Annotated in this window: 41 protein-coding genes and 1 tRNA gene (1 of these 42 cut by a window edge); 25 read left to right on the forward strand and 17 right to left on the reverse strand. The window is 59.1% G+C overall.

The features are described 5' to 3' along the window. The 4 genes from purB to EDE09_RS22545 form a co-directional block, all read right to left on the reverse strand. A protein-coding gene (purB, locus tag EDE09_RS22530) for an adenylosuccinate lyase (RefSeq protein ID WP_112803197.1) crosses the window boundary here: on the reverse strand, positions 1 to 1,159 show its 5' portion. It extends 143 nt beyond the left edge of the window; the window shows 1,159 of its 1,302 coding nt (coding positions 1-1,159); it begins with the start codon at positions 1,157 to 1,159; its stop codon lies beyond the left edge, outside the window. Positions 1,160 to 1,243: 84 nt separating this feature from the next. Further along, positions 1,244 to 1,939, reverse strand: a complete 696-nt coding sequence (locus EDE09_RS22535; protein WP_162712551.1) for a DUF2259 domain-containing protein — start codon at positions 1,937 to 1,939, stop codon at positions 1,244 to 1,246. A 38-nt stretch (positions 1,940 to 1,977) separates the two neighbouring features. After that, positions 1,978 to 2,655, reverse strand: coding sequence for a ribulose-phosphate 3-epimerase (gene rpe, locus EDE09_RS22540; protein ID WP_112803201.1), 678 nt, complete (start codon positions 2,653 to 2,655; stop codon positions 1,978 to 1,980). Between the two features lie 59 nt (positions 2,656 to 2,714). Beyond that, positions 2,715 to 3,788: an ABC transporter substrate-binding protein gene (locus tag EDE09_RS22545; protein WP_132412995.1), complete on the reverse strand. Its 1,074-nt coding sequence runs from the start codon at positions 3,786 to 3,788 to the stop codon at positions 2,715 to 2,717. 158 nt (positions 3,789 to 3,946) lie between these two features. Here EDE09_RS22545 and EDE09_RS22550 point away from each other — a divergent pair, with 158 nt between their 5' ends. The 7 genes from EDE09_RS22550 to EDE09_RS22580 are packed head-to-tail and all read left to right on the forward strand — an operon-like array spanning position 3,947 to position 9,652. Further along, on the forward strand, positions 3,947 to 4,447 hold the full coding sequence (locus EDE09_RS22550; RefSeq protein WP_112803205.1) for a flavin reductase: 501 nt from the start codon (positions 3,947 to 3,949) through the stop codon (positions 4,445 to 4,447). Positions 4,448 to 4,471: 24 nt separating this feature from the next. Continuing rightward, entirely contained in the window at positions 4,472 to 5,401 is a 930-nt protein-coding gene (locus tag EDE09_RS22555) for a MoxR family ATPase (protein WP_112803207.1), read from the forward strand. Between the two features lie 3 nt (positions 5,402 to 5,404). After that, complete coding sequence (locus EDE09_RS22560; protein ID WP_112803208.1) at positions 5,405 to 6,664, forward strand: VWA domain-containing protein; 1,260 nt, start codon at positions 5,405 to 5,407, stop codon at positions 6,662 to 6,664. Beyond that, entirely contained in the window at positions 6,661 to 6,987 is a 327-nt protein-coding gene (locus EDE09_RS22565; RefSeq protein ID WP_112803210.1) for an XdhC family protein, read from the forward strand. The genes EDE09_RS22560 and EDE09_RS22565 overlap by 4 nt, the downstream gene beginning before the upstream one ends. After that, positions 6,987 to 7,682: an XdhC family protein gene (locus tag EDE09_RS22570; protein WP_112803212.1), complete on the forward strand. Its 696-nt coding sequence runs from the start codon at positions 6,987 to 6,989 to the stop codon at positions 7,680 to 7,682. Before EDE09_RS22565 ends, EDE09_RS22570 begins: the two co-directional genes overlap by 1 nt. A 6-nt stretch (positions 7,683 to 7,688) precedes the next feature. After that, a complete protein-coding gene (locus EDE09_RS22575; RefSeq protein ID WP_132412997.1) occupies positions 7,689 to 9,323 on the forward strand; it encodes a molybdopterin-binding/glycosyltransferase family 2 protein in 1,635 nt (544 codons plus the stop codon). Between the two features lie 2 nt (positions 9,324 to 9,325). Beyond that, positions 9,326 to 9,652: a TfoX/Sxy family protein gene (locus EDE09_RS22580; RefSeq protein WP_112803217.1), complete on the forward strand. Its 327-nt coding sequence runs from the start codon at positions 9,326 to 9,328 to the stop codon at positions 9,650 to 9,652. Positions 9,653 to 9,702: 50 nt separating this feature from the next. On the opposite strand, the gene EDE09_RS22585 is transcribed toward EDE09_RS22580, so the two are convergent. From EDE09_RS22585 to bcp, 5 genes are all read right to left on the reverse strand, one after another. Next, on the reverse strand, positions 9,703 to 10,125 hold the full coding sequence (locus EDE09_RS22585; protein WP_112803219.1) for an NUDIX domain-containing protein: 423 nt from the start codon (positions 10,123 to 10,125) through the stop codon (positions 9,703 to 9,705). A 6-nt stretch (positions 10,126 to 10,131) separates the two neighbouring features. Next, the gene (locus EDE09_RS22590; RefSeq protein WP_112803221.1) at positions 10,132 to 11,661 is read right to left on the reverse strand and encodes a DEAD/DEAH box helicase; all 1,530 of its coding nucleotides are present in this window, start codon (positions 11,659 to 11,661) and stop codon (positions 10,132 to 10,134) included. Between the two features lie 207 nt (positions 11,662 to 11,868). After that, positions 11,869 to 13,173, reverse strand: coding sequence for a M23 family metallopeptidase (locus tag EDE09_RS22595; RefSeq protein WP_112803223.1), 1,305 nt, complete (start codon positions 13,171 to 13,173; stop codon positions 11,869 to 11,871). Between the two features lie 84 nt (positions 13,174 to 13,257). After that, the gene (locus EDE09_RS22600) at positions 13,258 to 14,085 is read right to left on the reverse strand and encodes a ferritin-like domain-containing protein (protein ID WP_112803225.1); all 828 of its coding nucleotides are present in this window, start codon (positions 14,083 to 14,085) and stop codon (positions 13,258 to 13,260) included. Positions 14,086 to 14,097: 12 nt separating this feature from the next. After that, positions 14,098 to 14,565, reverse strand: coding sequence for a thioredoxin-dependent thiol peroxidase (gene bcp / locus EDE09_RS22605; RefSeq protein WP_105369984.1), 468 nt, complete (start codon positions 14,563 to 14,565; stop codon positions 14,098 to 14,100). Between the two features lie 112 nt (positions 14,566 to 14,677). On the opposite strand from bcp, the gene EDE09_RS22610 reads away from it, so the two are divergent. Further along, positions 14,678 to 18,079: an AsmA-like C-terminal region-containing protein gene (locus EDE09_RS22610; RefSeq protein ID WP_132412999.1), complete on the forward strand. Its 3,402-nt coding sequence runs from the start codon at positions 14,678 to 14,680 to the stop codon at positions 18,077 to 18,079. Positions 18,080 to 18,125: 46 nt separating this feature from the next. Here EDE09_RS22610 and tyrS read toward each other — a convergent pair whose 3' ends face one another. Further along, positions 18,126 to 19,379, reverse strand: a complete 1,254-nt coding sequence (gene tyrS, locus EDE09_RS22615) for a tyrosine--tRNA ligase (protein WP_112803227.1) — start codon at positions 19,377 to 19,379, stop codon at positions 18,126 to 18,128. Between the two features lie 272 nt (positions 19,380 to 19,651). Between tyrS and EDE09_RS22620 the strand changes: the two genes are divergently transcribed. Next, the gene (locus tag EDE09_RS22620) at positions 19,652 to 20,839 is read left to right on the forward strand and encodes a diguanylate cyclase (RefSeq protein WP_112803229.1); all 1,188 of its coding nucleotides are present in this window, start codon (positions 19,652 to 19,654) and stop codon (positions 20,837 to 20,839) included. A gap of 41 nt (positions 20,840 to 20,880) precedes the next feature. Here the strand turns inward: EDE09_RS22620 and EDE09_RS22625 are convergent, their stop codons facing one another. Continuing rightward, entirely contained in the window at positions 20,881 to 21,558 is a 678-nt protein-coding gene (locus EDE09_RS22625) for an alpha/beta hydrolase (RefSeq protein WP_105369981.1), read from the reverse strand. A gap of 257 nt (positions 21,559 to 21,815) precedes the next feature. On the opposite strand from EDE09_RS22625, the gene EDE09_RS22630 reads away from it, so the two are divergent. From EDE09_RS22630 to sufA, 8 genes are all read left to right on the forward strand, one after another. Next, complete coding sequence (locus EDE09_RS22630) at positions 21,816 to 22,982, forward strand: cysteine desulfurase family protein (RefSeq protein ID WP_112803231.1); 1,167 nt, start codon at positions 21,816 to 21,818, stop codon at positions 22,980 to 22,982. Positions 22,983 to 23,130: 148 nt separating this feature from the next. Next, positions 23,131 to 24,600: a Fe-S cluster assembly protein SufB gene (gene sufB, locus EDE09_RS22635; protein ID WP_105369979.1), complete on the forward strand. Its 1,470-nt coding sequence runs from the start codon at positions 23,131 to 23,133 to the stop codon at positions 24,598 to 24,600. Positions 24,601 to 24,626: 26 nt separating this feature from the next. Beyond that, entirely contained in the window at positions 24,627 to 24,791 is a 165-nt protein-coding gene (locus EDE09_RS28335) for a hypothetical protein (protein ID WP_165924260.1), read from the forward strand. Positions 24,792 to 24,844: 53 nt separating this feature from the next. Beyond that, positions 24,845 to 25,600, forward strand: a complete 756-nt coding sequence (gene sufC, locus EDE09_RS22640; protein WP_105369978.1) for a Fe-S cluster assembly ATPase SufC — start codon at positions 24,845 to 24,847, stop codon at positions 25,598 to 25,600. A 21-nt stretch (positions 25,601 to 25,621) separates the two neighbouring features. After that, the gene (gene sufD, locus EDE09_RS22645; RefSeq protein ID WP_112803233.1) at positions 25,622 to 26,896 is read left to right on the forward strand and encodes a Fe-S cluster assembly protein SufD; all 1,275 of its coding nucleotides are present in this window, start codon (positions 25,622 to 25,624) and stop codon (positions 26,894 to 26,896) included. A 1-nt stretch (position 26,897) separates the two neighbouring features. Next, complete coding sequence (locus tag EDE09_RS22650) at positions 26,898 to 28,139, forward strand: cysteine desulfurase (RefSeq protein ID WP_112803235.1); 1,242 nt, start codon at positions 26,898 to 26,900, stop codon at positions 28,137 to 28,139. A 12-nt stretch (positions 28,140 to 28,151) separates the two neighbouring features. Then, on the forward strand, positions 28,152 to 28,532 hold the full coding sequence (locus EDE09_RS22655) for an SUF system Fe-S cluster assembly protein (protein ID WP_105369975.1): 381 nt from the start codon (positions 28,152 to 28,154) through the stop codon (positions 28,530 to 28,532). 76 nt (positions 28,533 to 28,608) lie between these two features. Continuing rightward, positions 28,609 to 28,998: a Fe-S cluster assembly scaffold SufA gene (gene sufA / locus EDE09_RS22660; RefSeq protein WP_112803237.1), complete on the forward strand. Its 390-nt coding sequence runs from the start codon at positions 28,609 to 28,611 to the stop codon at positions 28,996 to 28,998. Between the two features lie 56 nt (positions 28,999 to 29,054). Here sufA and EDE09_RS22665 read toward each other — a convergent pair whose 3' ends face one another. From EDE09_RS22665 to EDE09_RS22675, 3 genes are read right to left on the reverse strand one after another with little or no spacing between them, the layout of a single operon-like run. Then, positions 29,055 to 30,257: an ABC transporter permease gene (locus EDE09_RS22665; protein ID WP_112803239.1), complete on the reverse strand. Its 1,203-nt coding sequence runs from the start codon at positions 30,255 to 30,257 to the stop codon at positions 29,055 to 29,057. Then, positions 30,247 to 30,960 carry an ABC transporter ATP-binding protein gene (locus EDE09_RS22670; RefSeq protein ID WP_105369972.1) on the reverse strand — a complete coding sequence of 238 codons (714 nt, stop codon included), beginning with the start codon at positions 30,958 to 30,960 and terminating at the stop codon, positions 30,247 to 30,249. Before EDE09_RS22670 ends, EDE09_RS22665 begins: the two co-directional genes overlap by 11 nt. Positions 30,961 to 30,969: 9 nt before the next feature. Beyond that, positions 30,970 to 32,259 (reverse strand): efflux RND transporter periplasmic adaptor subunit, encoded by a 1,290-nt coding sequence (locus EDE09_RS22675; RefSeq protein WP_245505223.1) that lies wholly within the window; start codon positions 32,257 to 32,259, stop codon positions 30,970 to 30,972. A 259-nt stretch (positions 32,260 to 32,518) separates the two neighbouring features. Between EDE09_RS22675 and EDE09_RS22680 the strand changes: the two genes are divergently transcribed. Further along, a complete protein-coding gene (locus EDE09_RS22680; RefSeq protein ID WP_112803242.1) occupies positions 32,519 to 32,779 on the forward strand; it encodes a DUF2171 domain-containing protein in 261 nt (86 codons plus the stop codon). Positions 32,780 to 33,219: 440 nt separating this feature from the next. Here EDE09_RS22680 and EDE09_RS28875 read toward each other — a convergent pair whose 3' ends face one another. Together EDE09_RS28875 and EDE09_RS22685 are read right to left on the reverse strand one after the other, a co-directional pair. Beyond that, positions 33,220 to 33,345, reverse strand: a complete 126-nt coding sequence (locus EDE09_RS28875) for a hypothetical protein (RefSeq protein ID WP_280952501.1) — start codon at positions 33,343 to 33,345, stop codon at positions 33,220 to 33,222. 217 nt (positions 33,346 to 33,562) lie between these two features. Beyond that, positions 33,563 to 33,638 (reverse strand) — tRNA-Lys (locus EDE09_RS22685). A gap of 199 nt (positions 33,639 to 33,837) precedes the next feature. Between EDE09_RS22685 and EDE09_RS22690 the strand changes: the two genes are divergently transcribed. Continuing rightward, positions 33,838 to 34,593 (forward strand): cytochrome c biogenesis CcdA family protein, encoded by a 756-nt coding sequence (locus EDE09_RS22690; protein WP_112796672.1) that lies wholly within the window; start codon positions 33,838 to 33,840, stop codon positions 34,591 to 34,593. 43 nt (positions 34,594 to 34,636) lie between these two features. Continuing rightward, positions 34,637 to 35,599, forward strand: a complete 963-nt coding sequence (locus EDE09_RS22695) for an AEC family transporter (RefSeq protein ID WP_112796504.1) — start codon at positions 34,637 to 34,639, stop codon at positions 35,597 to 35,599. Here EDE09_RS22695 and EDE09_RS22700 read toward each other — a convergent pair. Further along, complete coding sequence (locus EDE09_RS22700) at positions 35,576 to 36,778, reverse strand: UbiH/UbiF family hydroxylase (RefSeq protein ID WP_112796506.1); 1,203 nt, start codon at positions 36,776 to 36,778, stop codon at positions 35,576 to 35,578. The genes EDE09_RS22695 and EDE09_RS22700 overlap by 24 nt on opposite strands. A 170-nt stretch (positions 36,779 to 36,948) precedes the next feature. Between EDE09_RS22700 and pcsA the strand changes: the two genes are divergently transcribed. From pcsA to EDE09_RS22725, 5 genes are all read left to right on the forward strand, one after another. After that, the gene (pcsA, locus tag EDE09_RS22705; protein WP_105375066.1) at positions 36,949 to 37,692 is read left to right on the forward strand and encodes a phosphatidylcholine synthase; all 744 of its coding nucleotides are present in this window, start codon (positions 36,949 to 36,951) and stop codon (positions 37,690 to 37,692) included. Between the two features lie 171 nt (positions 37,693 to 37,863). Next, positions 37,864 to 39,438, forward strand: a complete 1,575-nt coding sequence (locus EDE09_RS22710) for an ABC transporter ATP-binding protein (protein ID WP_132413001.1) — start codon at positions 37,864 to 37,866, stop codon at positions 39,436 to 39,438. Next, on the forward strand, positions 39,428 to 40,516 hold the full coding sequence (locus tag EDE09_RS22715; RefSeq protein ID WP_112796510.1) for an ABC transporter permease: 1,089 nt from the start codon (positions 39,428 to 39,430) through the stop codon (positions 40,514 to 40,516). Before EDE09_RS22710 ends, EDE09_RS22715 begins: the two co-directional genes overlap by 11 nt. Continuing rightward, positions 40,516 to 41,430, forward strand: coding sequence for an ABC transporter permease (locus EDE09_RS22720; RefSeq protein ID WP_112796512.1), 915 nt, complete (start codon positions 40,516 to 40,518; stop codon positions 41,428 to 41,430). Before EDE09_RS22715 ends, EDE09_RS22720 begins: the two co-directional genes overlap by 1 nt. A gap of 45 nt (positions 41,431 to 41,475) precedes the next feature. After that, positions 41,476 to 42,549 (forward strand): BMP family ABC transporter substrate-binding protein, encoded by a 1,074-nt coding sequence (locus tag EDE09_RS22725; RefSeq protein ID WP_112796516.1) that lies wholly within the window; start codon positions 41,476 to 41,478, stop codon positions 42,547 to 42,549. Positions 42,550 to 42,730: the final 181 nt, after the last annotated feature.

A 42,730-nucleotide genomic window follows, 5' to 3' on the forward strand; every position in this document is an offset into this window, starting at 1 on the left:
CCCAAACCTTCATGGCGTTGCGCTGCACGAGGCGATAGGCATCCTCGCGTGAAACGCCAGCTTGTGTAAGGGCAAGCAACACCCTTTGAGAATGAACAAGCCCGCGGAACTTGTTCATATTCTTCATCATATTCTCGGGATAGACGAGCAGCTTGTCGATTACGCTGGTCATGCGCGCCAGTGCGAAATCAAGCGTAACAGTCGCATCCGGTCCAATCATCCGCTCGACGGACGAGTGGGAAATATCCCGCTCGTGCCACAGCGCCACATTTTCCATCGCAGGCAGCGCATAGGAGCGGACCATACGGGCCAGACCCGTCAGGTTCTCGGTCAGCACCGGATTGCGTTTATGCGGCATTGCCGAAGAACCCTTCTGACCTGGGGAGAAATATTCTTCGGCTTCGAGGACTTCCGTACGCTGCAGGTGACGGATTTCGATTGCGAGGCGCTCGATCGACGACGCAATAACGCCGAGGGTGGCAAAATACATGGCATGCCGATCGCGTGGGATAACCTGCGTCGAAACCGGCTCTGGCTTCAGTCCCATGGCCGCCGCGACGTGTTCCTCCACCCGTGGATCGATATTGGCAAAGGTGCCGACTGCTCCAGAGATCGCACAAGTAGCGATCTCATCGCGCGCTTCGAGGAGCCGGGTCTTGTTCCGGTCGAATTCTGCATAGGCCTGGGCGAGCTTGACGCCAAAGGTCGTGGGCTCTGCGTGAATGCCGTGGCTGCGGCCGATGGTGACCGTGTCCTTGTGCTCGAATGCACGGCGTTTCAAAGCTTCAAGCAGCTTGTCGATATCAGAAAGCAGCAGGTCGGTCGCGCGGACGAGTTGTACGTTGAAGCAGGTATCAAGGACGTCGGAAGATGTCATGCCCTGATGCACGAAACGGCTGTCGGGCCCCACGAACTCCGCAAGATGCGTCAGAAAGGCGATGACGTCATGTTTCGTGACCGCCTCGATCTCGTCGATGCGTGCGACGTCGAATTCCGCCTTGCCTCCTTTTTCCCAGATGGTCTCAGCCGCCGACTTGGGGATCACGCCGATCGCGGCAAGAGCGTCGCAAGCATGCGCCTCGATTTCGAACCAGATGCGGTATTTGGTTTCGGGCGACCAGATGGCGACCATTTCGGGCCGGGAATAACGCGGGATCATTGGTTTCTGTTTCCTAAAAGAGTATTGGCGCCGCTGTAGCAAGAAGCGGGCGTGAGCTCAAGTTTTCCGGCGGGTGATGGACAGTCAGCGAGGCGTATTCAGCGGGATGGCAATCCAGCGTCCATCTTGCCCTTCGAAGCCGGCGCTCAAGACCATGACCAGAGCCACTTCCACGGGCGTACTTCCGCCCGAGGATCCGCTGACGATCCCACCCAGCCGATAGCCGCCGACACAGTTGCGAGAAAGAGGAATGTGCCGATCTTCGTGGACAATCTCGTCAGCCGGCATTCCGTCGCGTTCTGTAAAGCGCAGACGAAATGCAACGGTCCGGGATATCAGACCCTCGCAGCGCGGATCGAGAGGCTGCGGAAGTTCCTCGAGTACGAGCGTGTTCGGCTTGCCGATCGCCGGGAGCGCCGCAACGCTCAAGTAACGCAGCCGGTGCGGATCTGCGTCAACCTCCGTGGCCGGGTTGAAAGCGACAAACTCTGCGGGATGATTGGCAAGTTCGTGGCTCTCGATCACCGCTCCGGCGTCGTTGCGGACACGCCAGCGGGCCTTTGCAATTGTCGCGTCATCCTGCTCCAGACGCACTCGAAACGGTGTTCCGGGAAGAAAGGTATCGTTGGTGAGATCGAGAACATAGATATTCGCATAGGGAAAACCGGATCCATCATGGATGCCGTATTCTTCATAGGCAAATGTGTGGCCATCGGCAGAAAAGCCGATCGGCTGGATGCTTGCGATATCGGCCGCGGATGTCGTATCTGCAAAGAACATTGCAGCGCATGCCAATAGCGAATACCGCAAGCTAGACATCATCTTCGTCCATTCTCGGCGGCGGCCTTGAGCCGCGCAATATTTTCTCGATAGGCTGTGATTCCGTCGCCTTTGTAAACTGCGGAGCCGGCGACGAAGACATTGGCGCCGGCTGCCGTCGCCGCGCCGATGGTGTCGGCCGTAATGCCGCCGTCGACTTCGAGCTCGATCGGTCTGCCGCCGATCAGGGCCCTGGCCGCGCGGATCTTTTCGGTCATTGCCGGGATGAACTTCTGGCCGCCGAAGCCGGGGTTGACGCTCATGATCAAGATCAGATCGACGTCATCGAGAACATTCTCTATTGCCGCGAGTGGTGTCGCGGGATTGAGAGTGACGCCTACCTTCTTCCCGAGGGCGCGGATCGTCTGCAGCGAACGATGCAGGTGCGGACCAGCTTCGGCATGGACGGTGATGCCGTCACAGCCCGCCTTGGCAAACGCCTCGAGATAGGGGTCGGCCGGAGAGATCATCAGGTGGCAGTCAAAGAACGCCGACGTGTAGGACCGCAGCGACTTGATGACATCAGGTCCGAACGAGATGTTCGGTACGAAATGCCCGTCCATGACGTCGAGATGGACCCAATCGGCTCCCGCATCGACGACATCGCGCACCTCTTGCCCGAGCTTTGAGAAATCGGCGGCGAGAATGGACGGCGCTATGCGGATCGGCAGGGTCATCAGCGGAGGTCTCCAAGTTTTTCGCGACCCTTAGCATCAGCCGGTTGGGGGGACAATCGTCACTCGGTCGCAGGATGAACCAGAACAAAAGATGTCCCGCGCCATTCGAGCAGACGGAACGGATTTTCCTTCAGTTCATGCCCTTCGTCGAAGGCGATCGGACCGATCGCGGTGTTGAATGAACTCCTGCCTATAACTCCAGTCAGGGGCTGGTTCGCCGCTATGGAAACCGCCTCGTGCGCAAGCTCCACGGCGGCATAGGATGGCAGCATGTAGCCGTCCGGATCGATGTTTTTCGCCTGCAAGGCCGCAACGGCTGCAACTGCGGAAGGTAGTGCGGCGTAGTCGGGAAGGGCGATAGCGAGGACGCCTTCGCGGAGCGGCACCGGACGGTTTGCAGCCCTCAGGGCATCGCCACCCATAAGTACAAGCTGAAGATTTTCCGACGCGGCATCGCGCGCTATGATTGCTGCGTCGTTGCGGTCGCCGCCGACGAAGACCCGGGTTGCTCCGGCCTTTGCGACACGACGCACCAGCGCCACCTGTTGCTCCTGACCGGGCCGAAAAGTGTCGGAAAAGACCGGTGTTATGCCTGCCGGTTCGAGCTTCTGGCGGATCGCACTTGCAAGCTCGCGGCCATAGATGGTGCCGTCTTCGACAAATGCAATCGGCTCCGCTTTCCATAGGTCGAGGATGATCTCGGAGAGCTTTTCCGCCTCATCGCCTTCAACTGGCGCCATTCGATAGAAAGGCCAGCCATTGCGCAGCGTGTCCTCCATCAGGATCTTTGAGCGGACGGAAATGCTTATGGCCGGAATCTGCGCTGCCTTCAGTTGCGGCAGTGCAGTCGTGAGGGTCTCTACGCACAGGAAACCTATCGCGGCTACGGCCTTGGCCTCAGCGAGGCTCCGGGCCACATTTGCGCCACCGCTTTCCTCGCAGCTTTCCTCGACCTCGACGATCGTATCCCCCGTAGCTTCGGAGGCAGCGCGCGCGCCTTGAAAAACCTGATTTCCAAGCGAAGCATAGGGGCCGGAACGCGGGGCAACGACACCGATCACCGCAGCCGATGCCGATCCGTATCCCAGAAACGAAGCTAGCACTCCGGCGATAACAAAACGTCGTGCTGTCATGCTTTTCCTTGGATCTTGCCCTTGGGGGCCACATTTAGCTTTCTCGTCGCAGCCGTCAAAGAGAATCGGCTATAGGATGTAAAAACCCGCTGCTCCCGTGGACATCAAGTATTTTTGTCACCATATCAAGGGAGTGATGAGGGACGTGGCCCCTGGAGATGCCTTTGACGGACCAGCCTTTTCTCGATCCCGTCCTTTATCGCAACGGTATGGCGCGTTATGCCGGCCATGTTCAGGTGGTAACCACCGAGTTCAACGGGGTCAGGCGCGGCGTGACCGTGACTGCCGCCTGTTCGGTTTCGGACAATCCGCCAAGTGTGCTGGTGTGTCTGAACAGCAGCAATGCGAATAATGCAATCTTCGCCGAAAGCGGCAGATTTGCGCTGAATTCGCTGGCGGCTCACCATCAGGGATTGGCGACCGCCTTTGCCGGTTTGAGCGGAGTGCCGGCGGATGAGCGGTTTTCGCTGGGAAGCTGGAAGACCCTTTTTACGGGGGCGCCGGTTCTGTCAGATGCCATTGTCTCGTTCGATTGCCGGCTTACCGAGATCAAGCAGGCCTCTACGCACTTTGTTATGTTCGGTGAGGTGAAAGCAATCCATTTCGGCCCGGAGGCATCCTCGCTCATCTATCTGGACCGCGGCTTTCGAACACTTTAGAACGCTGTTTGAAGGGGTACAGTCATGCCGGACAGAACTTCAGGCACATTGCCCGCCTCGATCGATGAAACAATCGCGCTTCTTGCCGCCGGTGACTATCTTGCCGGCAGGTCTCTTGCGACGGTGATCTTCCTGGCGCTCAAGATGAAGCGCCCGCTCTTTCTCGAAGGCGAGGCTGGCGTCGGCAAGACCGAGATCGCCAAAACCCTTGCAACAGCTCTCGGCAGGCCGTTGATCCGCTTGCAGTGTTACGAAGGCCTGGACATTTCCTCGGCAGTCTACGAATGGAACTATCCCGCGCAGATGCTGGATATCCGGTTGTCGGAGGTGACAGGCATCCAGAGCCGGGAGCGATTGGAGGCCGATCTCTTCTCGGAACGTCATCTCATTCGTCGCCCGGTGCTGCAGGCCCTTGGTCGACCCGGCCAACCGGCCCCGGTATTCCTGATCGACGAACTTGACCGCACCGACGAGGCCTTCGAAGCCTTCCTTCTGGAAGTGCTGTCCGATTTCCAGGTGACGATCCCCGAGCTTGGCACGATCAAGGCCTCCGAGCCCCCCATTGTCATCATCACGACCAATCGGACCCGCGAAATTCATGACGCGCTGAAACGCCGCTGTCTTTATCACTGGGTCGATTACCCGGACGCGGCGCAGGAACTCGAGATCATCCGCCGCAAGGTTCCGCAATGCGCCGAGACCTTGTCGCGCCAGGTGGTTGCCTATGTCCAGAAACTCAGAACGCTCGATCTCTTCAAGAACCCAGGCGTGGCGGAGACCATCGACTGGGCGACGGCGTTGACGGAACTTGACCGGATCGCGCTCGACCCGGAGACGATTGCCGATACGCTGGGCACTCTCCTGAAATATCAGGACGATATCGCACGGATCAAGGGTGGCGAAGGTGAACGGGTTCTTGCCGAGGTGAAGGCGGAACTGCAGGCGGCGGTGTAGGTCATGATGACGAGCGCAAGTCAGGACGGCATCGTCGTTCCACCCGTACCGGTGGGGGATGGGCGGCTTGCCGAAAATCTCGTCTATTTTTCCCGGGTGCTCCGTCGAGCCGGTCTGAAGACCGGCCCAGCCGCGGCTGCCGACGCGATCGTTGCGGTAGACGCAATCGGCATTGGCTCGCGTGAAGAGTTTCACGCCGCGCTCTCGGCTGTTTTTGTCAAGCGCCATGAGGACCAGGCGGTCTTTGACGAAGCATTTCGGATATTCTGGCGCTCGCGCGACCTCGTGGGCAAGATGATTGCGATGATGTCGCCCAGAGTGCCTGACCATCATGAGCGAGAAAAGCAGAAGGCGGGCGCGACGCGAGTCGGTGATGCACTGACCGGCGATCAGCCGAAAGACACAACGCGCAAGGCACCTCCAGAGATCGAGATCGACTCGCGCTTCACCACCTCCGGCAGCGAAATCCTGAAGCGCATGGATTTTGCCCAGATGACGGCGACCGAACTGGCGCTGGCCCGCCGCGAACTCACCAGGCTGGTGCTGCCGCTCGACGAGGTCAAGACGCGGCGCTTCCGCTCATCAAACCGGCAGCCCACCATCGATCCGCGCGCCAGCATGCGCCAGGCGATGCGGAGTGGGGGCGATCTCATCCTTCCGCGCTTTCGACAACGCAAGAAAGCACCGCCGCCTCTTGTGGTGCTGGCCGACATATCCGGCTCGATGAGCCAATATACGCGCATCTTTCTGCATTTCCTGCATGCGCTTACCGAAAGGCGGGCGCGGGTTCAGACCTTCCTGTTCGGTACGCGGCTCACCAATGTAACCCGGCAAATGCGTCGCCGCGATCCGGACGAGGCGCTTGCGGGGTGTACAGATGCCGTGCGCGACTGGTCCGGTGGCACGCGGATCGGCGCGACGCTTTCCGAATTCAACCGCCTCTGGTCGCGCCGGGTGCTTGGCCAGGGGGCTGTCGTGCTGCTGATCACCGATGGGCTTGAGCGAGAGGGCGTGAAGGAACTGGAAAAGGAAATGGATCGCCTGCACCGTTCCTGCCGGCGGCTGATCTGGCTCAATCCGCTGTTGCGGTTCGAGGGTTTCGAGGCAAGGGCGCAGGGTGTTCGTGCGATGTTGCCGCATGTGGACGAATTCCGGGCCGTCCACAATCTGCAGTCGATTGCCGATCTTGCCGTCGCATTATCGGATGACCGCACGAAATCGGCGGATCCGCGCCGCTATATACATTCACGGAGGGTCGCATGACTGCATCTGAAATTCTCGATCCATTGCTGACCGCGCAGACCTGGAGAGAAAGCGGCCGCGACGTTGCCATCGCCACCGTGGTCGAGACATGGGGTTCGGCGCCGCGCCCGTCGGGCAGCCATCTGGTCATCGACGGCGAAGGCAATTTCGAAGGCTCGGTCTCCGGCGGTTGCGTTGAAGGCGCCGTCATTACCGAAGCGCTCGACGTCATCACGTCAGGCGTCCCGAAGATGCTCGAGTTCGGGGTAGCGGACGAGACCGCCTGGCGCGTCGGGCTCTCCTGCGGAGGCAAGATCAAGGTTTATGTGGAAAGGCTTGCCTGATGGAGCTTCAAACGCTCGCAAGGCTTAACGCTGCTCGGCAGGCCCGTAAGGCTGCCGTCGTCGCAACCGATCTTTCCGGCAGCGGGGTGCGGTTGATCCTGGAAGGCGAACCCGTTCCAGGTCCGCTCGGTGAGGAGGTCGCCAAGGCGTTCCGAAGCGGCAAAGCGACGACAGTGGAGATGGACGGGCGAGCGCTTTTCCTTAATGTCCATCTGCCGCCGCCGCGTATCGTAGTGATCGGAGCCGTGCATATCAGCCAGGCGCTGGCCCGCTTGGCCCCGGTAGCCGGCTACGATCTGACGATCATCGACCCGCGTACCGCGTTTGCGACGGAGGAACGTTTCGGTGGCGTCGAACTGGTCGCCGATTGGCCGGAGGACGTGCTGAAGGAGCAGCCGCTCGACGCCTATACCGCTCTGGCGGCGGTTACGCACGATCCGAAGATCGATGACTTTCCCCTGTCGGAGGCGCTCAGGGCCGGCTGTTTCTATGTAGGAGCGCTCGGGAGCCGCAAGACGCATGCGAAACGCGTGGAGCGGCTGAAGGAAATGGGGCGGACGGACGAAGAGATCGCCCGAATTGCCGCTCCGATCGGGTTGGATATCGGTGCGGCAAGCCCGGCGGAAATCGCCCTTGCCACTCTCGCTCAGATCGTCCAGGCCTTCCGCCGCCGCAATCTTGTCACTGATGGGTGATCGGGAATGAAGTACGGAACCTTCAACCTCGATGAAGCGGAAGGCGTGGTGCTGGCGCACAGCATCCGACTGCCTTCAGGCCGCATCTCAAAGGGACGGATTCTGTCCAAAGAGGATATAGCCAAGCTATCTCAGGAAGGCGTAGCGTCCGTGGTGGCCGTGCGGCTCGATCCGGGTGACATGCTTGAAGATCAGGCAGCCGCCGCCATCGCCAATGCCATCGTTCCCGACAATCTGCGTTTCTCCGACGCCACCACGGGACGGGTGAACATCTATGCCAAAGCGGATGGTCTCTTCGTCGCCGACAAGACCGTGGTCGACGCACTGAACCGGATCGATCCGGCGATGACGCTCGCCTGTCTGGCCGACCATGTCACGGTCCGCGAAGGCGATATGGTGGCGACCGTCAAGATCATTCCTCTGGCGGTCAGCGGCGACAGGGTCGGGGAGGCCGTTGCCCTGCTGTCTGGAGCCCCCCCTTTTCAAGTGAAGGTTTTCCATCCCCGCGCGGTGACATTGGTCGCGACAGAACTTCCGTCGCTGAAGACGTCGGTCATGGATCGGACGGCCAAACTTCTGGAACAGCGCCTTGCAACATCCGGCAGCCGCCTGACGAGCGAAATCCGTATCCCACACTCAGCGGAGCGGCTGACCGAGGTTCTTCGGGAGATCAAGGCCCAAGAGACGAGCGAGCCGGCTATGATTGTCGTTTTCGGCGCTTCCGCCGTGGCAGACAAAGACGACGTGATACCTGCCGCGATCCGCCGGGCCGGCGGAGAAGTGCATCACGTCGGAATGCCGGTCGATCCCGGCAATCTGCTCGTGCTCGGCCGGATCGGGGATGTGCCTGTGCTTGGCGCCCCCGGCTGCGCACGTTCTCCAAAAGAGAACGGTTTCGATTGGGTGTTGAGCCGCTTGATGGCGGGCGAGGCCGTGACGTCGTTCGATATCACCGGCATGGGAGTGGGCGGACTGCTGATGGAAATCGCCAGTCGCCCCAACCCCCGCGATTCTGTCGTGAAAAAGACGGCGGATCTGTCGGTGGGTGCGCTGCTACTGGCGGCAGGCCAGGCACGGCGCATGGGGAATGCCGGTCTTCACAAGCTGCTGGCGGAGTTCGATGGTATACCTCTGGTACGGCGCACGGCGACGATGTTGCAGAGTTCGCAGGCGTCTCCCGTCGTCGTCGTCACGGGCCATCGTCGCAAGGACGTGGAAACGGCGCTGGCCGGTCTGAACATCTCGGCCTGTTTCAATCCAGATTACGCATCCGGTATTGCAAGCTCCCTGGTCGCCGGTTTCTCGAGCCCGGAACTTGCATCGAAGGACGGTATCTTGGTGATGCTGGCTGACATGCCGGGCGTGACTACTGAGCATGTGGGCATGCTGATCGCTGCGTTTCGCGAGTCCGGCGGCGACGTGGTGATCCGGTCGGTGTCCGGCGGGAAGCGAGGAAATCCGGTTATACTGCCGAGAGCGGTCTACGCTGCAGTTCTGGAGCTTCAAGGTGATGTGGGTGCGCGCGCCATCATTGAGAACTCGGGCTTGCCCATCATCGATATCGACATCGGCCCTGCGGCGCATCTCGATGTGGATACGCCGGAAGAGGTGGCGGCAGCGGGCGGTATTCTCAGGGGGTAAGGATGGACAATGCCGGCATCGAGGAGATGTTTGAGGGGCTTGGCCCCGTATCGATCCGCCGTATGTTCGGCGGCAAGGGTATCTATCATCAGGGACTGATCATTGCGATCGATCTGCGCAACGAGATCATGCTGAAGGCGGACGAGGTTAGCGGTCCCGAGTTCGCCGCAGCCGGTGCGCGGCAGTGGGTATACGAAAACAAGAAAGGTACTGCCGTACCTATGCCTTATTGGTCGATACCCGAAGAGGCATTCGACGATCCCGATGAAATGAAAAAATGGGTGCGGCTCGCATTCGAAGCCGCATTGCGGGCAAAATCTACATCTTGAGGCAGGTCCGCTTTTAGCCATGGGCGTTTCGGTCCCCGGGCTTGTCTCTATTACTTTTGCGCCGTTTCGAGGTGCGAGAATGCCCTGGCAGAGAAGGCTGAAAGCGGCTGTGGGGGATCCTTCGGATCGAACCAGCCTATTTCAGACAGTTTGTCCGGTTCGGTCAGAGTCGGTTCGCCGGAAAAATCCCGTGTGACATAGATCAGCGAGACCCAATGCTGCCGGTCCGCCTCGATAATCTCTTCAGCCATGCAGAGAAACTCGACACTGCCGATTTTGAGGCCCGTTTCTTCTTCCGCCTCGCGGCGCGCTGCCTCGGAGGACGGCTCCATCGGATCGACTTTGCCGCCGACGATGTTCCAGAAACCGGCTTCCGGTGCCTTCATGCGCCGGCAGAGCAAGACTCTTCCGTCGTCGCGCAGGATAACGAGACCTGCACCGACGCCAGGAAAATCAATACCAGGTCTTGCCACCGAAGTTTAAGCCTTGGTGCCGTTCGCCACGATCAGCATGAATGCGGGGATATCGTCGCCGAAGCCGATCGGCGTCGGGCCATCATCGTGGTCCCGGTGGTAACGCTGGCGGCGCTCGCGATTGTCATCGTTTGCGGGTGCCGGGCTTGGCCGCATATTGCGGTTGCCGCCATTGTTCTGCGGCTTCCTGTCTGCCTTGCGTTCCGGTTTCACGTTTTCTACCCTAGCTTCCACAAGTGCCCCTTCGGCTGCTTCAATCGAATTATCCTGGATCTTCGTGTCAGCCTTGTGACTCGAATCGCCGCGCCCCGAATCGCTTCTTCGGCCGCGGCCGCGCTCCTTATCACGATCGCGACCTTTGCGGCCACGATCATTCTCATGGCTTTCCATGGGAGCGGGCAGGGCAGTCAGATCGCCGCTCAGCCACTCGATCTTTTCACCGATCAGTTTCTCGATCGCATCCAGATATTTGGTGTCCGACCGGGTGACGATCGTAAAGGCTCGGCCCGATCGTCCGGCACGACCGGTGCGTCCGATGCGATGGACATAGTCTTCCGCATGAATCGGCACATCGAAATTGAAGACATGGCTGACGTCCGGAATATCCAGACCACGTGCGGCGACGTCCGAGGCGACGAGCAGCGTGATATTGTTGTCCTTGAAATTTGCCAGCATGGTCGTCCGTGAGCGCTGATCCATGTCGCCATGCAGCGCGCCTACGGAGAAGCCGTGCCGCTCAAGGGAACGGAAGAGATCGGCGACGTCCTTCTTGCGATTGCAGAAGATGATCGCGTTCTTCAGGTCGTCCTGCGCCTTGACGAGATCGCGCAGTACGGCGCGTTTCTCGTAATCCTTGTTATGCGACGCGACGAGCCGCTGCGTCACTGTCTTTGCGGTCGTGGACGGCTTGGCCACCTCGATGCGCTCAGGATTTTGCAGGAAGCGATCGGCAAGCTTCTGGATCTCCGGCGGCATCGTCGCGGAGAAGAACAATGTCTGCCGGGTGAAGGGGATCATCTTGGCGATGCGCTCGATATCCGGGATGAAGCCCATGTCGAGCATACGGTCGGCTTCGTCGATCACGAGAATCTCGACGCCGGTCATTAGAAGCTTTCCGCGTTCGCAATGGTCGAGAAGCCGGCCCGGCGTGCAGATGAGGACGTCGGCGCCGCGCTCAAGCTTTCGGTCCTGATCCTCGAAGGAGACGCCACCGATCAGCAGTGCGACATTGAGCTTATGATTCTTGCCGTATTTGTCGAAGTTTTCTGCGACCTGCGCTGCTAGTTCACGGGTCGGCTCCAGGATCAGCGTGCGCGGCATCCGGGCACGGGCACGGCCCTTTTCCAAAAGCGTCAGCATCGGCAGAACGAATGAGGCAGTCTTTCCCGTTCCGGTTTGCGCTATACCGCAAATGTCACGGCGCTGCAGGGCGTGCGGGATTGCCCCGGCCTGGATCGGCGTAGGGATGGTGTAACCCGCGTCGGTGACAGCGGAGAGGACTTTCTGGCTCAGGCCAAGATCAGCGAATGTGGTCAAAGGGAATTACGTTTCCGTTCCGGTTCTGTACGAACTCTGTGCTAGTCGGCGCAATACAGCCGACAACTGGTCCGCGACATAGGACCAAAAACGCTGAAAGTCAAGGAAAACAGGGAATTCCGCTGGGGGATTGGTGAATGAACATCCTAAATGGAGAAGCCGGCTATCGTTCGCAAGCAAAGAAATTGTCTTTTGCCAATTATCGGTTCAGTTGAGGTAGGTCGTGAGCTTCAGTCCGGCGTTCAGGAAATGAATGGGATCGACGGCATTACCGCCTCGGCGAACCTCGTAGTGCACGTGCGGCCCCGTTGAGCGCCCGGTGGATCCGGCTCGTCCAACGACGTCGCCGGTGACAACCGTGTCGCCCTCCTTGACCAGGACTTTTGACAAATGGCCGTAGCGTGTCGTCGTGCCTTGGCCGTGGTCAATCTCGACCATGTTGCCGTAGCCGCCAGAAGGGCCAGCCGTGACGACCCTGCCGGAACCTGTCGCCTTCACCTCCTGACCGGTTTCGGCCTCGAAGTCGATTCCGGCATGCAGTGCCAATTTTCCGAGGAAAGGATCAATGCGATTTCCGAAGCGGCTGGTTATCGCATGGCCGGGGGCTGGATTGCCGAATGGCAGGTCGCGTGCCGTTTCACGCACGCTTTCCAGGCGGCTGAGAGCTGCATCGAGCTCGTCGAGCGAGGCGTCGAATGTGCCAATGTCTACCTGAGGCTCCACATAGGGGCCGCCGACGCCGTCGGCAGGGCCGGCTTTCGACGCGGAGGCGACCTCCACACCGGTCCGTCTGAGGATGGCGGTGATCGCATCAGCGGTATGCGATGCGCCGGTCGTCAGGTCGGCGATCTTGACGAGTTGTTCCTTCTCGAGGTCTTTCAGCGAAAGCGTCACCCTGGAAAAGACGCGATCGGCTCGATCGGAGATGTTTTCGCGCAGTGATGTGTAGCCAAGGGCACTGGATGTGTCGAGTGGTGTAGCAGCGGTCTTTCCGGAGAGCAGTTTGTCGATGGCCTGCAAGCCACCGCCGCCGTTCATAGACGCCTGACGTTCCTTCAGGGGCGACTGCAAGGTGGCCGGAGTAGAAGGCTCCTGTGCCGTCAGCCCCGATTCCTCCGCACGATTCAGCAAGGATCCGAGCTTTCCGTGGCGCGAAAACAATGCGCTCTGCTGTTCCAGCAGCTTCTCAACCTTCTGTTCTACGACCTGCTGATCTAGCAACTGCCGGGAGGTTATTCGGTCCAACTGAGCCCGCAGGGCTGCGATCCGATCCTCGTAGCCGTGCTGCATGCGGGCTTGCCGAGCCATCGTCGCACCGATCAGGTCGTCCCGGATCACGAGATAAGAGGTCGCTGCGAGATAGCCGATCGCAAAAACGGCGAGAAAGCAGAAGGTCAATGCGGCCATCCAAGGCCGAATGATCATATGGCGGACTTTCTCGCCACTGGCGAAAATGAGGACGTGCTGAGGCGCCCGTTTCCCAAATACCCGGCTTTCGGTTCCCTTCGCCACGTGAATCCCCCAGAGATACGACTCGTTTTCGCCGTCGTCCCGTTGATGGGGATTACACATGCTTATGGTTAACGAATAATTGCCTCAGGCGTTACTGCTTGAGCTCAATGAGCGATAGAAGGAGGGCGTCAGGCCCGCTTCTGCCCGCGCGACGTCATTGAACGGGGCTTTGAGGGACCCGCGGAAATTGGCGCGTACCAGTTGCTGAAATGTTGCCGCGGGATCTTTGCGCTCGCGAGCGCAGAGAAAGCGGAACCATTTTGCTCCGACGGCGACGTGCCCCTTTTCGTCGTTGTAGATCACGTCCAGAATCGCCGCCGTCTCGAGATCGCCGCTTTCACGCATCTTCGCCTGCAGCGATGGCGTTACGTCAAGGCCGCGGGCCTCAAGGATCAGCGGCACGACGGCAAGCCGAGCGGTGAGGTCATTGCGCGTAGAATGGGCTGCTTGCCACAGCCCGTCGTGGGCCGGCATATCGCCGTACTCGGCGCCAAGATCGTTCAATCGTGCCCGTACCATCCGGAAATGCTTGGCTTCCTCGAAGGCAACCTGCATCCAGCCGTCGAAGAAGGAATTCGGAACAGGTTCGGTGGCGAAACGCGCAACGATGTCGAGTGCAAGATCAACGGCATTGAGCTCGATATGGGCGATGGCGTGCAGGGTCGCAATACGGCCGTTGACGGTGTGCAGCGAGCGCTTTCCGACAGCTTTCGGCGGCACCAGTTCAGGCTTTTCCGGACGACCGGGACGTTCGGCAAGAGGAGGGTCGAGTGGAGAGCGCAGGGACAGCCGCCGTTCAAACCACCGGGTTGCCGTTTCCTGCGCAAGCCGTGTCTTGATGTCGAGATCGGCCGAAAGAATGGCCGTTGTGGCGCCGCCTCTCAAAGAAGTGATGGAGAATTCTCCCGGCATCTGACCGTCCTGTTATTGCGTCCTGAGGCTTTCAAGAACGTTCTCGGCATGGCCGGCGACTTTAACCTTGGGCCAGATCTTCGCGATCCGTCCGTCCGCGCCGATTAGGAAGGTCGTGCGTTCGACCCCCATATAGGTGCGGCCATACATGCTCTTTTCCTTCCAAACGCCATAAAGATTGGCAACAGCCGTATCTTCGTCCGAACCGAGAATGATCGACAGGGCGTGCTTCTTGGCGAATTTGTCGTGTTTCCTGATGCTGTCCGGCGAGATGCCGATGATGGCAGCCCCTGCTTTTTCAAATTCCGGCAGAAGCGAGGTAAAGGAGATCGCCTCCTTGGTGCAGGCCTCGGTGTCGTCTTTGGGATAGAAATATACGACGACCGGTTTTCCCAAAAACGCTTTCAAAGACACCGTTTCGCCACCGTCGCGCGGCAGTTCGAAGTTCGGGGCAATGTCGCCAACAGCCAATTCTGGCATGGTTTTCCTTTCTTTTGCCGGTATCTTGAATCATATTCGCCGCAATCGGTATATAGTGGCCGGCGAGGCGTCCAGCCACACACGCGAATATGGAAAGACAGATCTCAACCTGATGGCGGAAATTCGCGGAGAAAGGGTCGACTTCAACCGCAAGGACATCGTTCCACTGCACGAACTTCCCTCGGCCCGGGCTGAAGATCCGATTATCTTGAATTGTCCGCCTTTGCCAACGCGGATGAAGAGATTCAGCAAGGTTGTTGCACTGTTCGTGGTGCTGGTCATACTTGCAGTGGGCAGCGCCATTTTCGCAATCGAAGGAGGCGTCGCCGACAGCACGCTTTCGGCACGCGCCCAGGCCGCGCTCAACGATGCGATAGGTCCGCGGTATGCCGCGACCGTCGGTTCTACGGCCATCCGCTTTGACTCCGGCCTTCGCCTTGCCCTGGAAGCGCGCAATGTCGACATCGTCGAGCAGGCAACCGGCGAACATCTGAGCCGTGCCGGCGCCATGCGTATGGCAATCGATCCTCTCGCTCTCTTAAGCGGGCGCATATCGATCAAGCATATGGAGGCAGAAGATATCCGCCTCGATACCGCGCAATTGCCATCGGGAGACCCCCTGCCGCTGTCGGAAGTCCGGGTCGACGGCATGCCGGCGCTCCTCGAGCAGGCTTTCCAGCGTTTTGACGAAGCGCGGGGCCTCATGGAGCGAACAGGGACCGGTTCGATCGATATATCCGGAATCGAGATCCTTCTTCCTGCGGCGCCGGGGCGCAAGCCGATCGCACTTGTCGTGGACGATCTGAAACTGGCCCGCAGCCTCGATGGTGAGGTTGAGGTCACTGGCGCGATAAGCCTCAATGGCCGTCGCGCTACGCTGACGGCCGCGTCGAAGACGATTGAAGGTGTCACCACATCCTTATCGGCGAGGTTGGCTGGACTGGAGGTGACACCTTTTCTGCTCCAGCGAACCGAAGACGGCGCTCCTCGTGAAGGCATCGAAGGGTCGCTTGATCTGGATCTCGCCGCGGTCCGGGCGCGCGAGATGACACAGCCGCGCATCACGGCGATGTTGCGTCAATCTCCCGGGCATTTCTATTTCGATGGGCTTCAACAGTTATTTACAGGCGCAACGATCAATGTTGCCTACGATTTTTCGAAGAACTCGATCGAGCTTCTGAGATCGGAGGCGCGTTTCGGGCCGACCATCCTTCCGTTTACCGGCGCCGTGATTGACCTCAACAGGCTCAATCCGGACGACAAGCGTGTCGGTTTCGGCCTCGATCTTTTGATCAGCGGCGGGACCGCCGTCGGAGCCACGGAAAGTGAAGAGCCCACGCGCTTCGATCTTAAGGCAAACGGGCGTTACCTCTCCGCAGACCGCGAACTGCAATTCGATGAGATGGCGGTCTCCAGCCCCATGGGACGGATGGCGGGGGCTCTCAAGGTCCGTTTTGGAGAACAGTCGCCGGAAATCAGTTTCGGGGCTCAATTGCCGCAGATGCAAGTCACGGCGATAAAACAGCTTTGGCCGTTCTGGATGGCGCGAAGGCCGCGTGAATGGGTGATGGACAATATGTTCGGCGGCACGGTGACGAATGGTTCGATCGCCGTCTTCATTCCGGCTGGCCGGATGAAAGGGCCGGGCGTTCCCATGGATCTCAACCAGAACGAATTGCAGATCAATTTTGACCTTGCCGATGCCCGTATCAACCTGCCAGGCGACATCCCTCCGCTCCGCGATATCGACGGTCGCTTCGATCTCAAAGGAGAGGCGTTGGCAGTGGATATCGCACGTGCCATGTCCTTTTTCCCGTCGGGCCGCTCTGTCGTCGTGGATGGTGGCCGCTTTTCCATTCCCTCCACCTACGCAAAACCGTTGATGGCGGACCTTTTCCTGAAGCTCGCGGGACCAGCCGACGCGGTGACGGAACTTGCAAATTTTCGGCCAATCAGCGCACTCAAGGGGACAGAGTTCAAACCGGAGGACTTCTCCGGGAACGCACGGGTGGACCTGAGGGCGCGCATGGGCCTTATCAAGGCCCACAACCCGCCCGAACCGACCTGGAACGCCCACGCGGAGCTTGACGACGTCAGCCTCGCGCCGGAGTTCTCCGGGCGTAAGATCGGCGCTCTCAACGGAACTCTGGATGTCGACACGCAGGTCGCTCGGCTTGTCGCAAAAGGCACGATCGACGATGTACCGGCCGATATCACGCTCGCCGAACCGATCGATTCGGCCTCGCGCGCCAAGCGCGAGCGGATCATCAAGACCGTCCTCAACAACGAGCAGCGTCGGAAGCTGGCGCCCGGCCTGTCGGAAATTGTCGACGGATCGATATCTGCACAGTGGACCTGGGTCGACGAAACGCGCCAGACCGTGGCGCTGGATCTTGCCCGGGCGACGCTTTCCGTTCCGTGGCTCGGTTGGACGAAAGGCAGCGGGATACCGGCCAAGGCGCAATTCGAACTCTCTGAGGCGGGCGAACATACAGACATCCGGAATTTCGAACTCTCCGGAGAAGGATTCGGTGCTCGCGGCAACCTGTCTCTCAACCGAGACAGTCTGACAGCGGCTGAGTTTTCTCATGTGCAACTTTCGCCAGCAGACAATTATGCGGTTGCGGTGAAACGCGGGAAGGACAGCTTCGACATATCGATCACAGGATCAACCGTAGACGTCCGTCCGGTCATTACGCGGCTCAAGGCTGACAAAGTGAGTGGAAGCGGCGGTGGCCGCGGTCGCGACGACCAGGATAACGCTACGGTCCGCGCCAAGCTTGAGCACCTGATCGGATTTAACGACCAGGTTTTGTCGAATGTGTCGATGCTGTTCTCGAGCCGAAACGGGAGTATCTCGAAGGCCGATTTTTCCGGTATCACGGAAAGCGGGCAAGCGGTCGTCAGCGAAATGAGCCGCGGCGATACAATTTCCCTTACCAGCGGCGATGCCGGTGCCGTTATTCGCTTCATGAACCTTTACAACAACCTGCGAGGCGGGCTCCTGAATCTTCGGCTGAGAGCGGAGGGCGAAGCCTGGGCAGGCTCGCTGGACTTGAGAAGCTTCTCCCTCGTCAACGAGACGAAACTCCAGTCGCTTGTGTCTACGCCCGACCCAGAAGGCCGCAGCCTGAATTCCGCGACCAAGCGCAACATCGACGTGACTTCGGCGAAATTCCAGCGGGGTTTCGCAAGCCTGCTTTACCGCAACGGCGCGCTTGCGGTGGAAAATGGCGTGGTGCGCGGCGAGCAGATCGGCGCGACGTTCCAGGGGCTGGTGCGCGACAGCAAGGGCAATATGGATATGACCGGCACCTTCATGCCGGCCTACGGGCTGAACCGTCTGTTCGGAGAATTGCCGATCATCGGCGCCATCCTTGGCAACGGACGTGATCGCGGCCTGCTCGGCATCACCTTTAAGCTCGAAGGGCCTTTCGACAAACCGCGGCTGACGGTCAATCCGCTGTCGCTGATTGCACCCGGTATCTTCCGACAGATCTTTGAATTCCAATAAAAAGGGCCGCAACTGCGGCCCTCGGGGAAGTCTCTCGTGCCTCCGATCACATCGGACGGACAAGGATATGCTTCTTCTTGCCGAGCGACAGTTTGATGACGCCATCGGCGGTCACCTCACCGGTGCCGATCATCTTGCGTTCGTCGCTCACGCTTTGGTCGTTGATGCGAACCGCACCACCCTGGACGTGACGACGCGCTTCGCCGTTCGACCCGGCCAATCCCGCACGAACGATCAGGGTCAACAGTCCTATACCGGCATCAAGCTCGGCAGCCGGCATCTCGACAGAGGGCAGATTTTCGGAAAGTGCGCCCTCTTCGAAGGTCTTGCGCGCCGTCTCTGCTGCCTCCTCGGCTGCGGCACGGCCGTGCAGGATCGCCGTAACCTCCGTGGCAAGGATCTTCTTGGCTTCGTTGATCTCCGATCCGCCTAGCTGCGAAAGCTTGGCGATCTCATCCATGGGCAACGTGGTGAACAGCTTTGCGAAGCGGACAACGTCCGCGTCCTCGGTATTGCGCCAGTACTGCCAGAAGTCATAGACGGGCAGAAGATCCTTGTTCAGCCAGACCGCGCCGGACGCCGACTTGCCCATCTTGGCGCCGGAAGAGGTGGTCAGCAGCGGCGAGGTCAGCGCATACAACTGAGGCGTCCCCATGCGGTGACCGAGGTCGATACCGTTGACGATGTTACCCCATTGATCCGAGCCGCCCATCTGCAGCCGGCAGCCGTAGCGTTTCGCCAGTTCGACAAAATCGTAAGCCTGCAGGATCATGTAGTTGAATTCGAGGAAGGACAGGGACTGCTCGCGGTCGAGACGTGTCTTGACGCTGTCAAACGACAGCATTCGGTTGACCGAGAAATGCCGGCCGACGTCGCGCAGGAATTCTAGGTAGTTCAAAGGACGCAGCCAGTCGGCGTTGTTGATCATCAGAGCCGGATTGAGCTCGCGATCGTAGTCGAGGTAATTAGCGAAGACGTGCTTGAGCGAGGCGATGTTGTCCTCGATCATCTCAACCGTCATCAGCTTGCGGGCTTCCTCCTTGAAGGAAGGGTCACCGACCATGCCGGTGCCGCCGCCCATCAGCGAGATCGGTTGGTGCCCGGTGGCTTGCAGCCAGTGGAGCAGCATGATCTGGGTGAGATGGCCCACGTGCAGGCTCGAAGCTGTGGGATCATAGCCGATATATGCCGTCACGGTTTCCTTTGAAAACAGCTCATCGAGGCCTGTATCGTCGGAGACCTGATGGATGAAACCGCGCTCGTCGAGCGTGCGTAGGAAATCGGACTTGAACCTGGACATGATCTATCTCTGGCAGGATGGTGTTTTGGATATGTGCCGGGCGTCTAGCACTGTTTTTCCCGCTGATCACTTTAAAAGTGACGCCGAGGATGTTCAAATTCCGTAATGACGCATCCGCAGAGACAGATTCGGCTCTCGATGGGGTTGATCTAGAACATGGTGCGGATCTCTTGCTTCTGCATAGCTAAACATTAACGTTTTTTTGTTTTTGAGGCTTTACTATCTTCTGACACGCTAAACGGGTGGGTGCGGGGTGCTGCAGTGATTGGTTGATGAACGGTCCGGCCTTTCTCCTGGCGGTGAATTTTGTCATCGCCATCTGCTTTTCCCTGGTCTTCGTCGTGGTTTCGACGCGAAGCCGCTCACGAACTGCTGCGCTATGGTTTGCGGCAGGTTTTGCAGTCGCATCGCTGTCATCGCTGTGCGAACTACTTGTTGCCTATACCGAGCTGACAAGATTCTGGGCCTTCGGTGCCTTCGCAGCTGTGCTGGGCGGCCTGCTTCTTCTTCTGATCGGGGTGGGAGAGCTTTATGGCCGCAAGATCAAATTCGCCTATGCCTGCGTTTTTTTGGCCGCAAGCACTGTTTTGGACATGTGGATATACGATTTGCCGCGCGGCACCGTAGCCCATGCTTTTTCTTACCAGGCGCCCTTCGCGATCGTGGTACTGACAGGGGCGGCATCTGTTTTCCTGTCCACCCGCAGACTGATAATCGACAGAGCCCTAGGGGCGTTGCTGTTGGTGACCGGTCTGCATTTTTTTGCCAAGGCGGGTTTGGCAGTACTTTCCGGGGCGGGAACGACCGCCAAGGACTATATCCACACCAACTACGCCCTGATCTCGCAGAGTTCGACAGCCGTTCTCGTCGTGGCGGTCGGATTGACCCTGCTTTCGGTCCTGGTGCTGGAGATCATGGCCGACGAACGCAGCAATTCAGAGAGGGACGCGCTCTCCGGGCTGCCCAATCGACGCGGCTTCGAAAACGGCGTGAAGGCTGCCATGGCGCATGCGGCGAATGCCCGGCATGCAGTCATCATATGCGATCTGGATTATTTCAAGAACATCAACGACACCTATGGGCATCATGGCGGCGATCTGGTGATCCGAGCGTTTGGCGATCTCCTGCAACTGATGGCTCCGAAAAGTGCGGTGCTCGGACGCATCGGCGGCGAAGAGTTTGCTGTCTTCATGCCGAACACGACAGCGGAAATGGCCCTGTTGCTAGCCAATGCTCTCAGGAGCGGAACGATGGGTATTCAGATCGGCGCACTCTCGCCTTCCTTCAGTGTCACCGCAAGTTTCGGGGTGGCCGAAGTCGAGCAAGGCCAGGAATTTGTCGATGCCATGCGCAACGCGGATGACGCTCTTTACGAGGCAAAACGCTCCGGCCGCAATTGCGTCCGGCAGGCCACACCGTCCGCGCTTCCAAGATCTGCACCCATCAAGATCGTGAAATAGCAAGAGGCCGCCGAAGCGGCGGCCCAAAGCTTTTGATAAAATCAGCGGATTCGCTTGGCAGCAGGTTCCGGGACAAGTTCGCCATTGAGGCGACGGTCGAGATAGTCCTCGCATTCCGACATCAAGTCTTCGACGCGGCCGTTAAAGAAGTGGTTGGCGCCTTCGACGGTGCGATGGGTGATCAGGATGCCTTTTTGCGTCTTCAGCTTTTCTACGAGGCCATTGACGTCCTTTTCCGGCGCTACCTTGTCGGCATCGCCGTTGATGATCAGGCCCGAGGAGGGGCAGGGGGCGAGGAAGGAGAAGTCGTAGATATTGGGTTGCGGAGCGATCGACATGAACCCTTCGATCTCCGGACGGCGCATCAGAAGCTGCATGCCGATCCAGGCGCCGAATGAATAACCCGCTACCCAACAGCTCTTCGAGTCCGGGTGGAGGCTCTGTACCCAGTCCAATGCAGAAGCGGCATCCGAGAGTTCTCCCGCGCCGTGATCGAACTCGCCCTGACTGCGTCCGATGCTGCGGAAATTGAACCGGAGCGTCGTGAACCCGCGCTTCTGGAACATGTAGAAGAGCTGGTAGACAATCTGGTTGTTCATCGTTCCGCCGAACTGCGGATGAGGATGGAGAATAAGCGCAATGGGAGCGCTCTTTTCCTTGGAAGGCTGATAGCGGCCCTCCAGGCGGCCAGCGGGGCCGTTGAAAATGACTTCGGGCATCGGTACTCCGGTCAACGTGCTAAGGTTCTACGTTCTAAGGTTCTAAATCGGTCATCACGTCGAGTTTGACTTGACGAAGCCGCTCAGCTTTTCTAAAACCAACTTTAGAACCATTCGAAACTTTGGGCATCTTTGAAGTGACGCCCGATGCGATGTCTCATAAGGCAAGGCTCAAGGAAATTTCAAGGAAAATGCGGGGGCGCCCTGTCTGCCGCCCCTTACCCAACTCCTATTTAGAAGCGGAAACCAAAAGGCCAATGGCGCTGAACCGTATATATCTTGACTGGAACGCGACCGCGCCTTTGAGCGCGCAAGCTCGTGCCGCCATGATGGATACGCTTCGGTTGCCGGGCAATCCGTCATCTGTGCATGGCGAAGGAAGAGCCGCGCGTGCTGCGATGGACAAGGCGCGCCGGCAGGTGGCCGCGCTGGTGGGGGGTGAGCCCGCGCATGTGATTTTCACGAGCGGTGCTACGGAAGCGGCCAATCACGTATTGACCTCGGACTTCCTGATGGGTCGCGCTCCCCTGATAGTTAGCCATCTCTATGTTTCGGCTATCGAGCATCCGGCAATCCGCGAGGGCGGGCGCTTCGAGCCCGGCAGGCTCTCGGAGGTTCCGGTAACACGTGATGGCGTCATGGATCTGCCGGCCCTTGAGGAAATCCTTGGCCTCCACGATCGAAGCTCAGGCCTCCCGATGGTCGCTCTCATGCTGGTCAACAACGAAACCGGCATCGTGCAGCCGGTCGCGGAAGTCGCTCGTCTGGTGCATGCCCACGGCGGGCTGATGGTCGTCGATGCCGTGCAGGCAGTCGGTCGTATCCCAGTTGACATCAATGCGCTGGACGCCGATTTTCTGATCCTGTCCTCGCACAAGATCGGTGGGCCGAAGGGCGCGGGTGCGCTGGTGTCGCGTGGCGAGGCTCTGATGCCGAAGCCGCTGATCCGGGGCGGCGGTCAGGAGAAAGGTCATCGCTCGGGGACCGAGAATTTTCACGCGATCGTGGGGTTCGGCGCCGCTGCGGAGGCCGGGCTGGACGATCTCGGGCAGCGCAGCTCCGCCATAACCACCCTGCGAGACCAGCTTGAGCAAGGCATGCGTCAGGCCGCCCCGGATGTCATCATTCACGGCGCCGAAGTTGGCCGCGTCTGCAATACGTCCTTTTTCACCCTGCCAGGGTTGAAGTCGGAGACAGGGCAAATCGCCTTCGATCTGGAAGGTATCGCACTGTCGGCAGGCTCGGCCTGCTCTTCCGGAAAAGTTGGCGAGAGCCACGTTCTCACGGCCATGGGGCACGACCCGAAGCTCGGAGCTCTACGAATTTCGCTGGGCGCGGATACAACGAGCGATGATATTGCACGCGCACTCGCTGCTTTCGCGAAGATCGCTGCTCGGCGAAAACCGGCGGGAGAGGCCGCTTGAGCCGATCGGTAAATTTGCGGAAGCGCAAATTTCCACTTGCCAAAAGGTGTGAAAACAGCCTTCTGGCGCTTACATAGGGTGGCAGCTGCCGCCCGTGACGATGACAAGAATTGTCGGAATTTGAACCGGCAAGATTTGGAGAATGAATATGCCTGCTGTCCAGGAAACAGTCGAACAGGTCCGCCGGATCGACATCGACCAGTACAAATACGGCTTCGAGACCGTCATCGAAGTGGACAAGGCGCCGAAGGGGCTTTCGGAAGATATCATTCGCTTCATTTCGGCCAAGAAGCAGGAGCCGGAATGGATGCTGGAATGGCGCCTGGAGGCCTACCGTCGCTGGTTGACGATGGAAGAGCCGACATGGGCGCGCGTCACCTACCCGAAGATCGACTTCAACGACATCTATTATTACGCGGCACCCAAGAACGTGACTGGCCCGACCTCCCTCGAAGAGGTGGATCCGGAGCTTCTGAAGACCTACGAGAAGCTCGGTATTCCCCTTAGGGAGCAGGAGATCCTCGCGGGCGTCCAGAAAACCCGGGTTGCCGTCGATGCCGTCTTCGATTCGGTTTCGGTCGTCACAACTTTTAAAAAGGAACTTCAGCAGGCCGGCGTGATCTTCATGTCGATTTCTGAAGCCATCCGCGAGCATCCAGAACTTATCAAGAAGTATCTCGGCTCCGTCGTTCCGGCGTCGGATAACTTCTACGCAACGCTGAATTCGGCGGTCTTCACTGATGGATCTTTCGTCTTCGTGCCGAAGGGCGTCCGTTGCCCGATGGAGCTCTCCACCTACTTCCGTATCAACGAGAAGAACACTGGCCAGTTCGAGCGCACGCTGATCATCGCGGAAGAAGGCGCCTACGTTTCCTATCTCGAAGGGTGCACGGCACCCCAGCGCGATGAAAACCAATTGCATGCGGCCGTGGTCGAACTGGTTGCGCTCGATGACGCCGAAATCAAATATTCGACGGTACAGAACTGGTTTCCGGGCGACGCCCAGGGCAAGGGCGGGATCTACAATTTCGTCACCAAACGTGGCGATTGCCGCGGAGCGCGTTCCAAGATTTCCTGGACGCAGGTTGAAACCGGCTCGGCGATCACCTGGAAATACCCGAGCTGCATTCTGCGAGGCGACGACAGCCGCGGCGAATTCTATTCGATCGCGGTATCGAACGGCCACCAGCAGATCGATAGCGGCACCAAGATGATCCATCTCGGCAAGAACACGTCGAGCCGCATCATCTCGAAGGGCATTTCCGCTGGTAAATCCAACAATACTTACCGCGGCCAGGTGTCGATCCATCGCAAGGCCGAGAACGCGCGGAACTTCACCAACTGCGATTCGTTGCTGATCGGCGACAAGTGCGGCGCGCACACGGTTCCGTATATCGACGTCAAGAACGCTTCGGCAAAGATCGAGCACGAAGCGACCACGTCGAAGATTTCAGACGATCAGAAGTTTTATGTCATGCAGCGCGGCATTCCGGAAGAAGAGGCGATTGCGCTCATCGTCAATGGATTCGTCAAGGAAGTGATCCAGGAACTGCCGATGGAGTTCGCCGTCGAAGCGCAGAAGCTGATCGGGATTTCTCTGGAAGGAAGTGTTGGCTAACACGTGACGGCAAGAGGGTCGCGGGCATGTTTGATCCCCTCAATCTGGTCTACTACGCCCTGATCTGCGGATTTCTCGCGGCCTTTGCGCCGAACTTCGGAGGGCGTGCAGCCCGGGCCGGGTGGGGCCTTGCGGTGGGCGCAATCGCGGTCTTCCTTCTGCCGTGGGTCCGTAGCGCTCTCGGCTTTTGAATTTTGGCCAAATTTCTGGCCTCACTGAGACAAAGAACGAATGGAAAAATATCATGCTTGAGATCAAGAACCTGCATGCCCGTATTGCCGAGGACGGCACCGAAATCATTCGCGGCTTGAACCTGACGGTCAAGGCGGGCGAGATCGCGGCCATCATGGGGCCGAACGGCTCTGGCAAATCGACCCTTTCCTATATTCTCTCCGGCCGCGAGGACTACGAAGTCACCGAAGGTGACATCCTCTATAACGGCGAGAGCATCCTTGAGCTCGACCCGGCCGAGCGTGCCTCCAGGGGGATCTTCCTCGCGTTCCAGTATCCGGTGGAAATCCCCGGTGTTGCCACCATGCAGTTCCTCAAGGTCGCCATGAACGAGCAGCGCAAAGCGCGCGGCGAAGCGGAACTGACGACGCCGGATTTCATCCGCCGCGTCAAGGAGGCTGCAGAGAAGCTGAAGATCGACCAGGCCATGCTGCGCCGCCCGCTGAATGTCGGTTTCTCCGGCGGTGAAAAGAAGCGCGCGGAAATCCTGCAGATGGCGCTGCTGGAGCCGCAGCTTTGCGTGCTGGACGAAACGGATTCCGGCCTCGATATCGATGCGTTGAAGATCGTCGCCGATGGAGTCAATGCGCTGAAATCGCCGGACCGAGCGGTCATCGTTATCACCCATTATCAGCGCCTGCTCGATTATATCGTGCCGGACAGCGTGCATGTCCTCTACAAGGGCCAGATCATCCGCTCCGGCGATAAGTCGCTGGCGCTGGAACTGGAAGAGAACGGTTATGCCGATATCATCGGAGAAGCGGCTTAAGCGCCAAGGAGAGACGTTGTCATGAATATGCAGACGACAAGTCGCCTGACGGCTGCCGAGACCGCACTGGTCGAAGCATTCGCGGCCCAGATCGGAGAATTTCCAGGGAATGGAGCCGTCATCGGCACCCGTGACCGGTTGTTGGATGATCTCAAGAAGGGCGGTCTTCCCACCCGCCGGATTGAGTCCTGGCACTATACCGACCTCAAGAGCCTGCTGCGTCAGGTCCCCGACGTTACGCCTGTGGCAGCGGTCGATCCTATCACGGCATTGGTCGACGGCTCGAAGATTTTCTCGGTCGTGCAGGGGGTTGCGGATCCGAAGGCATCTGCGGACGGCATCGAAGTCGCCGTCTACAAGAATAAACTTACCGATGGCTCGGCTGTCGCGGATCTGGCCGCACTCGGAAATGACGATGCGATCGGTCGGATCAACGGCAGCTTCGTGCGGGACGGTTTTGCTCTTACGATTCCGGCAAATATTGAACTCGAGCAACCGCTTGAACTGCAGGTCCTGCACGCGGGCGGCCAGATTCACACGCGCTTCCCGGTTTCCTTCGGGGCCGCTTCCAAAGCGACGATCATCGAACGTCATCGGGCGGTGACGGAGGGCGCGGCTCTCGTCTCCTCGATCAGTGACATTCGGCTGGATGACGATGCGGAAGTCACCTGGATTATCGTGCAGCAGCAGGGCGCAGCAGATACCCATCTCGGCCAGATCCGCGTCAAACTGGGGCGGAAAGCCAAGCTCCGGCTTTTCGTGATCAATGCCGGCGGCAAACTCGTTCGCCAGGAGTTGCGGATCGACGTTGAGGGCGAGGGCGCCGAATTGACCTTGCGCGGCGTCAACCTTCTCGGTGGCGAGAGCCACACGGATGTTACGCTGATGCTCGGCCACAACGTGCCCCACACCAATTCGACCGAGACCATCCGCAACGTCGTGTTCGATCGGGCCAACGGTGTTTTCCAAGGGATGATCCGGGTTGCGCCGGATGCTCAGAAAACCGATGCCAAGATGGCCTGCAACACGTTGCTTCTCTCGGACGACGGCGGCTTCTCGGTAAAACCGGAGCTTGAAATCTTCGCTGACGACGTGATTTGCGGTCATGGCGCGACGGTTGCCGATATCGACAGCAACCATCTCTTTTACCTGATGGCGCGCGGCGTTCCGGAGAACAAGGCACGGGCCATGCTGGTCAACGCCTTCGTGGCGGAAATCGTCGAGGAATTCGAGGACGAAAAGCTGGTCGAGGCGCTGGAAAGCGTTATTTCGTCCTGGCTTGAAAGGCATGCCTGACATGGACCAGAGCAATCCGGCGGCAACTTATGATGTGGAAGCGATCCGGCGGGATTTTCCGATCCTGTCGACGATGGTCCATGGGAAGCCGCTGGTTTATCTGGATAGCGGCGCGTCAGCGCAGAAACCGCAGGTGGTGATCGACGCCATCAGCCACGCCTATTCCAGTGAATATGCAAACGTCCACCGCGGCCTGCACTACCTCTCGAACGCGGCGACGGAGGCCTATGAATCGGCTCGCGAAAAAGTGCGCCGCTTCCTGAATGCCGGCTCTGTCGACGAGATCGTCTTCACCAAGAATTCGACAGAGGCAATCAATACCGTCGCCTATGGCTGGGGTATGCCTGTCATCGGCGAAGGCGACGAGATCGTTCTGACGATCATGGAGCATCATTCCAATATCGTGCCTTGGCATTTCATCCGCGAACGGCAGGGCGCCAAATTGGTATGGGTGCCGGTGGATGACGAGGGTGCGTTTCATATCGAGGACTTTGAAAGATCGCTGACCGAGAAGACCAAGCTTGTCGCGATCACGCATATGTCGAATGCACTCGGCACGATCGTTCCCGTAAAGGAAGTCTGCCGTATCGCGCACGAGCGGGGTATTCCGGTCTTGATCGACGGCAGCCAGGGGGCGGTGCACATGCCGGTCGATGTTCGCGACATCGATTGCGACTGGTATGTGATGACCGGCCACAAGCTTTACGGTCCGTCGGGCATCGGCGTTCTTTACGGAAAGACGGACCGGCTGAAGGAGATGCGGCCATTCCAGGGCGGTGGGGAAATGATTTTCGAGGTGGCGGAGGATACCGTCACTTACAACGATCCGCCGCATCGTTTCGAAGCCGGCACTCCGCCGATCGTCCAGGCGATCGGACTTGGTTACGCCCTCGATTACATGGACAAGATCGGTCGTGCCTCCATCGCTCGGCATGAGGCGGATCTCGCCGCTTATGCGGCGGAGCGGCTGAGGTCGATCAATTCCTTGCGAATCATCGGAAATGCGCCCGGCAAGGGCAGCATCTTTTCGTTTGAGCTTGCCGGGATCCATGCGCATGACGTGTCCATGGTGATCGATCGCAAGGGGATTGCCGTGCGAGCCGGCACGCACTGCGCCATGCCGCTCTTGAAACGTTTTGGCGTCACCTCCACATGCCGGGCATCGTTCGGCATGTACAATACGCGTGCAGAGGTGGATGCCCTTGCCGATGCGCTGGATTATGCGCGTAACTTCTTTGCCTGAGGAATCGTTGTCATGGCTGTCGATGAAACGGAACTGAAATGGGACGCCCGGGAGGGGATCATCGAATCCTCCATTCCGGCAGAGGAGCTGGCGCGTCTCAGCGACGATATCATCGCTGCGCTGAAGACGGTTTATGACCCGGAGATCCCGGCTGATATCTTCGAACTGGGCCTCATCTACAAGATCGATATCGAAAACGATCGAATGGTGAAGATCGTCATGACGTTGACGGCGCCCGGATGCCCGGTGGCGGGGGAGATGCCCGGCTGGGTGGAAAACGCGGTCGGCGCTGTCGAGGGCGTTTCCGGGGTGGAGGTGGAAATGACGTTCGATCCGCCTTGGACGCCGGAACGGATGTCGGAGGAGGCTCAGGTCGCCGTCGGCTGGTATTGATCCGTTTACGACCGAACATTACATTGAACCGTGAAGCACCGGACCTTGAATCCGGCTGTGGAAGGAGAATAGGCCCATGGGCTTTGCTGTGATGACGATGACTGACGCCGCTGCCGCGCGCGTCAAACAGATTGTGGCCGGGTCCGGACCGGAAGCGCAGGGTGTGCGCGTCGGGATCAAGAAGGGCGGCTGCGCCGGCATGGAATATACCATCGATCTTGTCACGACCGCCAATCCCAAGGACGACCTCGTCGAGCATGATGGCGCCAAGGTTTGGGTCGAGCCTTCTGCGGTGCTTTATCTTCTTGGCACGCAAATGGATTTCGAAATCAGCAGAATCCGTTCGGGCTTCACCTTCGTAAATCCCAACCAGACATCGGCCTGCGGCTGCGGTGAGTCGGTCGAATTGAAGCCCGCCGACCTTGCCGCGCTTGCCAAGCAGCGTGAAGCCGAAACCCACGTTTAATTGCTATAAAATGCTGACGAGGAGAGGGGCCATTCGGCCCTTTCTTTTTTCGTCGGCTATTCGTGCCGTAACGCCTCTATCGGGTTAAGCTGGGCCGCACGGCGAGCCGGAAAATAGCCGAAGATCATGCCGATTGCTGCCGAGAAGGCAAAGGCCACAAAGATGATAGAGGGACTCGTTACGAAGGGCACGCCGAGAACGCTGACGACACCGTAAGCGAGCAGAAGGCCCATCAGAATGCCGGTCACGCCCCCAAAGATGGACAGCATCACCGCTTCGACCAGAAACTGCATCAAGACCTGATTTTCCAACGCCCCGATCGCCAGCCTGATGCCGATTTCGCGCGTGCGCTCCGTTACGGAGACCAGCATGATATTCATAATGCCGATCCCGCCCACCAGAAGGCTCACAGCAGCCACGGCTCCAAGGAGCCCCGTCAGAAGCATTGTAGTGCCGGTCATGGTGGAGGCGATCTGCGACATGTCATTGACCGAGAAATCGTCCTCCCGGCCGATGCCGATGCGTCGGCGTTCTCTCAGGAGGCTTTCCACATCCGATTGAACCCCGGAGGTGGAGACGCCGTCGTGGGCAGAGAGGACGATGCTGGAGATCGTGGTCGTGCCACCGATCCGCCGCTGGTGGAGCTTGAGCGGCATCAGCACCGTATCGTCCTGATCATCTCCCATGCCCGACTGTCCCTTGGCGGCAAGCAGTCCGACGACGGGGCAGGAGACGTTGCTGACCCTGATTGTCTGTCCGACCGGATCAGCCGATCCGAAGAGCTCTTTGCGCAAGGTCTCTCCTATGATGCAGGCGGCCTGCCCGCGCTCCTCCGCGGGCAGAAACTCGCGTCCGGATACCAGATCCCAGTCCTGCGCGATCAGGTAGTCGTTGGTAGTGCCGATTGCGCTGGTCGAATGGTTCTGGCCACCGGCCACAACGGTGGCGGTACCGCGGTTGATCGGCGCAACAGCTCTGAGGCCCGATACCTGATCCCTTATCGCCTCCACATCCTTGTCGTCGAAGCGTTTGGCCTCGGTGCTGGCGCGGCCCGGCCCCCATTGGCCGGGCCGCACGAACAGCGTGTTGGTGCCAAGTCGCTGGAGCTCGGTTTTTACCTGGGCCGTGGTGCCATTGCCGATCGTGACCATGGCGATGACGGCCGCAACGCCAATAACGACACCGAGTACAGTCAGGAATGAGCGCAATATATTCCTGCTGATGGCGCGCCAGGCAAGTTTTGCCGTCTCAATGAACAATTTCCGCCTCCTTTCGACCAACCTCATCCGAGGTGAGGCGGCCGTCGACGAAGCGCAGAAGACGTCGGCCATAAGCTGCTATGTCTTCCTCGTGCGTCACCATGATCACGGTAATGCCCCGCTCGTTGTTGAGGCGGGTGATCAGGTGCATGATCTCGGTACTGGTTCTGGTATCGAGGTTACCGGTCGGCTCGTCGGCGAGCAGAACCGCCGGGTCGGTGACGATCGCCCTGGCAATCGCCACCCGCTGTTGCTGGCCGCCGGACAGTTCCTGTGTCGTGTGATTTTCCCGTCCCTTCAGTCCCACTTGCTCCAGTGCGGCCATGGCGCGCGTTCGGCGCTCGCGAGCGTCCATGCCGCGATAGGTCAACGGCAATTCCACATTCTCGACCGCGGACGTTCGCGCCAACAGATTGAAACCCTGGAATACGAAGCCAAGCATATGTCGGCGCAGCAGCGTCAATTGAGTGCGATCAAAACCGCTGGTTGGCATTCCTTGAAAAAGATATTCGCCCGAGGATGGTACGTCGAGCCCTCCGATGACGTTCATGCAGGTGGACTTGCCCGACCCCGACGGTCCCATGATCGATACGAATTCCCCCTGCGATATCAAAAGATCTACATGGTCGAGCGCGCGGATCGTCGCCTCGCCGCGGCCGTAGAACTTCGAAACCTGCCTGAACTCGATGAGAGGGGCCTGCATCGGATCGCCTCAACCGTTTCGCGCTGTCGCGGAGGTAATCACCAGATCGCCCTCCTTCAGATCGCCCGATTGCAGAACCGTGAACCGACCGTCGGATGATCCCGTCTGAACGCTCAATCGCTGTGGTTGGCCGTTCCGCAGCACCCAGATGCTGCGCGCGGATTTGTCGGCGCTGTCGCTGCCGGAGGCTCGGCTGCCGCCAGGGGGGCGTGGGGGCCGGAAGAGTCGCGTAAGTATGCTGCCGCTGGACCGAGAGACGGCCGGCGGCGAGTAGCGAAGTGCGGCGTTTGGAATAAGAAGGGCATCCTTGACCGACTCGACATTGATGTCCGCCGTTGCCGTCATGCCCGGCCTCAGGAGGAGTTCCTGGTTGTCGACCGTCAGGATCGCCTTGTAGGTGACGATATTCGACACGGTTTCCGACGCGAACCGCACGGTCTCTATTTTCGCTGGAAAGGTTCGATCCGGATAGGCATCCACCGAGAAGACGGCGCCCTGACTTTCCCTCACCTGGCCGACATCCGCCTCATCGACGGCGACCTGCAGTTCCATCTGCCGGAGATCCCCGGCGAGGGTGAACAGGACCGGGGCATTGAGCGAAGAAGCGACGGTCTGGCCGGGATCGACATCGCGCGTCAGCACGATACCATCGATAGGCGACACGATTGTCAGCTTGGAGAGGTTTACTTCCGCCAGGCGCAATGCGGCTTCAGCCGACTGTACTGCAGCGTCATTGATGGCTTTGGTGGCCAGAGCGGATTCGTAGGTATATCTCGCGGCATCCAGCTCCTGCTGGCTGGAAACACGATTGCTGACGAGCCCGCTCAGGCGGTCAAGGCTCGTTTTGGCTGAAGCGGCTTCTGCTTCGGCCTTCAGGACATTGGCTCTTGCCGACGCCAGTTGAGCCCGCGCGCTCTGGACATCGGCTTCCTGTTTGTTCGTATCAAGTTCTGCGAGCACTTCGCCCGCTTTGACGGCGCTGTTGTAGGTGACGTTGACCTTGCGGACCGTGCCCGACAGCTCACTGGATATATCGACCTGCTCGGTCGGTTGGACCGATCCGGTGGCCGTGACGATGACCGAAAGGTCGCCGCGCTCCACCGGCACCGTGCTGTAGGTATATTGCGGGCCGCTACTGCCGAGATAGGTGTATGCTGCAGCCGCTGCTGCCAGAAGGACGACGAGCAGGATCGGCCAGAAGAACTGACGGCGCTTCCTGCCGGATCTTGAAGTCGTGAGAATTTCGGCGAGGTCGGCTGTGCCGGTGGTCCTCTCTGCTGGTTCCAACGTCTTTTGCACGTTCAAGGTCGTGTCCTTAGTGGGGGAGCCGGATCCGCTCGCGATCCTACCTGTTTCCGTATCATGGCACCGGGTATCCGGTTGATGCACAGCTGTCGTACAAATCTCCATGCTTCCGATGACATGAAACGCGTCGAGGATGAACTTAAATATCGGTAAGGTAGTTCGACCTTGATCCGCATCAGCCTGCGGCTGTTTTTTTCCGATGCATCGATATCTCTGCTCGCACGTTGTACGGCCGCAGAGAAGGAGATCACCAATGGTTGATGCTGCGAGAATCAAGGAACATGCAGAAGTCATCGGCGCAGACGGCGTCCATGTCGGGACCGTCGATGGAGTCGAGGGCAGCCGGATCAAGCTCACCAGGAAAGACAGTGGTGAAGGAGGGCATAGAGGCCATCATCATTTCATTCCACTCGATCTTGTTGCCGATATCGAAGGAAACACGGTGCGGCTTTCAGCCAATAGCGATGTGGCCGTCTCCTTTGAAGAGGAAGAAGGCGGCGGATCGGTTCATTGAGAACGAGATGCCGGCGCCCATGGGCGCCGGCTCAAACTGTGGAGATGGGCCTGTTCTATTGCGTGGAACTTGGTACGCCAAAACGCTCTGGCATGAATGCCGTTTCCGAGGGCGGGCCGCTGAGGCGATCGGTTTTGGCCGTTACGGATGGCCCAGCCGAATGCAACAGAAGCACAGCTAGCAAAGCCCCGACGATGGCTGATCCCAAGGCGATGAGAATGTTTCGGGCGTTCATGGCGATACCCTCCTTTTATATTTCAACATCCTAAATCACGAAATGTTCCGCGAGGGAGTGCAGCCTAGAGCGTAGCGTGTTCGAGAGCAGCCACGCTTCCTGCGTGCACCTCTAGACGCCAACTGCATCAATCATATGTCGAGGCGGTGAGGGGATTGAGCCGCCTGGAGTGACGCGGCATTGGACGCGAGAAGATGCGGGATAGTCAATTTTGGGCTGAGAGTTCCGCTGGCGAAGCCATGATCTCACCGCCGCCAAGACCTTGATCCGCATATTTGAACACCAGGATACTGAGTACCGAGGCAACCATCACAATGAAGATAATTCGCATAGGAGCTCCTTCGGCCGCATCAACGTGATGAATGACGAAGAAGTTCCATCGCTCCCGTCTGTAGAAAGGCCCGGGCGAGGGCGGCGTGCCTGGAAACGGACAAGCAACGCGCGAGGTTAAGCTGAAAGAAGATCGAGGGTGGGAGTCTTATGTCCGCAGTTGCGCATATAAGAAAACCGTTTCGAGAATCGTCCGGGACAGAGTTTCAAGGTGTAGGTGGTGAGAGCGCAGGGATTCGAACCCTGGACCTACTGATTAAAAGTCAGTTGCTCTACCGACTGAGCTACGCTCTCCCACGGTACGCGAGACGCGCCCTTGAAAGTGCGCGGAACATATGCAGGCGACCTCTTGCGGTCAACCCGCAAAAACAGCAAAAATGCGGCTTGTTGACGCTTTTCCATGCCGGAGCGAAAAGGTGATTGGCATTTGCCGCTTTCAGACATTAGGTGAGGCGCATTAAGCGGGGTGATGCGCCCCCTGTTGGAGCCGCTGGTGTCGATTGCCGAAATTTCCCTCTTGAGCGCACTGATTGCCGGTGCGCTGTCGTTCCTTTCTCCTTGCGTGCTGCCGCTCGTGCCTCCGTATCTTTGTTATATGGCCGGTATTTCGGTGGATCAGTTCCGGGGCGGCGGTGCTGCGATTGCCGTGCAGTCGGGCGGTACGCGCAAGGCGGTGCTGATGGCGGCGCTGTTCTTCACGCTCGGCTTTGCGACCGTCTTCGTGGCGCTCGGTGCCGGCGCGTCCACCATCGGCGTCCTGCTTCGTCAGCATCTGGATCTCCTGTCGAAGATCGGCGGCCTGATCATCATCGTCATGGGGCTGAACTTCCTCGGCGTCTTCCGCATCGGCCTGCTCGCGCGCGAAGCGCGTTTCCAGGGCGGAGGGCAGCCCGCGACGCTGTCGGGCGCATATGTGATGGGCCTTGCTTTTGCCTTTGGTTGGACGCCCTGCATTGGTCCGGTGCTCGGCGCCATCCTGGGTGTGGCGGCGTCACGCGACACGGTCAGCGAAGGGGGAATGTTGCTCGCCATCTACTCGCTGGGCCTCGCCGTTCCCTTCTGGATCGCTGCCGGCTTTTCCGGCGCCTTCATGCGCTTCCTGACGCGCTTTCGCCGCCATCTCGGTCTGGTGGAGAAGGCCATGGGCGTGTTCCTGATCCTGACCGGCCTTGCCTTCATTTTCGGATTCGTCACTTCCGCCGCAATCTGGTTCCAGCAGACCTTTCCAATCCTTATGCAAATCGGCTAACCGAAAGCTTCCTCGAACCTTGGTCCGTACGGGCAGGCAAAAAATGGCCGATATCATTGCATTGCTATTGCCCTTTTTCGGGCTGATCTTCATCGGCTATCTTGCTGCGAAGGTAACCAAACAGCCCGCTGAAGCTCTTGGATGGATGAATACCTTCATCATCTATGCAGCTCTTCCGGCACTCTTTTTCAAGCTGGTGTCGCGCACGCCGGTGGAGCAACTGACCAGAGCCGACTTTATCTTCGGCGAGATTGCCGCGACCTATCTGGTCTTTCTTCTGCTTTTCCTGATCGGCTTCTTCATTCGCCGGAACTCCTTTGAAGACTGTACTATTCAAGCCTTTGCAGGCTCCTATGGCAATATCGGCTATATGGGGCCGGGTCTCGCTCTTCTGGCCTTTGGGGAAGCGGCGGCAGTGCCGGTTGCGCTGATTGTCTGTTTCGAAAATGGCGCTCATTTCGTCGTGGCCCCGGCCATGATGGCGGTCGCCGGCGAAGACAGGCGGCCGGTGGTGCAGGTCGTGCTGGAAATAGCCCGAAAGGTGATCCTCCACCCGTTCATCATCTCGACTGCATTTGGCTTTTGTTTTGCCGCTTTCGGCTTCAGGCCGCACGACTCCGTGCAGCGTCTGATCGACTACCTCGCTCAGGCGGCAGCGCCTTGCGCATTGTTTGCCATGGGAGTGACGCTGGCGTTGCGGCCGATAAAGCGGGTGCCGCTCGAAATCGGCTATATCGCAGTCGCTAAGCTGATTCTGCTGCCGATCACCACCTATACGGTTCTCTCGCTGATCGGCAATTTCGAGCCGGTCTGGATTTATTCCGCTACGCTGCTTTCGGCTCTGCCGACGGCCACCAACGTCTTCGTGATCAGTCAGCAATATGGAATTTGGCAGGAGCGGGCGTCAGCCAGCATCCTCATCATCACGGTCGCTTCCGTCCTGACGCTTCCCGTCCTGCTTTATCTCATCCATTCCGGTGCGTTACCGCCGGATCTCGTTCCGTAAGGCATCGACCACGGCGCGGAAACCGCGGCCCGGTTCGATGCCTTCGCGCATCAGGAGATTTCGCAATGGCGGCGCGCCGCCGAGAATATGAAGGCCCGCCGCGCGCAGCATCTGAACCGGCAAGAAATCCGATAGCAGCGAGCGGTTCAGGATATCGACGCCAAACGTGCGGCTCATCACATCGGGCCGCCGGCGACGGTTGAACTGGTCGCCTGCATCGGCGGCGATTGGACGGTCGCCCGTCGCTGCAAGCAACTCCGTGAGCGCTATCACATCGCGAAGCGACAGATTGAGGCCCTGCGCCCCGATGGGCGGGAAAGCGTGCGCCGCCTCACCAATCAGCGCCAGGCGCCCCTTGCCGAAACGGTCCGCCATCAGGCTGGAGAGCGGCCAGATCTGCGGTGTACCTTCCACGGCCACCTTGCCGAGGATGGATTGCATCCGATCTTCGACCCGGCGGGAGAGTTGGTCCGACGGCAGTTCGATGAGGCGCTGGGCTTCCTCCGGCTTGACGACCCAGACGAGGCTGGATCGAAGCCCGGGGAGCGGCACTTGGGTAAAGGGGCCGGTCTCGGTGTGGAATTCCGTCGAGACATTGCTGTGGGGGAGGGTATGAGAAAAATTCAGCACCAGCGCCGATTGGGGATAGGACCAGGTCCGTGTGCCGATGCCTGCGGCATCCCGGGTCTTGGATTTGCGTCCGTCGGCTCCAACGACGAAATCCGTGGTGATCGTCGATCCGCCGGCAAGCGTTATCGCGACACGTTCTGCCGAATAATCCAGGGTTTCGACGCTCTGTTCTATCTTCGTGATGTTCGGTTCGGCGGCGACGGCGGCGTCCAGCGTCAGGGTCAGCGCATTGTTCGGTATGTTGTAACCAAAGGCATAAAGGCCAACGTCCAAGGCGCGAAATTGCGCCGTTGGCGCCCGCAGCAGCCGCTTCGTGGCGTCGAGGATCTGCATCACGGAAAGGGGGGCGGCCGAAGGCGCAATATTCTCCCAAACGCCAAGCCGCTCCAGGAAACGAATTGATTGGTCCATCAGTGCCGTGGTGCGTTCATCGCTCTTTTCCAAGGCAGGGGCGATGAAGGCCAGTTTGCGGCCCGAGCGTGCCAAGGCCAACGCCGCAACCGAGCCCGCGAGACCTCCCCCCACCACCGCGATTTCGAAATGCTGCATGTGCGTCATCCTGCTTTGCGAATGTCCATCGGATATCTAGAGCCTCAGCATCCGCATATCCATGGGGCACGACGGCGCAGCAACAGAAAAAGCAATGGTTTAAGGAGGTGGAAGATGCCAAGTTGGTTGCAAAGCGTGCCAATTCGCCGCATATCTGCCGAACCAAGGCAATGCGGGACTTACGTGTGATCAGGCGAATATTCAACTACAGGAAAGTTCCCTATGCGGAGATTCGCGCCTTTTCGGTTCATTTGCTGACTGCGTCAGGTTCCTTTCTTGCATTTCTTGGCGTCGTTGCCGCAGCCGAACATCGCTTCGTCGATATGTTCTGGTGGTTGGGCCTGGCGCTTCTCGTTGACGGTATCGACGGGCCGATCGCACGCAAGGTAAAGGTCAAGGAAGTTCTTCCGAACTGGTCCGGCGACACTTTGGACAACATCATCGACTACGTGACCTATGTCCTGTTGCCGGCCTTTGCGCTTTATCAGAGCGGCATGATCGGCGAACCCTGGTCGTTTTTCGCCGCCGGAGCCATCGTCGTATCCAGCGCGGTCTATTACGCGGACATGGGTATGAAGACGGATGAATATTTCTTTTCCGGCTTTCCCGTCGTCTGGAACATGGTGATCTTCACGCTCTTCGTCATCGACGCCAGCGCGATGACAGCACTGATCGTCGTGTCGGTCTCCGTCATCCTCACCTTCTTCCCGATCAACTTCCTTCATCCTGTCCGGGTGAAGCGTTTGAGATCGCTCAATCTCGCGGTCTGCCTGATCTGGTGCGCGCTTGGGGGGTATTCGCTTCTTCTGCATTTCAACTCGCCCGACTGGGTCATCTGGGGCGTGGTTCTCAGCGGTATCTACCTCTATTGCATTGGCGGTGTGCTGCAGCTTTTTCCAAACCTTGGAAAATGAGCTGGGGTTGCTTCAGCGCCGGCGGTTTCATGTTGTGCGAAGCAACAAAAACGGTATCAATATGATCGATCGGCGCGATGCCTTCAGATCGCGCCTGCTCTTTTAAAAACAAGGCGCTGCCATCGGTGAAAACGCCTCGCAGAAGGCGACCGGCAGCGAACAGGGGGTTCAGTGACGTTACCCGAAGGTCCGGCAGCAGTACCGCTTTTGTCGGTTCGAGGTTTGACCAAGCTTTTCGGCGGCTTTGCCGCCTGCAATGCGATCGATCTCGATATTGCGGCAGGTGAGATCCATGCGCTTCTGGGAGAGAATGGTGCCGGCAAATCGACGCTGGTGAAGATGCTTTTCGGCGTGCTCCAGCCCAGCGCCGGTCAGATCTTGTGGGAAGGCACACCGGTTACGATCAGCTCGCCCGGCGAGGCGAGGCGTCTCGGCGTCGGCATGGTCTTTCAGCACTTTTCATTGTTCGAGGCCCTGACGGTGGCGGAAAACATCGCCTTGTCGCTGGACCCGAAGATTTCCCTATCGAAGATCTCCGATGAAGCGGCTGCCCTTTCCAAGGCCTACGGCCTGCCGCTGGATCCCAAGGCGCATGTGGCGGATCTTTCCGTGGGCGAACGTCAACGGATCGAGATCGTTCGGGCGCTGCTGCAAAATCCCAAGCTGATCATTCTCGACGAACCGACGTCTGTGCTCACGCCGCAGGAGGCTGACCGTCTGTTCGAGACGCTCTCCAAGCTCAAGGCTGAGGGACGCTCGGTTCTTTATATCAGCCACCGGCTGGAGGAGGTCCGTCGGATCTGCGATCGCGCCACCGTTTTGCGCCACGGCAGAGTGACGGGCGCCTGCGATCCGAAACTGGAGACGCCCGCCTCGCTCGCCCGCATGATGGTTGGTTCGGACGTGGCGCAGGTCCATCGGGATAGCGCCGAAGCACTTGGGGATATCCGCATCGAGGTGACCGATCTCTCGGTACCGGCGCGGACGCCGTTTGCCGTATCGCTCAAGAACATTTCCTTAAAAGTCCGTGCCGGCGAAGTGCTTGCTATTGCTGGAGTGGCGGGTAACGGGCAGGGCGAGCTTTTCGATGCGCTGTCGGGAGAATATCCGGTCGCGGACGACGAAGCGATCCGTATTCGCGGTAAGGCGGTCGGCGGCATGGGCATCAACGGTCGCCGCCTGCTTGGCGCCGGCTTCGTGCCGGAAGAACGTCACGGACATGCGGCGGTTTCGGCGCTGCCGTTGTCGGATAATCTTCTGCTCGCCCGCAGCCAATCGGATAAACAGGCATTTCTTTCGGGCGGTGCCGTTTCGATCATCCGCCAGGATGCGATCCGTTCTGCCACACGCCGCATCTGTGAAGCGATGGATGTGAGAAAAAGCGGAGAGGATCCGCTGGCCGGTTCGCTCTCCGGCGGCAATCTGCAGAAATTCATCGTCGGACGGGAGCTTGACCGCCAGCCGGCGGTGCTGATCGTCAACCAGCCGACTTGGGGCGTCGATGCGGGCGCGGCTAGCCGCATCAGGCAGGCACTCATCGACCTCGCCAAAGCCGGTTCCGCGGTGGTGGTCATCAGCCAGGACCTGGACGAGATCTTCGAGGTTGCGACCAATATTGCCGTCATCTCGGAGGGCAAGCTTTCCGATCCTCATCCTGCAGGCACGCTGACGCTCGAGCGCATCGGCCTGATGATGGGCGGTATTCACGAAAGCCATTCAATCCCGGAGGCGGCGCATGCACATTGAACTCGAGAAGCGCGCTCGCGTCTCGACGCTGTTCTCCATTCTCTCGCCGCTGCTTGCATTGGCTCTGACGCTTGTCTTCGGCCTCGTTATGTTCTGGCTGCTCGGCAAGAGCCCGCTCGGCGCTCTCTACAGCTTCTTCGTCGAACCGCTGCTTGAAGTGTGGTCGCTGCATGAACTGGCGGTAAAGGCGGCACCCCTCATCCTCATCGCCGTAGGCCTGGCCATCTGTTACCGGTCCAACAATTGGAACATCGGTGCGGAAGGTCAATTCACCATTGGAGCCATTACCGGCTCAATCCTTCCGGTGATGAACCCCGAATGGCATTCGCCGTTGATCCTGCCCCTGATGCTGCTGATGGGCATGGCGGGTGGCGCATTCTATGCGGCGATCCCGGCGCTGTTGAAAACGCGGTTCAACACCAATGAGATCCTGACCAGTCTGATGCTGGTTTATATCGCGCAGCTTTATCTCGACTGGTTGACGCGCGGTCCGTGGCGCGACCCGCAGGGCTACAATTTCCCACAGACCAAAAGCTTCCAGATCGAAGCGGTCCTGCCGGAAGTTCTCTCATCTGGCCGCGCTCATTGGGGTTTCATCTTTGCACTGGTTGCAGCAGTCGCCTTGTGGTTCATGATGCGGTTCATGCTCAAGGGGTTTCAAGTCTCCGTTCTCGGACAATCGGAGCGGGCAGGGCGCTTCGCCGGCTTTTCAGCCCGCCGGATGGTGTGGTTCTCTATGCTGCTTTCCGGAGCGCTGGCGGGGCTTGCGGGGATTTCGGAAGTCTCCGGCTCGATCGGCCACCTGCAGCCGTCGATCTCTCCGGGCTACGGCTTTACCGCCATCATCGTCGCCTTCCTGGGCAGACTTAACCCGCTCGGGATCGTCGCGTCAGGCCTGGTCCTGGCGTTGACCTATTTGGGCGGGGAAGCGGCTCAGCTTTCTATTGGAATTTCCGACAAAGTGAGCCGTGTCTTCCAGGGGCTGCTGCTCTTCTTCGTGCTCTCCTGCGATACACTGATCCATTACAAGATCCGCCTGGTTCTTGCCGGAGCAAAAGCTGGCGAGGCAAGAAGCTGATGTTCGAGGCCATCCTTCTCACTGTCATCACCGCGTCGACGCCGCTCGTTATTGCCGCACTCGGGGAACTGGTCACGGAACGCGCCGGCGTTCTCAATCTGGGCGTCGAAGGCATGATGATCATGGGAGCGGTCTGTGCCTTTGCCGTAACGCAGATGAGCGGCTCGCCCTATGTCGGCCTTTTCGCCGGCATTTTAGGCGGAGGGATTTTCTCGCTCCTATTCGGCTTCCTGACGCTCACCCTCGTCGCAAATCAGGTGGCGACCGGTCTTGCGTTGACCATACTGGGGCTCGGCCTGTCCGGGCAGCTCGGCGAGGCCTTCGTCGGTCAACCCGGCATCAAATTGCAGCCGATTGTCTTTCCGCTGCTTTCGGATATCCCGTTTTTCGGCCGAGTTCTGTTCAGTCAGGACCTGACGTTCTACCTCTCGACAGGCTTGGTGATCGGCATCAATTGGTTCCTATTCAAAAGCCGCACCGGCCTCAAAATGCGGGCGATCGGAGATAACCACGTCTCGGCCCATGCACTGGGCATCAATGTCATCCGAACCCGGTATCTGGCTGTCATGTTTGGGGGTGCATGTGCCGGGCTCGCGGGCGCGCAGCTTTCACTTGTCTACACGCCGCAATGGGTGGAGAACATGTCGGCCGGGCGGGGCTGGATCGCGCTGGCACTTGTGGTCTTCGCCTCCTGGCGCCCCTGGCGCGTGCTTGCAGGTGGCTACCTCTTCGGCGCGGTCACGATCGGCCAGCTGCATGCCCAGGCCTTCGGCATCGGCATCCCGTCGCAATTCCTGTCCGCGCTTCCTTACGCGGCTACTATTGTCGTGCTGATCATCATCTCGCATAATCGTCGCACGACGCTCATCAATACGCCGGCATCGTTGGGGAAACCCTTTGTCCCCGACCGGTGACCGCGGTGGAACAACATCCGTCTTTAAGCCAATAGAGGTTAGGAAATGAAGAAACTGATTATCGCCCTTGCCGCTTCGGCCGCCCTTCTCGGCGGCTTTTCGACCGGCGCTCAGGCCCAGGAGAAGAAAAAGGTCTGTTTCATTTACGTCGGCTCGCGCACGGACGGCGGCTGGACCCAGGCCCATGACCTCGGTCGCCAGCAACTGGACAAAGCGCTCGGCGCCAAGGTCGAGACTCCGTTCCTCGAAAATGTTCCGGAAGGTCCGGATGCCGAGCGCGCCATCGAGCGTATGGCGCGGTCCGGTTGCTCGCTTGTCTTCACGACCTCCTTTGGCTTCATGGATGCGACCGTCAAGGTCGCTGCGAAATTTCCCGATGTGAAATTCGAGCATGCGACCGGCTTCAAGGCTGCGGCGAACCTCGCGACCTACAATTCGCGCTTCTACGAAGGCCGTTACATCCAGGGCCAGATCGCCGCGAAAATGTCGAAGAAGGGGCTGGCCGGCTATATTGCCTCCTTCCCGATCCCAGAAGTGGTTATGGGCATCAATGCCTTCGAACTCGGTGCGAAGTCCGTCAATCCGAACTTCAAGCTGAAGGTCGTCTGGGCCAATACCTGGTTCGATCCAGGCAAGGAAGCCGATGCCGCCAAGGCGCTCATCGATCAAGGCGTCGATATTCTGACCCAGCACACCGACACGACGGCTCCGATGCAGGTTGCCGCCGAACGCGGTATCCTGGCTTTCGGACAGGCCTCCGACATGATCGCGGCAGGCCCGAAGACGCAGCTGACCGCGATCGTCGACACCTGGGGCGCTTATTACATCAAACGCACGCAGGCGCTGCTCGACGGCACGTGGAAGTCCGAGCAGATCTGGGACGGTCTTAAGGACGGCATCCTGACGATGGCGCCCTACACTAACATGCCGGACGACGTGAAGGCGATGGCAGAAGAGACCGAAGCCAAGATCAAGTCGGGCGAATTGCATCCGTTCACCGGGCCGATCAACAAGCAGGATGGTTCTCCTTGGCTCAAGGCGGGCGAAAAGGCTGACGACGGCACGTTGCTCGGTATGAACTTCTATGTCGAGGGCGTCGACGACAAGCTGCCGAAGTAACGAGATCAGTGGACGCAGCAGCGACCACGCATCATCTCGAACGGCGAGTGCCTGCAGATCAGCAGGCGCAAAGTTTGGTATAGCAAAAAAAGCAACGGTGTTAGGTGTCAATCGCGTTAGCGTGGTGTTCCCGCATTCTTGCGTTGAGGATGATGATCATCTTTCGCATGACGGCGACGAG

Origin of the sequence: Neorhizobium sp. S3-V5DH (assembly GCF_004343065.1) — a bacterium.
Lineage (GTDB): Bacteria > Pseudomonadota > Alphaproteobacteria > Rhizobiales > Rhizobiaceae > Neorhizobium > Neorhizobium huautlense.

What these genes read in the sequence shown, in the direction of transcription:
- EDE09_RS28335 (WP_165924260.1), top strand. Translation starts at nt 24,627, where the DNA reads ATGTTTGATCCCCTCAATCTGGTCTACTACGCCCTGATCTGCGGATTT.
- bcp (WP_105369984.1), bottom strand. Translation starts at nt 14,565, where the DNA reads ATGCCAGAATTGGCTGTTGGCGACATTGCCCCGAACTTCGAACTGCCG.
- EDE09_RS22550 (WP_112803205.1), top strand. Translation starts at nt 3,947, where the DNA reads ATGCCTTTGACGGACCAGCCTTTTCTCGATCCCGTCCTTTATCGCAAC.
- sufC (WP_105369978.1), top strand. Translation starts at nt 24,845, where the DNA reads ATGCTTGAGATCAAGAACCTGCATGCCCGTATTGCCGAGGACGGCACC.
- EDE09_RS22570 (WP_112803212.1), top strand. Translation starts at nt 6,987, where the DNA reads ATGGAGCTTCAAACGCTCGCAAGGCTTAACGCTGCTCGGCAGGCCCGT.
- EDE09_RS22725 (WP_112796516.1), top strand. Translation starts at nt 41,476, where the DNA reads ATGAAGAAACTGATTATCGCCCTTGCCGCTTCGGCCGCCCTTCTCGGC.
- EDE09_RS22625 (WP_105369981.1), bottom strand. Translation starts at nt 21,558, where the DNA reads ATGCCCGAAGTCATTTTCAACGGCCCCGCTGGCCGCCTGGAGGGCCGC.
- EDE09_RS22535 (WP_162712551.1), bottom strand. Translation starts at nt 1,939, where the DNA reads ATGTTCTTTGCAGATACGACATCCGCGGCCGATATCGCAAGCATCCAG.
- EDE09_RS22630 (WP_112803231.1), top strand. Translation starts at nt 21,816, where the DNA reads ATGGCGCTGAACCGTATATATCTTGACTGGAACGCGACCGCGCCTTTG.
- EDE09_RS22565 (WP_112803210.1), top strand. Translation starts at nt 6,661, where the DNA reads ATGACTGCATCTGAAATTCTCGATCCATTGCTGACCGCGCAGACCTGG.
- EDE09_RS22680 (WP_112803242.1), top strand. Translation starts at nt 32,519, where the DNA reads ATGGTTGATGCTGCGAGAATCAAGGAACATGCAGAAGTCATCGGCGCA.
- EDE09_RS22580 (WP_112803217.1), top strand. Translation starts at nt 9,326, where the DNA reads ATGGACAATGCCGGCATCGAGGAGATGTTTGAGGGGCTTGGCCCCGTA.
- EDE09_RS22650 (WP_112803235.1), top strand. Translation starts at nt 26,898, where the DNA reads ATGGACCAGAGCAATCCGGCGGCAACTTATGATGTGGAAGCGATCCGG.
- pcsA (WP_105375066.1), top strand. Translation starts at nt 36,949, where the DNA reads ATGCGGGACTTACGTGTGATCAGGCGAATATTCAACTACAGGAAAGTT.
- EDE09_RS22655 (WP_105369975.1), top strand. Translation starts at nt 28,152, where the DNA reads ATGGCTGTCGATGAAACGGAACTGAAATGGGACGCCCGGGAGGGGATC.
- EDE09_RS22700 (WP_112796506.1), bottom strand. Translation starts at nt 36,778, where the DNA reads ATGCAGCATTTCGAAATCGCGGTGGTGGGGGGAGGTCTCGCGGGCTCG.
- EDE09_RS22575 (WP_132412997.1), top strand. Translation starts at nt 7,689, where the DNA reads ATGAAGTACGGAACCTTCAACCTCGATGAAGCGGAAGGCGTGGTGCTG.
- EDE09_RS22695 (WP_112796504.1), top strand. Translation starts at nt 34,637, where the DNA reads ATGGCCGATATCATTGCATTGCTATTGCCCTTTTTCGGGCTGATCTTC.
- sufB (WP_105369979.1), top strand. Translation starts at nt 23,131, where the DNA reads ATGCCTGCTGTCCAGGAAACAGTCGAACAGGTCCGCCGGATCGACATC.
- EDE09_RS22720 (WP_112796512.1), top strand. Translation starts at nt 40,516, where the DNA reads ATGTTCGAGGCCATCCTTCTCACTGTCATCACCGCGTCGACGCCGCTC.
- EDE09_RS22545 (WP_132412995.1), bottom strand. Translation starts at nt 3,788, where the DNA reads ATGACAGCACGACGTTTTGTTATCGCCGGAGTGCTAGCTTCGTTTCTG.
- EDE09_RS28875 (WP_280952501.1), bottom strand. Translation starts at nt 33,345, where the DNA reads ATGCGAATTATCTTCATTGTGATGGTTGCCTCGGTACTCAGTATCCTG.
- sufD (WP_112803233.1), top strand. Translation starts at nt 25,622, where the DNA reads ATGAATATGCAGACGACAAGTCGCCTGACGGCTGCCGAGACCGCACTG.
- EDE09_RS22670 (WP_105369972.1), bottom strand. Translation starts at nt 30,960, where the DNA reads ATGCAGGCCCCTCTCATCGAGTTCAGGCAGGTTTCGAAGTTCTACGGC.
- EDE09_RS22610 (WP_132412999.1), top strand. Translation starts at nt 14,678, where the DNA reads ATGGCGGAAATTCGCGGAGAAAGGGTCGACTTCAACCGCAAGGACATC.
- sufA (WP_112803237.1), top strand. Translation starts at nt 28,609, where the DNA reads ATGGGCTTTGCTGTGATGACGATGACTGACGCCGCTGCCGCGCGCGTC.
- EDE09_RS22560 (WP_112803208.1), top strand. Translation starts at nt 5,405, where the DNA reads ATGATGACGAGCGCAAGTCAGGACGGCATCGTCGTTCCACCCGTACCG.
- tyrS (WP_112803227.1), bottom strand. Translation starts at nt 19,379, where the DNA reads ATGTCCAGGTTCAAGTCCGATTTCCTACGCACGCTCGACGAGCGCGGT.
- rpe (WP_112803201.1), bottom strand. Translation starts at nt 2,655, where the DNA reads ATGACCCTGCCGATCCGCATAGCGCCGTCCATTCTCGCCGCCGATTTC.
- EDE09_RS22600 (WP_112803225.1), bottom strand. Translation starts at nt 14,085, where the DNA reads ATGCCGGGAGAATTCTCCATCACTTCTTTGAGAGGCGGCGCCACAACG.
- EDE09_RS22620 (WP_112803229.1), top strand. Translation starts at nt 19,652, where the DNA reads ATGAACGGTCCGGCCTTTCTCCTGGCGGTGAATTTTGTCATCGCCATC.
- EDE09_RS22715 (WP_112796510.1), top strand. Translation starts at nt 39,428, where the DNA reads ATGCACATTGAACTCGAGAAGCGCGCTCGCGTCTCGACGCTGTTCTCC.
- EDE09_RS22555 (WP_112803207.1), top strand. Translation starts at nt 4,472, where the DNA reads ATGCCGGACAGAACTTCAGGCACATTGCCCGCCTCGATCGATGAAACA.